Annotated in this window: 53 protein-coding genes and 1 tRNA gene (1 of these 54 running past the window's edge); 30 read left to right on the plus strand and 24 right to left on the minus strand. The window is 70.8% G+C overall.

The annotated features are described in order from the left end of the window. Nucleotides 1-92 precede the first annotated feature (92 nt). From rapZ to secG, 8 genes are all read left to right on the plus strand, one after another. A complete protein-coding gene (gene rapZ, locus DWB68_RS08580; protein WP_119424730.1) occupies nt 93-986 on the plus strand; it encodes an RNase adapter RapZ in 894 nt (297 codons plus the stop codon). Between the two features lie 2 nt (nt 987-988). Then, the gene (locus DWB68_RS08585) at nt 989-2011 is read left to right on the plus strand and encodes a gluconeogenesis factor YvcK family protein (protein WP_407645682.1); all 1023 of its coding nucleotides are present in this window, start codon (nt 989-991) and stop codon (nt 2009-2011) included. A 54-nt stretch (nt 2012-2065) separates the two neighbouring features. Beyond that, complete coding sequence (whiA, locus tag DWB68_RS08590; protein ID WP_119424731.1) at nt 2066-3046, plus strand: DNA-binding protein WhiA; 981 nt, start codon at nt 2066-2068, stop codon at nt 3044-3046. A 205-nt stretch (nt 3047-3251) separates the two neighbouring features. Beyond that, entirely contained in the window at nt 3252-3881 is a 630-nt protein-coding gene (locus DWB68_RS08595) for a superoxide dismutase (protein ID WP_119424732.1), read from the plus strand. A gap of 277 nt (nt 3882-4158) precedes the next feature. After that, nucleotides 4159-5169: a type I glyceraldehyde-3-phosphate dehydrogenase gene (gene gap, locus DWB68_RS08600; RefSeq protein WP_119424733.1), complete on the plus strand. Its 1011-nt coding sequence runs from the start codon at nt 4159-4161 to the stop codon at nt 5167-5169. Between the two features lie 82 nt (nt 5170-5251). Beyond that, nucleotides 5252-6484 carry a phosphoglycerate kinase gene (locus DWB68_RS08605; RefSeq protein ID WP_119424734.1) on the plus strand — a complete coding sequence of 411 codons (1233 nt, stop codon included), beginning with the start codon at nt 5252-5254 and terminating at the stop codon, nt 6482-6484. A 4-nt stretch (nt 6485-6488) separates the two neighbouring features. Continuing rightward, on the plus strand, nt 6489-7313 hold the full coding sequence (gene tpiA, locus DWB68_RS08610) for a triose-phosphate isomerase (RefSeq protein ID WP_119424735.1): 825 nt from the start codon (nt 6489-6491) through the stop codon (nt 7311-7313). Between the two features lie 32 nt (nt 7314-7345). Next, nucleotides 7346-7597, plus strand: coding sequence for a preprotein translocase subunit SecG (gene secG, locus DWB68_RS08615; protein ID WP_119424736.1), 252 nt, complete (start codon nt 7346-7348; stop codon nt 7595-7597). A gap of 171 nt (nt 7598-7768) precedes the next feature. On the opposite strand, the gene DWB68_RS08620 is transcribed toward secG, so the two are convergent. From DWB68_RS08620 to tkt, 5 genes are all read right to left on the minus strand, one after another. Next, nucleotides 7769-8713: a glucose-6-phosphate dehydrogenase assembly protein OpcA gene (locus DWB68_RS08620; RefSeq protein ID WP_119424800.1), complete on the minus strand. Its 945-nt coding sequence runs from the start codon at nt 8711-8713 to the stop codon at nt 7769-7771. Further along, nucleotides 8710-10260 (minus strand): glucose-6-phosphate dehydrogenase, encoded by a 1551-nt coding sequence (gene zwf, locus DWB68_RS08625; protein ID WP_119424737.1) that lies wholly within the window; start codon nt 10258-10260, stop codon nt 8710-8712. The genes DWB68_RS08620 and zwf overlap by 4 nt, the downstream gene beginning before the upstream one ends. Before the next feature lie 172 nt (nt 10261-10432). Beyond that, nucleotides 10433-12058, minus strand: a complete 1626-nt coding sequence (locus tag DWB68_RS08630) for a glucose-6-phosphate isomerase (protein ID WP_119424738.1) — start codon at nt 12056-12058, stop codon at nt 10433-10435. Between the two features lies 1 nt (nt 12059). Further along, nucleotides 12060-13175, minus strand: coding sequence for a transaldolase (gene tal / locus DWB68_RS08635; protein WP_119424739.1), 1116 nt, complete (start codon nt 13173-13175; stop codon nt 12060-12062). Nucleotides 13176-13209: 34 nt separating this feature from the next. Beyond that, a complete protein-coding gene (gene tkt / locus DWB68_RS08640; protein ID WP_119424740.1) occupies nt 13210-15306 on the minus strand; it encodes a transketolase in 2097 nt (698 codons plus the stop codon). A gap of 271 nt (nt 15307-15577) precedes the next feature. Here tkt and DWB68_RS08645 point away from each other — a divergent pair, with 271 nt between their 5' ends. Continuing rightward, nucleotides 15578-16558 (plus strand): heme o synthase, encoded by a 981-nt coding sequence (locus DWB68_RS08645; RefSeq protein ID WP_119424801.1) that lies wholly within the window; start codon nt 15578-15580, stop codon nt 16556-16558. A 426-nt stretch (nt 16559-16984) separates the two neighbouring features. Here the strand turns inward: DWB68_RS08645 and DWB68_RS08650 are convergent, their stop codons facing one another. Genes DWB68_RS08650 through DWB68_RS08660 form a run of 3 tightly spaced genes read right to left on the minus strand, consistent with a single transcriptional unit; the run spans nt 16985 to nt 19673 of the window. After that, nucleotides 16985-17923 carry a COX15/CtaA family protein gene (locus tag DWB68_RS08650; protein WP_119424741.1) on the minus strand — a complete coding sequence of 313 codons (939 nt, stop codon included), beginning with the start codon at nt 17921-17923 and terminating at the stop codon, nt 16985-16987. Nucleotides 17924-17928: 5 nt separating this feature from the next. Continuing rightward, a complete protein-coding gene (locus DWB68_RS08655; RefSeq protein WP_199700420.1) occupies nt 17929-18708 on the minus strand; it encodes an ABC transporter permease in 780 nt (259 codons plus the stop codon). Beyond that, nucleotides 18705-19673, minus strand: a complete 969-nt coding sequence (locus DWB68_RS08660) for an ABC transporter ATP-binding protein (protein WP_233548690.1) — start codon at nt 19671-19673, stop codon at nt 18705-18707. The genes DWB68_RS08655 and DWB68_RS08660 overlap by 4 nt, the downstream gene beginning before the upstream one ends. 206 nt (nt 19674-19879) lie before the next feature. Here DWB68_RS08660 and DWB68_RS16990 point away from each other — a divergent pair, with 206 nt between their 5' ends. The 5 genes from DWB68_RS16990 to DWB68_RS08685 are packed head-to-tail and all read left to right on the plus strand — an operon-like array spanning nt 19880 to nt 24553. Continuing rightward, the gene (locus DWB68_RS16990) at nt 19880-20662 is read left to right on the plus strand and encodes a helix-turn-helix transcriptional regulator (protein WP_119424743.1); all 783 of its coding nucleotides are present in this window, start codon (nt 19880-19882) and stop codon (nt 20660-20662) included. Beyond that, complete coding sequence (gene sufB / locus DWB68_RS08670) at nt 20659-22119, plus strand: Fe-S cluster assembly protein SufB (protein WP_119424744.1); 1461 nt, start codon at nt 20659-20661, stop codon at nt 22117-22119. The genes DWB68_RS16990 and sufB overlap by 4 nt, the downstream gene beginning before the upstream one ends. A gap of 2 nt (nt 22120-22121) precedes the next feature. After that, nucleotides 22122-23411, plus strand: a complete 1290-nt coding sequence (gene sufD / locus DWB68_RS08675) for a Fe-S cluster assembly protein SufD (protein ID WP_119424745.1) — start codon at nt 22122-22124, stop codon at nt 23409-23411. A gap of 54 nt (nt 23412-23465) precedes the next feature. Continuing rightward, entirely contained in the window at nt 23466-24221 is a 756-nt protein-coding gene (gene sufC, locus DWB68_RS08680) for a Fe-S cluster assembly ATPase SufC (protein ID WP_119424746.1), read from the plus strand. A gap of 5 nt (nt 24222-24226) precedes the next feature. Next, nucleotides 24227-24553, plus strand: coding sequence for a metal-sulfur cluster assembly factor (locus tag DWB68_RS08685; protein ID WP_119424747.1), 327 nt, complete (start codon nt 24227-24229; stop codon nt 24551-24553). Between the two features lie 87 nt (nt 24554-24640). Here DWB68_RS08685 and ypfJ read toward each other — a convergent pair whose 3' ends face one another. The 4 genes from ypfJ to DWB68_RS08705 all read right to left on the minus strand — a co-directional run bounded on the left by ypfJ (nt 24641) and on the right by DWB68_RS08705 (nt 27637). Continuing rightward, on the minus strand, nt 24641-25552 hold the full coding sequence (gene ypfJ, locus DWB68_RS08690) for a KPN_02809 family neutral zinc metallopeptidase (RefSeq protein ID WP_119424748.1): 912 nt from the start codon (nt 25550-25552) through the stop codon (nt 24641-24643). Nucleotides 25553-25644: 92 nt separating this feature from the next. Then, a complete protein-coding gene (locus tag DWB68_RS08695) occupies nt 25645-26292 on the minus strand; it encodes a hypothetical protein (protein ID WP_119424749.1) in 648 nt (215 codons plus the stop codon). Next, complete coding sequence (locus tag DWB68_RS08700) at nt 26289-27038, minus strand: energy-coupling factor ABC transporter ATP-binding protein (RefSeq protein WP_119424750.1); 750 nt, start codon at nt 27036-27038, stop codon at nt 26289-26291. Before DWB68_RS08700 ends, DWB68_RS08695 begins: the two co-directional genes overlap by 4 nt. Continuing rightward, on the minus strand, nt 27035-27637 hold the full coding sequence (locus DWB68_RS08705; protein ID WP_119424751.1) for a biotin transporter BioY: 603 nt from the start codon (nt 27635-27637) through the stop codon (nt 27035-27037). The genes DWB68_RS08700 and DWB68_RS08705 overlap by 4 nt, the downstream gene beginning before the upstream one ends. Before the next feature lie 132 nt (nt 27638-27769). On the opposite strand from DWB68_RS08705, the gene DWB68_RS08710 reads away from it, so the two are divergent. Next, on the plus strand, nt 27770-29371 hold the full coding sequence (locus tag DWB68_RS08710) for an ABC-F family ATP-binding cassette domain-containing protein (protein WP_119424752.1): 1602 nt from the start codon (nt 27770-27772) through the stop codon (nt 29369-29371). A gap of 97 nt (nt 29372-29468) precedes the next feature. On the opposite strand, the gene DWB68_RS08715 is transcribed toward DWB68_RS08710, so the two are convergent. Genes DWB68_RS08715 through DWB68_RS08725 form a run of 3 tightly spaced genes read right to left on the minus strand, consistent with a single transcriptional unit; the run spans nt 29469 to nt 31163 of the window. Continuing rightward, a complete protein-coding gene (locus DWB68_RS08715) occupies nt 29469-30407 on the minus strand; it encodes an SURF1 family cytochrome oxidase biogenesis protein (protein ID WP_119424753.1) in 939 nt (312 codons plus the stop codon). Next, nucleotides 30407-30694 carry a hypothetical protein gene (locus DWB68_RS08720; RefSeq protein WP_233548692.1) on the minus strand — a complete coding sequence of 96 codons (288 nt, stop codon included), beginning with the start codon at nt 30692-30694 and terminating at the stop codon, nt 30407-30409. The genes DWB68_RS08715 and DWB68_RS08720 overlap by 1 nt, the downstream gene beginning before the upstream one ends. Beyond that, on the minus strand, nt 30687-31163 hold the full coding sequence (locus DWB68_RS08725) for a DUF3099 domain-containing protein (RefSeq protein WP_119424754.1): 477 nt from the start codon (nt 31161-31163) through the stop codon (nt 30687-30689). The genes DWB68_RS08720 and DWB68_RS08725 overlap by 8 nt, the downstream gene beginning before the upstream one ends. Before the next feature lie 168 nt (nt 31164-31331). Between DWB68_RS08725 and DWB68_RS08730 the strand changes: the two genes are divergently transcribed. Further along, a complete protein-coding gene (locus DWB68_RS08730; RefSeq protein ID WP_119424755.1) occupies nt 31332-32057 on the plus strand; it encodes a beta-ketoacyl-ACP reductase in 726 nt (241 codons plus the stop codon). 58 nt (nt 32058-32115) lie between these two features. Continuing rightward, nucleotides 32116-32859, plus strand: coding sequence for an SDR family oxidoreductase (locus DWB68_RS08735; RefSeq protein ID WP_119424756.1), 744 nt, complete (start codon nt 32116-32118; stop codon nt 32857-32859). 76 nt (nt 32860-32935) lie between these two features. Here the strand turns inward: DWB68_RS08735 and DWB68_RS08740 are convergent, their stop codons facing one another. From DWB68_RS08740 to serB, 3 genes are all read right to left on the minus strand, one after another. Continuing rightward, on the minus strand, nt 32936-34108 hold the full coding sequence (locus DWB68_RS08740; RefSeq protein ID WP_119424804.1) for an IS30 family transposase: 1173 nt from the start codon (nt 34106-34108) through the stop codon (nt 32936-32938). Between the two features lie 298 nt (nt 34109-34406). After that, the gene (locus DWB68_RS08745; protein ID WP_119424757.1) at nt 34407-36422 is read right to left on the minus strand and encodes a VanW family protein; all 2016 of its coding nucleotides are present in this window, start codon (nt 36420-36422) and stop codon (nt 34407-34409) included. Nucleotides 36423-36556: 134 nt separating this feature from the next. Then, complete coding sequence (gene serB / locus DWB68_RS08750; RefSeq protein ID WP_119424758.1) at nt 36557-37444, minus strand: phosphoserine phosphatase SerB; 888 nt, start codon at nt 37442-37444, stop codon at nt 36557-36559. Between the two features lie 93 nt (nt 37445-37537). Between serB and DWB68_RS08755 the strand changes: the two genes are divergently transcribed. From DWB68_RS08755 to DWB68_RS08775, 5 genes are all read left to right on the plus strand, one after another. After that, nucleotides 37538-38320, plus strand: a complete 783-nt coding sequence (locus tag DWB68_RS08755; RefSeq protein WP_119424759.1) for an ABC transporter ATP-binding protein — start codon at nt 37538-37540, stop codon at nt 38318-38320. A 21-nt stretch (nt 38321-38341) separates the two neighbouring features. Next, nucleotides 38342-39130 (plus strand): sulfite exporter TauE/SafE family protein, encoded by a 789-nt coding sequence (locus tag DWB68_RS08760; RefSeq protein ID WP_119424760.1) that lies wholly within the window; start codon nt 38342-38344, stop codon nt 39128-39130. Further along, entirely contained in the window at nt 39127-39921 is a 795-nt protein-coding gene (locus tag DWB68_RS08765) for a TrmH family RNA methyltransferase (RefSeq protein WP_119424761.1), read from the plus strand. The genes DWB68_RS08760 and DWB68_RS08765 overlap by 4 nt, the downstream gene beginning before the upstream one ends. A gap of 115 nt (nt 39922-40036) precedes the next feature. After that, nucleotides 40037-40291, plus strand: a complete 255-nt coding sequence (locus DWB68_RS08770; RefSeq protein WP_119424762.1) for a type B 50S ribosomal protein L31 — start codon at nt 40037-40039, stop codon at nt 40289-40291. Nucleotides 40292-40454: 163 nt separating this feature from the next. Further along, nucleotides 40455-41531 carry a lipoyl protein ligase domain-containing protein gene (locus tag DWB68_RS08775; protein ID WP_199700419.1) on the plus strand — a complete coding sequence of 359 codons (1077 nt, stop codon included), beginning with the start codon at nt 40455-40457 and terminating at the stop codon, nt 41529-41531. 90 nt (nt 41532-41621) lie between these two features. Here the strand turns inward: DWB68_RS08775 and pepN are convergent, their stop codons facing one another. The 3 genes from pepN to DWB68_RS15985 form a co-directional block, all read right to left on the minus strand. Then, the gene (pepN, locus tag DWB68_RS08780; protein ID WP_119424806.1) at nt 41622-44252 is read right to left on the minus strand and encodes an aminopeptidase N; all 2631 of its coding nucleotides are present in this window, start codon (nt 44250-44252) and stop codon (nt 41622-41624) included. 263 nt (nt 44253-44515) lie between these two features. Beyond that, the gene (locus DWB68_RS08785) at nt 44516-46585 is read right to left on the minus strand and encodes an acyl-CoA dehydrogenase family protein (protein ID WP_119424763.1); all 2070 of its coding nucleotides are present in this window, start codon (nt 46583-46585) and stop codon (nt 44516-44518) included. Nucleotides 46586-46607: 22 nt separating this feature from the next. Then, a complete protein-coding gene (locus tag DWB68_RS15985) occupies nt 46608-47327 on the minus strand; it encodes a TetR/AcrR family transcriptional regulator (RefSeq protein WP_158588266.1) in 720 nt (239 codons plus the stop codon). 112 nt (nt 47328-47439) lie between these two features. On the opposite strand from DWB68_RS15985, the gene DWB68_RS08795 reads away from it, so the two are divergent. Genes DWB68_RS08795 through DWB68_RS08805 form a run of 3 tightly spaced genes read left to right on the plus strand, consistent with a single transcriptional unit; the run spans nt 47440 to nt 50944 of the window. After that, nucleotides 47440-48735 (plus strand): acetyl-CoA C-acetyltransferase, encoded by a 1296-nt coding sequence (locus DWB68_RS08795; protein WP_119424764.1) that lies wholly within the window; start codon nt 47440-47442, stop codon nt 48733-48735. Nucleotide 48736: 1 nt separating this feature from the next. Next, nucleotides 48737-50074 (plus strand): 3-oxoacyl-ACP reductase, encoded by a 1338-nt coding sequence (locus tag DWB68_RS08800; RefSeq protein WP_119424765.1) that lies wholly within the window; start codon nt 48737-48739, stop codon nt 50072-50074. 3 nt (nt 50075-50077) lie between these two features. Then, entirely contained in the window at nt 50078-50944 is an 867-nt protein-coding gene (locus tag DWB68_RS08805; RefSeq protein ID WP_119424766.1) for a MaoC/PaaZ C-terminal domain-containing protein, read from the plus strand. 6 nt (nt 50945-50950) lie between these two features. On the opposite strand, the gene DWB68_RS08810 is transcribed toward DWB68_RS08805, so the two are convergent. Together DWB68_RS08810 and DWB68_RS08815 are read right to left on the minus strand one after the other, a co-directional pair. Further along, the gene (locus tag DWB68_RS08810; RefSeq protein ID WP_158588267.1) at nt 50951-52138 is read right to left on the minus strand and encodes a glycosyltransferase; all 1188 of its coding nucleotides are present in this window, start codon (nt 52136-52138) and stop codon (nt 50951-50953) included. A 131-nt stretch (nt 52139-52269) separates the two neighbouring features. Continuing rightward, nucleotides 52270-52353 (minus strand) — tRNA-Leu (locus tag DWB68_RS08815). Between the two features lie 209 nt (nt 52354-52562). On the opposite strand from DWB68_RS08815, the gene DWB68_RS08820 reads away from it, so the two are divergent. Next, nucleotides 52563-53876 carry a M20/M25/M40 family metallo-hydrolase gene (locus DWB68_RS08820; RefSeq protein ID WP_233548693.1) on the plus strand — a complete coding sequence of 438 codons (1314 nt, stop codon included), beginning with the start codon at nt 52563-52565 and terminating at the stop codon, nt 53874-53876. A 78-nt stretch (nt 53877-53954) separates the two neighbouring features. Further along, on the plus strand, nt 53955-55112 hold the full coding sequence (locus tag DWB68_RS08825; RefSeq protein ID WP_119424769.1) for an acyl-CoA dehydrogenase family protein: 1158 nt from the start codon (nt 53955-53957) through the stop codon (nt 55110-55112). A 58-nt stretch (nt 55113-55170) separates the two neighbouring features. On the opposite strand, the gene DWB68_RS08830 is transcribed toward DWB68_RS08825, so the two are convergent. Beyond that, on the minus strand, nt 55171-55413 hold the full coding sequence (locus tag DWB68_RS08830) for a DUF5703 family protein (protein WP_119424770.1): 243 nt from the start codon (nt 55411-55413) through the stop codon (nt 55171-55173). Nucleotides 55414-55525: 112 nt separating this feature from the next. Between DWB68_RS08830 and DWB68_RS08835 the strand changes: the two genes are divergently transcribed. The 3 genes from DWB68_RS08835 to mshC all read left to right on the plus strand — a co-directional run. Next, nucleotides 55526-55786, plus strand: a complete 261-nt coding sequence (locus DWB68_RS08835; RefSeq protein ID WP_119424771.1) for a hypothetical protein — start codon at nt 55526-55528, stop codon at nt 55784-55786. A gap of 51 nt (nt 55787-55837) precedes the next feature. Beyond that, nucleotides 55838-56671, plus strand: a complete 834-nt coding sequence (locus tag DWB68_RS08840) for an undecaprenyl-diphosphate phosphatase (protein WP_119424772.1) — start codon at nt 55838-55840, stop codon at nt 56669-56671. A gap of 77 nt (nt 56672-56748) precedes the next feature. Further along, on the plus strand, nt 56749-56777 hold the beginning of the coding sequence (gene mshC / locus DWB68_RS08845; protein ID WP_119424773.1) for a cysteine--1-D-myo-inosityl 2-amino-2-deoxy-alpha-D-glucopyranoside ligase. The gene runs 1228 nt beyond the window's last position; only the first 29 of its 1257 coding nucleotides appear in the window; its start codon is at nt 56749-56751; the stop codon falls past the right edge of the window.

The following is a 56777-nucleotide window of genomic DNA, read 5'->3' on the forward strand; positions in this document are numbered from 1 at the left end:
CAATCACCACCGCGGCCACACATCACTCAAGGGCTCCACCCCCGCCAGCCGCGTACCCAACCTGGCGGGGCAATACAGCTAGGGTTGGGTGCATGAATGCAACGCCCGAGGTGCACAAGCCCCAGCAGTCGGAGATCGTGGTGCTCACCGGCATGTCCGGCGCCGGACGCACCACCGCGGCCCACGCCCTGGAGGACATGGGCTGGTACGTCGTGGACAACCTGCCGCCGCAGATGCTCCAGACCCTGACCGACCTGGTGGCGCGCACGCCGGAGGCGCTGCCCAAGCTCTCCGTGGGCGTCGACATCCGCTCCCGCGGCCTGTTCCCCGCGCTGCGCGAATCGCTCGAGGCGATGCGCGCGGCCGGCCTGAACTACCGCGTGGTCTTCCTCGACGCCGACGACGATGTGCTCGTCCGCCGCTTCGAGCAGGGACGCCGCCCGCACCCGCTGCAGGGCGACGGGCGCATCGTGGACGGCATCGACGCCGAGCGCGTCCTCATGGCCGAGCTGAAGGACACCGCCGAGATCGTCATGGACACCTCCCGCTTCAACGTGCACGAGCTCGCGGCCGCCGTGCACGAGGTCTTCTCCGACGAGGGACCCATCACGCTGCGCCTGAACGTCATGAGTTTCGGCTTCAAGTACGGGCTGCCCGTCGACGCCAACTATGTGGCCGATGTCCGTTTTGTCCCGAACCCGCACTGGATCCCGGAGCTGCGCCCGCACACGGGCCAGGACCCGGACGTGCGCGACTACGTGCTGGCCGCGGGCGGCACGCGCGAATTCATCGAGCACTACGTCGCCGCCCTGGCCCCCGTCTTCGAGGGCTACCGCCGCGAGCGCAAGCACTACGCCACGATCGCCGTGGGGTGCACGGGCGGCAAGCACCGCTCCGTCGCCATCGCCGAGGAGATCGCCCGCCGCCTCACCGGCTTCCGCGACGTGCGCGTTTCAGTGGTGCACCGCGACCTCGGGCGGGAGTGAGCGTGGACATCCCCACCGGCTTTCTCCCCATGCTGGCGCCGAAGCTCAGCCCCCACGCACCGGCCGCTCAGTGGAAGGTCACCGCGCTCGGCGGAGGCCACGGGCTCTCTGCCTCCCTGCAGGCGCTCCGGCGCCTCGACACCGACCTGACGGCCATCGTCACGGTGGCCGACGACGGCGGCTCCTCCGGCACCCTGCGCGACGAGTTTGGGGTCCTGCCTCCTGGCGATCTGCGCATGGCCCTCGCCGCCCTGTGCGACGACACCGAGTGGGGGAGGACCTGGGCCGATGTCATGCAGCATCGCTTCGCCTCGCGCCCGGAGTCGGCGCGGACGCTGGATCGCCACGCCCTGGGCAATTTGCTCATCGTGGCGCTCTGGGAGATGCTCCAGGACCCCGTGGAGGGCCTGCGCTGGGCCGGTAGCCTCCTCGGCGCCCGCGGCCGCGTGCTGCCCGTGAGCACCACCCCGCTCACGATTCACGGCACGGTGCTCTCGCAGAGCGCCGACGGTGCGCTGAGCTCCCGCGCGGTGGTGGGGCAGGTGGAACTCGCCAGGGCCGCCCAGAAGGGCCGCGTCACCGAGATCGGCCTCGACCCGGCGGGCGCCCCCGGCACCCCGGAGGCGCTCGAGGCGATCATGGAGGCCGATTGGAACGTGCTCGGCCCCGGCTCGTGGTTCACCTCGGTGCTCCCGCATCTGCTGTTGCCGGACGTGCGCCGCGCCCTGGAGCAGTCCAAGGCGAAGACGCTCGTGACCATGAATCTCACCACAGACACCTCCGAGACGTTGGAGCTGGATGCGGCCGATCACCTCGACCTCATTCGCCGCTACGCCCCGCAGTTGCGCGTGGATGCCGTGCTCGCCGACCCGACCTCGGTGGAGGACGTGAGCCGCTTCCGGGAGGCGGCCCACCGGCTCGGGGCACGGGTCTTCTTCGATAGAGTGGGCCAGCGCGATGGCCAGCCCATCCACGATCCGCTGCGGCTCGCGGCGGCCTATCGCGACGTGATTTCCTCCTTCTGAGCGCCCCCGTGGCGCGTCACGGAGACCAACGCACCCGAAAGGATCCGTGCACCCATGGCGTTGACCGCTTCCGTCAAGGACGAACTAGCCAGGCTCGAAGTGAGGCAAACCTCGCAGCGCCGGGCGGAGGTCGCCACCTTGCTGCGGTTTGCAGGAGGCCTGCACATCATCTCCGGCCGCATCGTGATCGAGGCCGAGGTGGACTCCGCCGCGACCGCGCAGCGCGTGCGCAGGGCCCTCGCCGAGGTCTACGGCCATCGCGCTGAGGTGATCGTCGTCTCCGGCGGCGGCCTGCGTAAGGGCGAGCGCTTTGTGGTGCGCGTGGTCCGCGAGGGCGAGGCCCTGGCCCGCCAGACGGGCCTGCTGGACGGCCGCGGCCGCCCCGTGCGCGGCCTGCCCTCCACCGTGGTCAACGGCTCAGTGCTCGACGCCCGCGCGGTCTGGCGCGGGGCGTTCCTGGCCCACGGCTCGCTGACCGAGCCCGGGCGCTCCTCCGCCCTCGAGATCACCTGCCCCGGACCCGAGTCGGCGCTCGCCCTCGTGGGCGCCGCGCGCCGCCTCGGCCTGAGCGCCAAGGCCCGCGAGGTGCGCGGCGTGGACCGCGTGGTGCTGCGCGACGGCGACGCCATCGCCGAACTGCTGCGCCACATGGGCGCGAGCCAGACCCTCTCCGTGTGGGAGGAGCGCCGCCAGCGAAAGGAGGTCCGTGCGACCGCCAACCGCCTGGCAAACTTCGACGACGCGAACCTGCGCCGCAGCGCCCAGGCCGCCGTGGCGGCCGGTGCCCGCGTGGCCCGCGCCCTGCAAATCTTGGGCGACGACGTCCCGGAGCACCTGCGCGACGCCGGCACCCTGCGCCTGCAGCACAAGGACGCGAGCCTCGACGAGCTGGGCCGGCTCGCCGACCCGCAGCTCACCAAGGACGCGATCGCCGGGCGCATCCGCCGCCTCCTCGCGATGGCCGACAAGGCGGCCGCCGAGCGCGGCGAGCCCGGCACGGAGGCCGCAGTCCCGCTCGAGGCGCTCGAGGACTGAGACCCGACCGCCCTCGGCGGCCCCGCGCCGTCGGGCACCGGGACGCGAGCGCGACACGCGCGGGCGGGGAATAGACGCCGCGTTGCGCGCGGTTGTGCCTGCTGTCCCCGGGCGCGCTAGGGTCTAGGGAAGTGGGCCCTCGCGGCCTGCACACAAGAAGAACGGGCGGCAACAGCACGTGTGCCGCCCATGAACTGGAGGAATCATGTCGCTGTACACCCTCCCGGAGCTGCCGTACGACTACGCCGCTCTGGAGCCGAACATCTCCGCCCGCATCATGGAGCTGCACCACGACAAGCACCACGCCACCTACGTGGCCGGCGCCAACAAGGCTCTGGAGCAGCTGGCCGAGGCCCGCGAGAAGAACGACTTCGCCAACGTCGCCAAGTTCTCCAAGGACCTGGCCTTCAACCTGGGTGGCCACACCAACCACTCGATCTTCTGGAACAACCTCTCCCCGGAGGGTGGCGACCGCCCCGAGGGCGAGCTGGCCGCGGCCATCGACGACGCCTTCGGCTCCTTCGAGGCCTTCCAGGCGCACTTCACCCAGGCCGCCCTCGGCATCCAGGGCTCCGGCTGGGCCCTCCTGGCCCTCGAGGGCCTCGGCGGCAACCTCGTCATCGAGCAGCTCTACGATCAGCAGGGCAACGTGCCGGTGGCCACGACCCCGCTGCTGATGCTGGACATGTGGGAGCACGCCTTCTACCTGGACTACGTCAACATCAAGGCCGACTACGTGAAGGCCTTCTGGAACATCGTGAACTGGGCCGACGTCTCCGCCCGCTTCGAGGCCGCCCGCTCCGGCGCCCAGCAGCTTATCGTCCCGGGTCGCTGATTCGGCCCCGCACGTCAGCTGTTCTGACCCTTCGCGCCCGGTGCTGTGAGATGACTCTCACGCCCCGGGCGCGAAGCGTGTAGACTGAAAGACATCAGCGCGAAACCGCGGGGAAATCACCCGCGAGAAGCGCCAAGGGCCGCCTGCAGAAGGCGGCCGAGACACGACGGTGTGTCCCCGGTCCATCATGGAAATCCGGGCCGCGTCGGTCTCTTGAACTCCGGGAGCCCCTCTTTCGCTCCCTCGTCGCGGCCTGCTCGTCTCAAGGAGCACAGCAGTGACCACTCGCATCGGCATCAACGGGTTCGGCCGCATCGGTCGCAACGTCCTTCGCGTCATCAAGGCCCAGGGCCGCGACGTGGAGATCGTGGCCATCAACGATCTCGCCCCCGTCGACGACATCGCGATGCTCATCAAGTACGACACGATCCTGGGTGCGTACCCGGGCACGGTGGAGGCCGACGGCCAGAAGCTGATCGTGGACGGCAAGGCCATCACGGTCACGCAGCACCGCGACCCGGCCGAGATCGACTGGGCCGGCGCCGGCGCGGAGATCGTGCTTGAGTGCACCGGCCTCTTCACCGATGGTGAGAAGGCCAAGGCCCACCTCGCCGGTGGAGCCAAGAAGGTCATCATCTCCGCCCCCGGCAAGAACGTCGACGGCACCTTTGTGCTGGGCGTCAACGAGGGCACGTACAACCCTGAGACGATGAACGTCATCTCCAACGCCTCGTGCACCACCAACTGCCTGGCCCCGCTGGCCAAGATCATCAACGACGAGTTCGGCGTCGTCGAGGGTCTCATGACCACGGTTCACGCCTACACGGGCGACCAGAACCTGCACGACAACGTGCACAAGGGCGACAAGCGTCGCGCCCGCGCCGCCGCGCAGAACACCATCCCGACCTCCACGGGTGCCGCCAAGGCCATCGGCGAGGTGCTTCCGGAGCTGGCCGGCAAGCTCAACGGTTCCGCCCTGCGCGTCCCGGTCATCACGGGTTCCATCACCGACCTCACGGTCACGGTGAGCAAGCCCGTCACGGTCGAGGCCGTCAACGCCGCCTACGCCAAGGCGGCCTCCGAGGGCGCCCTCGCCCCGTACGTGAAGTACAACGAGGACCCGATCGTCTCCTCCGACATCGTCGGCGACTCGCACTCCATGATCTTCGACGCCCCGCTGACCCAGGTCATCGGCCAGCAGGTGAAGGTCTTCGGCTGGTACGACAACGAGTGGGGCTACACCTCCCGCCTCGTCGACATCGCCGCCTTCGTCGGCGAGAAGCTCTGAGCGTAGGTTCAGTGCAGCACGGCGCCCGCCACACCGAGACCTCGGTGTGGCGGGCGCCGTGCACTGACCTAAAGTTGATGCCATGAGTGCTCAGACCCTTGATGATCTTCTTGCCACCGGCGTTGCCGGCCGCACCGTGCTGGTCCGCTCGGACCTGAACGTGCCGCTGGATTCCGAGGGCAATGTGACCGACGACGGCCGCGTGCGCGCCTCGATTCCCGTCATCTCCCAGCTGGCCTCCGCCGGTGCCCGCGTCGTCGTGCTGGCCCACCTCGGCCGCCCCAAGGGCGCCCCCGAGGCCCGCTTCTCCATCCGCCCCGCCGCGCTCAAGCTGCGCGAGCTCTCCGGTCTGCCCGTGCAGATCGCCGAGGACGTCGTGGGGGCCTCCGCGAGCGAGCTGGCCGCCGGCCTGGCCGACGGCGAGGTGCTCGTCGTGGAGAACGTCCGCTTCGAGCCGGGCGAGACCAGCAAGGACGACGCCGAGCGCATCGCCCTCGCCGCCCGCTACGCCGCGCTGGCCGGCGAGGACGGCGCCTACGTCGACGACGCCTTCGGCGCCGTGCACCGCAAGCACGCCTCCGTCTACGACATCGCCTTCGCCCTCCCGGCGTACCAGGGCGATCTGGTCCGTGACGAGCTCGTGGTGCTGCGCCGCCTGACCGAGAACCCTGAGCGCCCCTTCGTGGTCGTCCTCGGCGGGTCCAAGGTCTCCGACAAGCTCGCGGTCATCGACCGCCTGCTGGACGTGGCAGACGAGCTGCTCATCGGCGGCGGCATGGCCTTCACCTTCCTGAAGGCGCTCGGCCACGACGTGGCCGGCAGCCTGCTCGAGGTGGATCAGCTGGACACGGTGCGTTCCTACCTGGCCCGTTCGGAGGCCGGCGCGGCGCGCATCGTGCTGCCGACCGACGTCGTGGTGGCCGCGACCTTCGCCGCGGATGCGGCGCACGAGGTGCGTCCCGCCGACGACATCGCCGGAGGTGCCATCGGCGCCACGGGCCTCGGCCTGGACATCGGCCCGGACTCCGCCGCCGCGTTCGCCGAGCGCATCGCCGGCGCCAAGACCGTCTTCTGGAACGGCCCCATGGGCGTGTTCGAGATGGAGGCCTTCGCCGGCGGCACCCGCACGGTGGCGCAGGCCCTCGCCGACACCTCCGCGTTCACCGTGGTCGGCGGCGGCGACTCCGCGGCCGCCGTGCGCTCGCTCGGCTTTGCCGATTCCGACTTCGGCCACATCTCCACCGGCGGCGGCGCCTCCCTCGAGTACCTCGAGGGCAAGGCGCTGCCCGGCCTCACCGCACTCGAAGGGAAGTAACACCATGGCGAAGATCGTCGATGGGAAGTTCCTCCGTCGCCCGCTGATCGCTGGCAACTGGAAGATGAACATGGACCACCGCCAGGGCATCACCCTGCTGCAGAAGACCGTGTGGACCCTCCAGGACGCCAACTTCACCTTCGACCGCGTGGAGGTGGCCGTCTTCCCGCCGTTCACCGATCTGCGCGGCGTGCAGACGCTCGTGGCCGGCGATGACCTCCCGGTCGCCTACGGCGGCCAGGATCTCTCCCCGGCCGACGAGGGCGCCTACACGGGCGACATCTCCGGCGCCTTCCTCAAGGCCCTCGGCTGCGAGTTTGTGCTCGTGGGCCACTCCGAGCGCCGCACCCTGCACGGCGAGGGCGACGACGTCGCGCTGGCCAAGGTGCAGGCCGCCCTGCGCCACGGGCTCGTCCCCGTGCTGTGCGTGGGCGAGAGCCTCGAGGTGCGCCAGGCCGGCACCCACGTGGCCCACACGCTGGGGCAGCTGTCCGCCGTGATCGGCCAGCTGGACGCCGCCACGGTGGCGAACCTCGTGGTCGCCTACGAGCCCGTGTGGGCCATTGGCACGGGCGAGGTGGCCGGGCCGGCCGACGCCCAGGAGATGTGCGCCGCGCTGCGCGAGGCCGTGCGTGCCTCGCACGGCGACGAGGCGGCCGAGGGCCTGCGCCTGCTCTACGGCGGCTCCGTGAAGGCCGCCAACGTGGCGGCCATCATGGCCGAGGTCGACGTGGACGGCGTGTTGGTCGGCGGCGCGAGCCTCGACGCCGGGGAATTTGCTAATATTGCACGGTTCGAGCAGCACCTCGTCACCGACGGGCAGCGCTGAGCGAATCCCTTAGACGAAAGAGAGTCCCCGCAGTGAACGTGCTGACGATCGTCCTTCAGGTCCTGGTGGCCATCACCAGCGTGCTCCTGGCTCTGACGGTCCTGCTCCACAAGGGCCGCGGTGGCGGCATCTCCGACATGTTCGGTGGTGGCATGACCTCCTCGCTGGGTTCCTCCGGTAGCGCCGAAAAGACCCTCACCACCATCACGGTGTGGATCTCGGTCATCTGGATCGCCTGCATCATCGGGCTCGCGCTGCTCATGCGCTTCAACCCGACGGTCTGATTCTCCCGCCGCGGCCCGGCCGCGGCACCCGAAGGGCCCGGAACCTCCTTGAAGGAGGTCCCGGGCCCTTCTGCGTCACCGGACCGCCACAGGCGCCCCCGAGGAACAGCAAAGCCCGACGTCGCGCGCTTGGCTCAAGCGCGCGACGCCGGGCTTTTCTGCCGTTCCGGCCTAGCGCGGGCTGGGCGCGACGGGGGAGAGGTTGCAGGCCGGGAGGCCGTGCGTGAGCACGCGCCCCAGCACGACGTCGTCGTCCAGGCGGCGCAGCTCCTCCGCGAGGCACGCGGGCAGCGTGCGGACGGGAAGCGCGACGTGCTGGACGGACTGGCCCGGCAGGTAGAGCTGGGCCACGTCTCCCACGGGGCGCGAGATCTCGACGTCGCCGCCGCGGCGGGCCAGGCGCACGCCCTGGACGGGCGCCTCGCCCTCTGCCTCGGCCAGGCGCACGGGGACGGCCGACAGCTGGTGTTGCAACCACGCGGCCAGGAGCACCGTGCTGGGGGACGTGAGCGCCCCGTGCACCGTGATGTCGCGCAGGCCGCGCGTGCCGTACTGGTCGAGGATCGACGTCAGCTGCGTGCGCCACAAGGTCAGGCGGGTCCACGAGAGATCGGTGTCGCCCGGGCGCCAGGAGGCGGCCAGGCGGCCGAGGGCATCGAGCGGATCCGGCTCGGCGGCCGCGTCCGTGATCCGGCGCTGCGAGATGACGCCGAGGGGCGTCGAGGAGACGTCCTCGGGCACGCCCGAGGGCCACCAGGAGACGACTGGATCGTCGGGCAGGAGGAGCGCCGAGATGAGCGACTCGTCGGGCTCGTTGAGCTCGCCGGAGGTGCGCAGGATGATGACCTCGGAGGCGCCGGCGTCGCCGCCCACCCGCACCTCGCCCGAGAGGCGCGTGGGGCGATCGGCGCCCTCGCGCACCACCACGATGACGCGGCAGGGATGCTCGCGCGCGGCGGCCTGGGCCGCCTCGACGGCCGCCTCCTCGTGGCCGGGCAACGTGGAGACCACGAGGGTCAGGACGCGGGCGTTGGAGCCCACGTGGCCCTCGCGGCGCAGCATGACGAGGGTCTTGGCGACCTGGGAGGTCTTGGTGTCTGGGAGATCGACGATCATGGGCGACGCCACGTCCTTCCATCCTTGGCGAGCAGTAGGTGGGCCGAGTCCGGGCCCCAGCTGCCGGGTGCGTACGGTTCGGGCTGCTCCGTGAGGGAGGCCCAGTACTCCTCGAAGGGATCGAGGATGCGCCAGGACTGCTCCACCTCGGCGTGGCGCGGGAAGAGCGGCGGCTCGCCCAGCAGGACGTCGAGGATGAGGCGCTCGTAGGCCTCGGGGGAGGACTCGGTGAACGAGCTGCCGTAGGAGAAGTCCATCGTCACATCGCGCACCTCCATCTGGGTGCCTGGCACCTTGGAGGCGATGCGCAGCGTGGCGCCCTCGTCCGGCTGCACGCGGATGACCACGGCGTTCTGGCCGAAGTCGGCGCCGGAGTTGTCGTGGAAGAGCAGGTTCGGGGCCTTCTTGAACACCACGGCGATCTCCGTGACGCGGCGGCCCAGGCGCTTGCCGGCCCGCAGGTAGAACGGCACGCCGTCCCAGCGGCGGGTCGCGATCTCCAGGCGGATCGCGGCGAAGGTCTCCGTCGTGGAGTGCGGGTCGAAGCCCTCCTCCTCGAGGTAGCCGGTGACCTTCTCGCCGCCCTGCCAGCCGCCCGCGTACTGACCACGGGCGCAGGCCGAGGCGATGTGGGCCGGGACCTTGACCGCGCTGAGCACCTTCTCCTTCTCGGCGCGCAGATCGTCGGCCGTGAAGCCGACCGGCTCCTCCATGGCGGTGAGTGCCAGGAGCTGGAGCAGGTGGTTCTGGATGACGTCGCGGGCCGCTCCCACGCCGTCGTAGTAGCCGGCGCGGCCGCCGATGCCGATGTCCTCGGCCATGGTGATCTGCACGTGGTCGACGTGCTGCGCGTTCCACAGCGGCTCGAAGAGGCGGTTCGCAAAGCGCAGCGCCAGCAGGTTCTGGACCGTTTCCTTGCCCAGGTAGTGGTCGATGCGGAAGACGTCGTCGGGGCGGAACACGCTCTCCACGACGTCGTTGAGCTCGCGGGCGCTGAGCAGATCGTGGCCGAAGGGCTTCTCGATGACCACGCGGCGCCAGGGCTGCTGGCCCGTCTCCGGGTCCTCCCAGGCCTGATCCGCGAGGCCGTGCTCGCTCAGCTTGCCGCAGACGGCCTCGAAGGCCTTGGGCGGGATGGAGAGGTAGAAGGCGCGGTTGCCGCCCGTGCCGCGGGTGTCGTCCAGCTCCTGGAGCACCTCCCCGAGGCGCTCGTAGGCGTCGTCGTCGTCGAAGCCACCGGTCACGAAGCGGAAGCCGCCGGCCAGCTGGTTCCAGACGTCCTCGTCGAAGGGCGTGCGGGCGCGCTCCTCGACCCAGGTGCGGGCCTCGGCCACGAACTCCTCGTGGCTCCAGTCGCGGCGGCCGAAACCGATCACGCCGAAGCTCGTGGGGAGCAGGCCGCGGTGGGCCAGGTCGTACACGGCGGGGAGCAGCTTTTTGCGGGCCAGGTCGCCCGTGACGCCGAAGAAGATCAGCGTCCCGGGGCCGGAAATGCGCTTGAGGCGACGGTCGTCCTTCTCGCGCAGGGGATTGGGGGTGGGGAGCATGACGGGTGGGGCCTCCACATAGGGCGGGGGTGGTGGACAGGGGCCGCACCCAGTCTATCTTTGGGCGCTGGGTGGGGCGGCCGCCGTGGCGGCCCGTGACCTCATGCCGCGGGCCCGCCCTCCGCGTCGACGACGACGCGGAGGGCGGGCCCGCGGGCGAGGGGCTGGCCGCTTAGGCCAGGGCGGAGACGGCGGCGCGCAGCTGCGCGAGGCCGGCTGCGGTGTCGTTCAGGCGCAGGCGCAGCACGGGCAGCCCGTGCTCGGCCAGGACCTGGGCATCGCCGTCGGCCTGGGCGCGGATGAGACCACCGAAGGTGAACTCGCGGCCCGGGATGGGCAGATCCTCGCCGTCGGCCGCGCTGAGCTGCAGGAAGACGCCCTGGGCGGGGCCGCCCTTGTGGAACTGTCCCGTCGAGTGCAGGAAGCGCGGGCCCCACCCGAAGGTCACGGGGCGCTGCAGCGCCGCGGCGAGCTCGGCGCGGATCTCCTCCAGATCGGCCAGGCCGATGCGGTCGAGGTAGGCCTGGACCGCCACGTAGCCGTCCGTGCCGAGGGCGCCGAAGAGCGCGCCGAGGCCCGTCGCGAGGTCGGAGACCCCACCGGCGATGTTCGCGGAGGCCCGCAACTCCACGGCACCGTCCACCGCGACCGGGGCCTCGGGGGCCGGGGTCGCGTCGAGCAGGCCGCGGGCGGCGGCCTTGGCGGCCTCCACATCGGGCTGATCGAAGGGGTTGATGCCCAGCAGGTAGCCGGCCACGGCGGTGGCGTGTTCCCAGATGGCGAACTGCGTGCCGAGAGAGCCGGAGAGCATGAGCTGATCCACCACGGCGGCGTCGCTGTCCGCGCCGGCAGGCGCGTCGAGATCCGGCACCAGACGGATGAGGCGCACATCGGCGAAGTTGCCCACCGCGTCGGCGTCGCCCGGGTGCGCGGCGACGGGCAGCACGCCCTTGCCGAGCTTGCCCGTGGACTCGGCGATGAGCTGCTCGGCCCAATCCGCAAAGCCCACCAGGCCCGAGGCCTCGTCGACGATGACGATCTTGTTCCGCGCGGGGGCCGAACCGGCCAGGGCCACGCCGAGCGCGAGCCCGGGATTTGCCTCGTCGTCCTCGGCGAGCTCCTCCTCTGCCGCCTCGGCGTCATCGAGCAGCTCGATGATGTCGGCGCCGGCCAGGCCGGAGGGAACCAGGCCGAAGGCGGTGAGCGCCGAGTAGCGCCCGCCCACGTTCGGGTCGGCGTTGAACACGCGGTAACCGGCCTCGCGGGCCGAGGCGTCCAGCGGCGAACCCGGATCGGTGACGACCACGATGCGCGCGGCGGGATCGATGCCGGCGTCGGTGAACGCCTGCTCGAAGATGCGGCGCTGCGAGTCGGTCTCCAGGGTGGAGCCGGACTTGGAGGACACCACGAGGACGGTCGCCTCGATGCGGTCCTCGACGGCGCGGCGCACCATCGTGGGGTCCGTCGAGTCGAGCACGGTCAGCTCCACGCCGGCCGTGCGCGTGATGACCTCGGGAGCGAGAGAGGAACCGCCCATGCCCGCCAGCACGACGCGGTCGACGCCCTGGGCGCGCAGCTCGTCGCGGAGCGCCAGGATGGGCTCCACGAGCGGGCGCGAGGCCGCGGAGGGGTGGACCCACCCGAGGCGGATCGACGCCTCGGGCTGGGCCTCGGGGCCCCACAGCGTGTCATCCAGCGCGGCGAGGCGCGAAGCGATGCGCGCCTCGACCAGGCCGGGCAGCTGCTCGTCGAGCACGGCGGAGGCCGCCGAGCTCACGGCGATGCCGAAGTCCGTCATGTCAGGCCTCCCCGCGGGCGGCGTCGAGCGAGGCCTGGAGGTTCTCCAGCAACTCGGCCCACGCGACGTCGAACTTCTCGACACCCTCGGACTCGAGCTTGGAGACGACCTCGTCGTAGTCGATGCCGAGCGCCGCGAGGGCGTCGAGCACGGCGTCGGAGGCCTCGTAGCTGCCGGACACCGTGTCGGTGCCGTCGCCGCCGTGGTCAGCCACGGCGTCGAGCGTCTTCTCCGGCATGGTGTTGACCGTGCCGGGAGCCACCAGGCCGTCCACGTACAGCGTGTCCGGGTAGGCGGGGTTCTTGACGCCGGTGGAGGCCCACAGCGGGCGCTGCGGGCGGGCGCCGGCGTCGGCCAGCGTGGCCCAACGCTCGGAGTCGATGGACTCCTCGAAGACTTGGTAGGCCAGGCGGGCGTTGGCGAGGCCGGCCTTGCCGCGCAGGGCGAGCGCCTCCTCGGTGCCGATGGCCTCCAGGCGGCCGTCGATCTCGGCGTCCACGCGGGAGACGAAGAAGGAGGCGACCGAGTGGATCTTGGAGAGGTCAAGGCCGGCGGCCTTCGCCTTCTCCAGGCCCACCAGGAAGGCGTTGACGACGGCGCGGTAGCGCTCGAGGTCGAAGATCAGCGTGACGTTGACGCTGATGCCGGCGGCCAGCACCTCGGAGATGGCCGGCAGGCCCTCCGGGGTGGCGGGGATCTTGATGAGGACGTTGTCCTTGGCGACCTTGGCGAAGAGCTCCTTGGCCTGCGCCACGGTGCCGGCCGTGTCGTGGGCCAGGCGCGGGTCGACCTCGATCGACACGCGGCCGTCGACGCCGTCGGTGGCCGCGGCCACTCCGGCGAAGACGTCGCACGCGTCGGCGACGTCGCGCGTCGTGATCTCCACGACCGCGGTGTCGACATCGGCGCCGGCGGCGGCCAGCTCGGCCACCTGGACCGCGTAGGACTCGCCCTGGGACAGGGCGGCAGCAAAGATCGACGGGTTTGTCGTGACGCCGCTGGCGTCCTTGTCCTCGATCAGCGCGGCGAGCGAGCCGGAGGTGAGGCGCTCGCGGGAGAGGTCATCCAGCCACAGGGAGACCCCTGCGCCGGCCAGTGCACTGGTGTGTGTGCTCATGCTCTGCTTCCTTAGATGTGAGGTTCGCGTCGGTTCAGGCGGACGCTGCGAGCGAGGCGCGGGCGGCCTCGATGACGGCTGCGGTCGTGATGCCGAACTCGGTGTACAGGGTCTTCTCGTCGGCGGAGGCGCCGAAGTGATCGAGGGTCACGAGGCGGCCGGCGTCGCCGACAAACTCGTGCCAGCCCTGGCTGGAGGCGGCCTCGACGGCGACGCGGGCGCGCACGGCGGCGGGCAGGACCAGCTCGCGGTACTCGGCGCCCTGGGCGCGGAACCACTCGATGGACGGCATGGAGACGACGCGCGTCGGGACGCCCTCCGCCTCGAGCGCCGCCTGCGCCTCGACGGCGAGCTGCACCTCGGAACCCGTGCCGATCAGGATGACCTCGGGGGCGCCGGTGGAGGCGTCCTTGAGGGTGTAGCCGCCGCGGGAGACGAGCTCGGCCGAGGCGAAGCCCTCCTCGCCGCGCGGGAAGGTCGGGACGTTCTGGCGGGTCAGGACGATGCCGGTCGGGTGGTCCTGGATCTCCAGCATGCGGCGCCAGGCCTGCGCGGTCTCGTTGGCATCCGCGGGGCGGATCACGTCGAGGTTCGGGATGGCGCGCAGCGAGGCGAGCTGTTCCACGGGCTGGTGGGTCGGGCCGTCCTCGCCCAGGCCGATGGAATCGTGCGTCCACACGTAGATGGACGGGATGCCCATGAGCGCGGAGAGGCGGATGGCCGGGCGCTGGTAGTCCGAGAAGATCAGGAAGGTGCCGGAGAAGGCGCGCGTCGTGGAGCTCGTGACGATGCCGTTGACGATCGCCGCGGCGGCGTGCTCGCGGATGCCGAAGTGCAGCACGCGGCCGGCCGGGTCGGCGTTCCAGGACTTCGTGGTCCACTCGACGGGATTGAAGGACTTCGCGCCCTCGATCGTCGTGTTGTTGGAGCCGGCGAGGTCGGCGGAGCCGCCCCAGAGCTCGGGCAGCACGGGGGCCACGGCGTTGATGACCTGGCCGGAGGCGACGCGGGTCGAGACGGCCTTGCCGGCCTCGAAGACCGGCAGGGAGTCAAGCCAGCCGTCGGGGAACTCGCCGCGCGTGATGCGCTCGTACTCGGCGACCAGCTCGGGGGAGGTGCGCTCGCGCCAGGCGCTCATGGCGGCGTCCCACTCGGCGTGGGCGGCCGCGCCGCGCTCGGAGACCGAGCGGGCGTGGGCCAGCACGTCGGCGTCGATCGCGAAGTGCTCCTCGGGATCGAAGCCCAGGACGGTCTTCAGGCCGGCGAGCTCCTCGGCACCCAGCTTGGAGCCGTGGATGCCGCCCGTGTTCTGCTTGCCAGGCGAGGGCCAGCCGATGATGGTGCGCAGCGAGATGATGGAGGGCTTGGAGGTCTCGGCCTCGGCGGCCTTGATGGCGGCGTCGAGCGCGTCGAGATCCTCGACGTACTCGCCCGTCTTGGTCCAGTCGACCTTCTGGGTGTGCCAGCCGTAGGCCTCGTAGCGGGCCAGGACGTCCTCGGTGAACGCCACATCGGTGTCGTCCTCGATGGAGATCTTGTTGTCGTCGTAGATGACCACGAGGTTGCCGAGCTGCTGGTGGCCGGCGAGCGAGCTGGCCTCGGCCGTGACGCCCTCCTGCAGATCGCCATCGGAGGCGATGACGTAGACGCGGTGGTCGAACGGCGAGGTGCCGGCGGGCGCCTCGGCGTCGAAGAGGCCGCGCAGGCGGCGCTGGGCGTAGGCGAAGCCCACGGACGTCGCGAGGCCCTGACCCAGCGGGCCGGTGGTCATCTCGACGCCGGCCGTGTGGCCGTACTCGGGGTGGCCCGGGGTCAGCGCACCCCACGTCCGCAGCGCCTCCAGGTCCTTCATCTCGAGGCCGTAGCCGGAGAGGAAGAGCTGCAGGTACAGCGTCAACGAGGTGTGGCCGGGGGAGAGGATGAAGCGGTCGCGGCCGAGCCAATCGGCGTCGGAGGGATCGTGGCGCAGGTGGCGCTGGAAGAGCAGATACGCGGCGGGGGCCAGCGAGATCGCGGTGCCTGGGTGGCCGTTGCCGACCTTTTCGACCGCGTCGGCGGCCAGGACACGCGCGGTGTCGACGGCGCGCTGGTCTGCTTCGCTCCACACGAGCGAGGTCTCAGTGTTAGACACCTTGGGTTCCTCCGAGAATCCGGGCTATGCCTGCAGCCATTGATGGGCAGGCCTGGCTGATGCGGAGGGCTAAGCACGACGGCGCAGGGATGCGGTGTCGTGCTGCCCTGGACGCTTACCGTGATCCACCCTAACGCCGATGCCGCCGGCGCACAGATACATTGCGTCACCTCGTGGCGTCATCCGGCTCACGCACCCGCCGCCGCGCCCGCGTGTTCTACACGCTGTAGACTGACTGGGATCACCTGTGCCGTTGAAGAGGTCCATGCGCATGTCCACCACCACCGCCCCAGCGGCGCCGCAGCGGACGGATCTGTCGATTCGTCAGCCCGGCGAGGCCCTGGGGGCGTTCATCTCTCGCAAGTCGAAGGCGTACGTGGCTCTCACCAAGCCCCGCGTCATCGAACTGCTCCTCGTGACGACCCTGCCCACCATGCTGCTCGCGCAGCGCGGCTGGCCTGATGTCATCACGATGGTCGCCACCATGGCGGGCGGCGCCCTCGCCGCCGGCTCGGCCGGCGCCTTCAATTGCTACTTCGATCGCGACGTCGATCAGATCATGAAGCGCACCAAGAACCGTCCGCTCGTGACGGGCGAGATCACGCCGGGCAAGGCCCTGGCGTTTGCCTGGATCGTGGGCGCGGTCTCCATCGCCATCCTGTGGGCCGGTGCCAATCTGCTCGCCGCCGTCCTCGGCGTCGTCGCGATCCTGCTCTACGTGGTCTTCTACACGCTGATCCTCAAGCGCCACACCACCCAGAACATCGTGTGGGGCGGCGTGGCCGGCTGTATGCCCGTGTTCATCGCGTGGGCCGCCGTCACGAACCGCATCGAGTGGCCTGCCGTGGTGCTGTTCCTCGTGATCTTCCTCTGGACGCCGTCGCACTACTGGCCGCTGTCCATGAAGTACGCCGACGACTACGAGGCCGCCGAGCTGCCCATGCTCGGCGCCGTGGCGGCGGGCCGCACGGTCTCCGCCCAGGTGGTCCTGTACGCGTGGGCCACCGTGGCCTGCTCGCTGCTGCTGATCCCCATGGGCGCCGTGGGCATCGTCTACACCGTGGTCTCCCTCGTGGTGGGCGGCTGGTTCATCGCCGAGACGCACCGCCTGTACGGCGAGGCGCAGACCGATCACAACCCGAAGTCGCTCAACCGCAAGGCCATGCGCGTCTTCCACTTCTCGAACCTGTACCTCACCTTCCTCTTCATCGCCGTGGCCATCGATCCCTTCGTGGGGCAGCCGCTGCTCTAGGGGGAAGCCACCGGTCTTCTTCAGCACCGGGCCCGCGTCGCATGTCGACGCGGGCCCGTTGCGTTCCCGGTGGTGGCCGCGTGGGACGGGGGAGGGGCCCGACGGCGGGTGGTCGGGTAGGGCCCGACGGCCGGCGGAGGGATACAGCGCGACGGCGCGACGGCGCCTGGCCGCGCCGGGCGCCGGGCGCCCCGACGGCGGGAGGCGAGCCCGCGCCGTCGGGCAGTCGGGGCCGCGAGAAGCGGCAGGGGACCCGCGGGCGGGACCGTGCGCCGGCCCCTGTCTGTGACCGGACCTGGTCCGATTTTTGTCGTCTCAAGGTGCAGCAACCGGACCGACTGGTCAGGACGCGGACAAAGAAGACGGCCGGCGCCCGGCTCGCTCGGGGCGAGACGGGCACCGGCCGTCAGCGGTGCTGTGGGGGAGCTACTTGGCCTGCACGAGGCCCGTGGAGCGGTCCCAGACGTTGGTTGCGGCAACCATGAGCAGCGCCGAACCGAGCATGTGTGCCAGCACGAGCGGCACGGGCAGGCCCGTGAAGTGCTGCGTGTAGCCGATGGCCGCCTGCAGCACCAGGACACCCACCATCCACCAGAGGCCGTGGCGCAGGTGCGCGGGGGCGTTGGTGCGGATGGCGAGGAAGATCGCGACGGCCACGGCGGCGACGAGCAGGTACACGGGCACCACGTGGATGCGCGTGACGAGATCGGGGTTGAAGTCGTGGCGGGGTGCCTGCGGGTCGCCGGCGTGCGGGCCCGTGCCCGTGACGATGGTGCCGAGCACCACGGCCGCGGCCGAGAGCGCCCAGATGGCCCAGCCCAGGGTGCGCAGCGTGGGGGCCACGGGGCCGCCCGTGATGCCGCCCGGCTGCGGGTTGGAGGCCAGGCCCGTGCGGTTCACGAGCAGCGTGGCCATGCACACGAGCGCGGCAGAGGCCAGGAAGTGCAGGGAGACCACCCACGGGTTGAGCTTGGTCCACACGGTGATGCCACCGATGACGGCCTGCACCGGGATGATCGCCAGCAGGCCGAGGGAGAGCCAGAAGATGCGCGGGAACTGCCTGCGCGCCTTCCATACCGAGGCGATCGTCGCGATGGCGATCGCCACGAGGACGAAGGTCAGCAGGCGGTTGCCGAACTCGATGAGTCCGTGGATGCCGGACTCCGGGACGGGAGTCATGGTGCCAGGCATGCAATTGGGCCAGTTGTCGCAACCCAGCCCGGAGGCCGTCAGGCGGACGGCGCCGCCCGTGACGATGATGCCGATCTGGGAAACCAGGGAGGCGATGGCGAGGCGGTGGGCCGTCCGGGAGATGCCCGTCGACGCAGCGGTGGCGGAGGTGGCCATGGAGAGCGTGTCCTTCATGTGTCTTACTCCCAGCGGAACCAGCGCACGGCCGCGGCGGTGCCGAGCACCGACCAGACGGCGAGCACGAGGAGGCTCGTAGGATCGATGCGGCCGTGGATCAGCGCGGCGCGCATGCCCTCGCCCAGGGCGGAGGAGGGGAGGAGGGTGGCCGCCGTGCCGAGGAGGCCGGGCAGCTTGGACAGGGGCAGGAGCAGGCCGCCGACGGCGGCGAGCAGCACCCACACGAGGTTGGTGACGGCGAGCGTGGCCTGGGGGCGCAGCGTGCCGGCGATGAGGAGGCCAAGCGACGTGAAGGCGATCGAGCCGAGCAGCAGCATGAGCGCGGCCGCCGGCCAGCCGGAGGCGACGGGGGTCCAGCCCAGCAGCGCTGCGACGAGGCCGATGACGAGCACCTGCACGCACACCACCACGAGCACCGCCAGGCCCTTGCCCGCGATGAGGCCACCGCGGCCCAGGGGAGTGGTGGCGAGCGAGCGGAGCACGCCGTATTGGCGGTCGAAGCCGGTCTGGATGCCCTGGCCCGTGAAGGCCACGGACACGACGCACAGCGCCAAGACGCCGGGGGCGGCGGCATTGATGCGGGAGGAGGCGAAGCCATCCAGGAGGTCCAGCCAGGTCAGGCCGATCATGGCCATGAGCGGCAGGGCGATCGAGACGATGAGCTGCTCGCCGTTGCCGAGGATCGAGCGGGTCTCATAGAGGGCCTGGCGCAGGCAGCGCACCAGAACCGGGGCGGGACGGGCCGCGGCTTGTGCCGGGGCCAGGGGGGCGGTGGCGCTCACGGGCGGCTTCCTTCCAGCAGATCGTGCGAGGCCTCGCTCGCGAGGGCGAGGAAGGCGTCCTCGAGGGAGCGGCGCTCGAGCCGCAGGCTGACGGGGAGGATCCCGGCGGCCTCCCATGTGCTCGTCAGGCTCGCGAGGAGCGCGGGGGAGGTCACGGCGTCAAGGATGTAGGCGCCGCCCTCGCGCCGCGGCGTTACCCCGGCGGGCCAGGCCGGCTCGGCTCCCTCGGGGAAGGAGACCGTGAGTGAGGGCGGAGAGTCGTTGCCGATGAGTTCGGCCACGCTGCCGTGGGCCACCGTGCGGCCGCGATCGATGACGTAGACAGTGTCGGAGAGGCGCTCGGCGTCCTCCAGCAGATGCGTCGTCAGAACAATGGCGCGCCCGCGTGCACGCTCCTCCTCGATGATCTCGAAGACCACCTGGCGCGATTGCGGGTCCAGGCCCGCGCTCGGCTCATCGAGGAAGAGCACCTCGGGCGAGCCGACGAGCGCCACCGCGAGGGCCACGCGCTGCTTCTGGCCGCCGGAGAGCCGGCGGATGGGGGTGCGGGCGAACTCGTTCAGGCCGAGCCGCTCGGCCAGCTCCGCGACGGGGCGCGGCTGAGCGTAGAGCGAGGCCACGTGCGAGAGGTAGGCGAGGGGCTTTTGGGCCGGCGGGAGGCCGCTGTCCTGCAGCATGACGCCCACGCGGGCGCGCAACTGGGCGGGGGCTAGCCACGGGTCCTGATCCAGGAGGCGCACGGTGCCGCCGTCGGGGCGCAGGAGGCCCTGGGCGCACGCGAGGGAGGTGGACTTGCCTGCGCCGTTGGTGCCGAGCAGCGTGGTGACGGCTCCGGCCTCCGCGCTGAAGGACACACCCTGCAGCACGTGCTGGTGTCGACCGGCGGCCGCGCGGAAGGACTTGGTCAGGGAGTCGACGAAGACCGCGGGGGGCGCGGACGGACGGCTCGGATCGGAGGCATGCACCGTCCAATCCTAGCGTCTTCGACAGGGTGTAGTAGAGCGAGTGTGACGCGCTACCGCGGTCGCCGCGCTGCGGGTCAGGCCGATCCCCGGGCGGCGCCGAGGGCTCCGCCCGGGGCGCGTGAGCGCCGGCACGCCACCGTGAGTGGTGCCTCACGCCAAGGCATGCCTTACTAGAACCCGGTGCCCCATTAGGGGATGATGTTCTTGTGTATTCAGAGGCTTCAGCATCCCCGCGCGCGGACGAGTCCGCGGTCAACGCCAAGGACGCAGACGCGAGCACGCGTGACCGCGTGCTGCGCACCGTGCTCGAGCATGGCCCCATCACGGCGGCCGAGCTCGGGCGCCGCCTTGGCTTCACCCCGGCGGCCGTCCGTCGCCACCTCGACCGGCTCGAATCCGACGCCCTGATCGGCGTCAAGGACGTGCCCCAGCAGCGCGCCAAGGCAGGCCGCCCGGCGCGCCACTACGTCGTCAACCCGGCCGCCCAGGTCCGCCTCGGCAACGAGAACGGCCGCCTGGCAGCCGACGCCGTGGCCATGCTGCGCGAGCTGGGCGGCGAGGACGCCGTCAAGGAGTTCGCCCGCCGCCGCGCGGCCGAGCAGGAGGAGCGCTACCACGAGCGCGTCCAGGCCGCCCCGGCCGGCGCCGAGCGGGCCGAGGCCCTCGCCTCCGCCCTGGCGGACGACGACTACGTGGCCTTCACCCGCGTCGTCGACGTCTCCACCGGCACGCACGCCATGCGTAGCCTCCAGCTGTGCCAGGCGCACTGCCCCGTCGTCGACGTGGCCCGCGAGGTCCCGGAGATCTGCGAGGCCGAGGCGGAAATGTTTGCCCGCCTTCTCGACGTTGACGTGAGAAGACTCGCCACGCTGGCCGCGGGCGGCCACGTGTGCACCACCCATATTCCCCTCGGGCGCGACGCTGAAAGCGTCGTTCCCGAGAAGCGAACCAGAATCACGATTTCCAAGAAGCAGGAGAGGACGCGATGACGGAGCAGATGGCGCCAAGCGCCGCGGATCCCGGCGTGATCGCCGAGATCCTCGAGAACAATCCCGAGCTCGAAGGCATCGGCAACTACCAGTACGGCTGGGCCGATGAGGATGCCGCCGGTGCTGCGGCCAAGCGCGGCGTCGACGCCGATGTCGTGGCCGACATCTCGGCGAAGAAGTCCGAGCCCGAGTGGATGCTCGCCCGCCGCCAGAAGGCGCTGAAGTACTTCGATCGCAAGCCCATGCCGACGTGGGGTCCCGACCTCTCCGGCATCGACTTCGACAACATCAAGTACTTCGTGCGCTCCACGGAGAAGCTGGCCGAGTCGTGGGAGGAGCTCCCGGCGGAGATCCGCGACACCTACGAGAAGCTGGGCATCCCCGAGGCCGAGCGCAACCGCCTCGTGGCCGGCGTGGCCGCGCAGTACGAGTCCGAGGTCGTCTACCACCAGATCCGTGAGGACCTGGAGGCGCAGGGCGTCATCTTCCTCGACACCGACACCGCGCTCAAGGAGCACCCGGAGATCTTCGAGGAGTACTTCGGCTCCGTGATCCCGGCCGGCGACAACAAGTTCGCCGCGCTCAACACCGCCGTGTGGTCCGGCGGCTCGTTCGTCTACGTCCCCAAGGGCGTGCACGTCGAGATCCCGCTGCAGGCCTACTTCCGTATCAACACGGAGAACATGGGCCAGTTCGAGCGCACGCTCATCATCGCCGACGAGGACTCTTACGTTCACTACATCGAGGGCTGCACGGCTCCGATCTACAAGTCGGATTCCCTGCACTCCGCCGTGGTCGAGATCATCGTGAAGAAGAACGCCCGCGTTCGCTACACGACTATTCAGAACTGGTCCACGAACGTGTACAACCTCGTCACCAAGCGCGCCGTCTGCGAAGAGGGCGCCACCATGGAGTGGGTCGATGGCAACATCGGCTCCAAGGTGACCATGAAGTACCCCGCCGTCTACCTCACGGGCGAGCACGCCCGCGGTGAGACGCTGTCCATCGCCTTCGCCGGCGCCGGCCAGCACCAGGACACGGGTTCCAAGATGGTCCACATCGCCCCGAACACCTCCTCCTCGATCGTCGCCAAGTCGATCGCGCGCAACGGCGGCCGCTCCGGCTACCGCGGCCTGGTCCAGGTACGCGAGGGCGCCAAGGGCGTCAAGAACAACGTGGTCTGCGACGCCCTCCTGGTGGACCAGATCTCGCGTTCGGACACGTACCCCTACATCGACGTCCGCGAGGACGACGTGACGATGGGGCACGAGGCGACCGTCTCCAAGGTCTCCGAGGAGCAGCTCTTCTACCTCATGGCCCGCGGTCTCGCGGAGCAGGAGGCCATGGCCCTCATCGTGCGTGGCTTCGTGGAGCCGATCGCCCGCGAGCTGCCCATGGAGTACGCGCTCGAGCTGAACCGCCTCATTGAAATCCAGATGGAAGGGTCCGTGGGCTGATCATGGCCGATTCGATCATCACCGAGCGCGCCAAGGGCGCGCCGCTCATCGCCGGCTTCACGGAGGAGGGCGAGGATCTCTCGCCGCTGAACCTGGCCGCGACGAACCTGTCCACCCTGGGCGGCGACGCCGCCAAGGAGCACTCGCACGGCGGCGGCGTCGGCGTGGAGGATTCCTCCCGCGCCGGCCGTCCGGCCTCGTTCGACCCGAACGACTTCCCGGCCCTGACGGGCCGCGAGGAGGATTGGCGCTTCACCCCGCTCAAGCGCCTCAAGGGCCTGCACACGGAGGCGCTGGACGCCGCCGCTGCGCCGGCCATCGAGGTCAAGGTCACCGAGGGCAACCTCGAGCTGGCCGTGGGCGTGGAGCAGGTCGCCAAGAGCGATGCCCGCGTGGGCTTCCTGGCCCCCGAGGATCGCGTGGCGGCCAACGCCTACGCCGCCGTGGAGACCGCCACGGTCATCACGGTTCCGGCCGCGGCCGAGGGTGACGTCATCGTCGCCTCGATCAAGGGCGAGAACGCCACCCCGTCCGCCCAGCACATCGTGATCGTCGGCGAGCCCGGCGCCCGCGCCACCGTGGTCCTGGACCACAGCGGCCTGGCCGTGCTCTCGCAGAACGTCGAGATCGACCTCAAGGAGGGTGCCGACCTCAACGTCGTTACCCTGCAGCGCTGGGACGACGCCTCCGTGCACGCCTCCGATCAGCAGGCCCGTATCGGGCGGGAGGCCCATCTGAAGCACACCGCGGTGTCCTTCGGCGGCGACGTGGTCCGCGTGACCCCGTCGGCGCGCCTGTCCGCGCAGGGCGGCGAGGCCGAGATGTTCGGCCTGTACTTCGCCGACGCCGGCCAGCACCTGGAGCACCGCCTCTTCGTGGACCACGCCGCCCCCAAGTGCACCTCGAACGTGCTCTACAAGGGCGCGCTCCAAGGTGAGGACGCCCACGCCGTGTGGATCGGCGATGTGCTGATCCGCAAGGAGGCCACGGGCACCGACTCCTACGAGGCCAACAAGAACCTCGTGCTCACGGACGGCGCCCGCGCCGATTCCGTCCCCAACCTGGAGATCGAGACGGGTGCCATCGACGGCGCCGGTCACTCCTCCACGACGGGTCGTTTCGACGACGAGCACCTCTTCTACCTGATGGCCCGCGGCATCGATGAGAAGACCGCCCGCCGCCTGGTGGTGCGCGGCTTCCTCAACGAGATCATCCAGAAGATCGGGGTCGCCTCGATCGAAGAGCAGCTCAGCGAGGCCATCGAGGCCGAGCTGGCGCAGACCGAGAACTGACCCACCTCAATCACGTTCCGCCGCGCCTGCCGCGCGGCGACGAGGAGAAAACTTATGTCTACCCTGGAAATCAAGGACCTGAAGGTCGGTATCGAGACCGAGCAGGGCCACAAGGAGATCCTGAAGGGCGTCAACCTCACCATCAACACGGGTGAGACGCACGCCATCATGGGCCCCAACGGCTCCGGCAAGTCCACGCTCGCCTCCACCATCGCCGGCCACCCGCGCTACATCGTCACGGGCGGCGAGATCCTGCTCGACGGCGAGAACGTCCTGGAGATGTCCGTCGACGAGCGCGCCAAGGCCGGCCTGTTCCTGGCCATGCAGTACCCCGTGGAGATCCCGGGCGTCACCATGACGAACTTCCTGCGCACCGCCAAGACGGCCATCGACGGCGAGGCCCCGAGCCTGCGCACGTGGACCAAGGACGTCAAGGGCGCCATGGAGAAGCTGCGCATCGACCCCGACTTCGCGGCCCGCAACGTCAACGAGGGCTTCTCGGGCGGCGAGAAGAAGCGCGTCGAGATCCTGCAGCTCGAGCTCTTCAAGCCCAAGTTCGCCGTGCTGGACGAGACCGACTCCGGCCTCGACGTCGACGCCCTGAAGATCGTTTCCGAGGGCGTCAACCGCGCCCAGGAGGAGAACGACATGGGCACGCTGCTCATCACGCACTACACGCGCATCCTGCGCTACATCAAGCCCGACTTCGTGCACGTCTTCGTCGACGGTCACGTGGCCGAGCAGGGTGGCCCGGAGCTCGCGGATCGCCTCGAGGAAGAGGGCTACGACCGCTACCTGGCCAAGGCCTGAGCGGCATGACCGAGGGCAACAAGCAGACGTCCCTGGAGGACGTCACCGAGGCGCTCCACGATGTGATCGACCCCGAGCTGGGCGTGAACATCGTGGATCTCGGCCTGCTCTACGGCATGGCCTACAACGATGAGGGCACGCTGCTCATCGACATGACCCTGACGACGGCGGCCTGCCCGCTCACCGACGTCCTCGAGGACCAGGTCCAGAAGGCCCTGGATTCCATGGTGGACGATTGGCGCGTCAACTGGGTTTGGATGCCGCCGTGGGGTCCCGAGCGGATCACCGAGGACGGCCGCGACCAGATGCGGGCCCTGGGCTTCAACATCTGATCCGTTCCGGATCCCCGCTGTACGACGGCGGCCCGTCACCTTTGATTCAAAGGTGACGGGCCGCCGTCGTGCTGTGTCTGGCGCGGCTCAGGGGTGGTCGAGGTCCTGAGCGGAGAAGGTGTCGCACACGCCCGGGTCGCCCGAGCGGTAGCCCGTCGTGAACCAGGCCTGGCGCTGCGACGAGGAGCCGTGGGTCCAGCCCTCGGGGTTGACGTAGCCCGTGGACTTCTTCTGGATGTGGTCATCGCCCACGGCCGCGGCGGCGGAGAGGGCGCTCTTGATGTCGGCGTCGGACAGCGGCTGCATGAAGCGCTTGCCGTCCTTGTCCGTCGTGGAGGAGGCATGGTTGGCCCACACTCCCGCGTAGCAATCGGCCTGCAGCTCCACGCGGACGGAGCCACCCTGGGAACCGGAGCCGACCTGCGAGTTCTGGATGGCGCCCGTCAGGTTCTGGATGTGGTGGCCGTACTCGTGGGCCACGACGTACTCCTGGGCGAGGGCGCCCGTGTCCGCGCCGTAGTTGCGCACGAGCTCGTTGAAGAAGGTCGGATCGATGTAGATCTTCGAGTCGCCGGGGCAGTAGAACGGGCCCATGGCGCTGCTGGCCTGGCCGCAGGCCGTGTTGGTGCCGTTGGCAAAGATGCGGGCGCCCGGCGCCTTGAAGCCCTCGATGCGCAGGTCCGTGGCCCCATTGACCCAGTAGGAATCGAGGCTGTTCAGCGTGCCGACGATGCGGCAATCGTCGCGCTGGTTCGCGGCCGAGCCGCTCGTGCAGCTGTCGATCGCGGCGCCGTCGGTGCTCTGGACCTGCGTCACCTCCTGCTCCGCTGGGGTGTTCACCATGCCGGAGACGGCCTGGGGTCCAAAGATGATGGCGAGGATGAGGGCGATGATGCCGCCGCCACCGCCGATGGCCATGCCTGCGCGCGATCCTCCGCCGCCGCTGCGCGTGTCTTCGACGCGGGAGGGGTCCAGGCGGGATCCGTCATTGAAGCTCATGCGCGCCAGCGTACATAAGGCGGGGGCCCAAAGCTCCCCTTCGCGCTGGCGCGGCGCGCGGATGACGCGGGCGCCGCGCCGCGCCGGGCGCTCTAGCGCGTGGCCCGGGGTTCGCTCGGGTGTTCGGCCGGTTCGGCGAGCAGCCCGCGGGCAGCCATCGCGTCGCCGGCGTCGCGCGCCCTGGCGACGGCCATGACGCCGAGCGAGGTCGCGGTGCGCAGCGGAGCCCGCTTGAGCCCGCGCGCCGCCGCGGCCTCGCGGGACCGCCCCCAGCTCGCCGACAGCTCCGGCAGCGTGCGCAGGAAGAGCGCGAGCACGAGGGCCGTGCGCTCCGGGGGGATGCGCACGGCGGCGGCCGCGGCGGAGAGGCCGTCGAGCAGCTCGGACGTCGGCGTGGTGAGCAGGAGGAGGCGCGCGCACTGGACGAGCGCGAACATGCAAGCCACGAGCCCCACGGCCGCGGGCGGCGAGACGAAGAACCACTGATACGTGCCGAGGAGGAGCAGGATCCACCACCAGAAGCGCAGGGGCGTGGCCCAGGTGCGCAGGACGGCACGGCCGGCCAGGGCGTACAGCGCCACGGAGAGCAGCAGGAGGCCGAGGCCCACGGGGGCCGTCCGCCACACGGTCCCGAGCAGGCCGAGCGCCACGAGCACCAGGTACTTGAGCCAGAGCGGGGCGCGATGGACGGGGGAGGCGCCGGGGATCCAGGCGAGCAGCGCGCCGGGACCCGGGTTCATGCCTCCGCCCCCGTCTCCGCGCCGGGCCACGGCGCCAGGCCGCGGGCGCTCGCGCGATAGGCGGCGATGAGCTCGTCCGGGGGGCCGTCGGCCACCACCCGCCCGCCGTGGATCCATACGGCGCGCTCGCACTCGGCGGCCAGCTCCAGGTCGTGGGTGGCCACGATGAGCGAGGCCTCGGAGCCCAGGAGGGCGGCCGCGACGCTGTCGCGGTGCACGAGGTCAAGCGCCGCGGTGGGCTCGTCGGCGAGGAGCAGGCGCGGGGCGGCCGCGCGCAGGCCGGCGAGGGCCACGAGCTGGCGCTCGCCCCCCGAGAGCTCGTAGACGCTGCGCTCGGCGAGCCGTTCGATGCCCAGTGCGCGCAGCTGCGCGAGGGCCTCGGCGCGGCGCTCATGGCGCGGCAGCCGACGGGGGCGCAGGGAGAGCTCCACGTCCTCCTGGACCACGGGCATGATCAGCTGCGCCGCCGTGTCGGCAAAGAGCATGCCGACCGCGCCGCGCAGGGCCTTGGCGTCGCGGGCCCACTGGAGCCCCGCGACGCTCACGCTGCCGGAGGACGGGGCCACGAGCCCGGCAAGCAGGCGCAGGAGGGTCGTCTTGCCCTGGCCGTTTGCGCCGATGAGCGCGATGCGCCGATCGTTCAGGTGCAGCGTGGTGGGGGAGAGCAGCTCGCGCGCGGCGACGCCGCCGACCGCTGGTGCGGTGACGGCGGCGCGCTCGAGGACGACGGGGACGGGGGAGCTCACAGGCCGGACGGGTTGCGGGCGGCGAGGGCCGGGAAGGCCTTGAGGATGCCGACCGCGAGGGCTGCGGCCAGCGCCGACTTCACGAGGTCGCCCGGCCAATAGGCCAGGTCGGCGAGGAAGGCGGCCTGGAGGGAGAGGTGCCCGTTGATCATCATGCCGAGGATGCCGGCCGGATGGGTCACGAGGAAGGAACCGGCCAGCGCGCAGCCGAAGAGCCACAGGCCCTTGGCCCGCAGGGAGCGGCGCAGGACCAGGGTGGCGAGCGCGCCGGTGACGAGGGCCGCCACGGGGAAGGCAAGCAGGTAGCCGGCGCTCGGGGCGGCCAGCGCGCCGAGGCCGCCGGAGAAGCGGGCGAAGATCGGCAGGCCGGCGAGGCCGAGCACCACGTAGAGCAGCACGGCGAGGCCGCCGCGCTTCGCGCCGAGCACGAGCGCCGTGAGCGCGACCCCGAGCGTCTGCAGCGTGATGGGCACGCCGAGCGGGCCAACGGGGATCGCCGGCGCCATGGTCAGAGCAGCGATGAGCGCTGCAAAGACGACGACGAGCGAGAGCGTGCGGGGGAGGGTCGCTCCCGCGGCGGTGGGGGTTGAAGCGGTCATGGTCCGGGAGCCTACTTGAACACCGTTCAATTGACCAACGCGGCGCGTCGGAACCGCGTAGACTAGAGAGGTTGTCCGCGCCCCGGACACCCGAAAACTTGTCCCACGCCTCGCCCCAAGGAGCCCCCAACCGTGATCTCCGTCTCAGACCTCGAACTGCGCGCCGGCGCGCGCCTGCTCATGGATGAGGTGAACTTCCGCATCGATGCCGGCGACAAGGTCGGCCTGGTGGGGCGCAATGGCGCGGGCAAGACCACGATGACGAAGGTCCTGGCCGGGCAGACCCTGCCGGCCGGCGGCACCGTGACGCGCACGGGCACCCTCGGCTACCTGCCGCAGGACACCCACCTGCCCGACATGGAGCAGCTGGCGCGCGCCCGCATCCTCTCGGCACGCGGCCTGGATGTTGTAAGCGCCAAGCTGCGCAAGTGCCAGGAGGACATGGCGAGCGAGGACCCGGCGGTGAGCGCCAAGGCGATGCGTCAGTACGACCGCCTCGAGGCAGAATTCATCGCCGGCGGCGGCTACGCTGCCGAGTCCGAGGCGGCGGCGATCTGCAACAACCTCGCCCTGCCCGAGCGCATCCTGAACCAGCCGATCGGCACGCTCTCCGGCGGCCAACGCCGCCGCGTGGAGCTCGCGCGCATCCTCTACTCGAACGCCGACACGCTCCTCCTGGACGAGCCGACGAACCACCTCGACGCCGACTCCATCACCTGGCTGCGCGACTTCCTCATCGCCTACGAGGGCGGCTTCCTGATCATCTCGCACAACACCGAGCTGCTGGACGCCGTGGTCAACAAGGTCTACCACCTGGACGCCAACCGGGCGACGATCGATCAGTACAACCTCTCCTGGAAGAAGTACCTGACCCAGCGCGAGACCGACGAGCGGGCCCGCCGCCGCGAGCGCGCCAACGTGGAGAAGAAGGCAGGCGTCCTCCTGGCGCAGGCCGACAAGATGCGCGCCAAGGCCACGAAGGCCGTGGCGGCCCAGAACATGATCAAGCGCGCCGAGCGCATGATGCGCGGGCTCGAGGAGGAGCGCCAGAGCGATCGCGTCGCGGCGCTGCGCTTCCCCGATCCGGCCCCGTGCGGCAAGACGCCGCTCACGGCCGACGGGCTCTCCAAGTCCTACGGCTCGCTCGAGATCTTCACGGGCCTGGACCTCGCGATCGACCGCGGCTCCAAGGTGGTCATCCTGGGCCTCAACGGCGCTGGCAAGACCACCCTGTTGCGCATGCTTGCTGGCGTCGACAAGCCCGATTCCGGCCAGGTCGTGCCCGGGCACGGCCTGAAGATCGGCTACTTCGCGCAGGAGCACGACACGATCGACATCCAGCGCAGCGTGCTTGAAAACATGCGCTCCTCCGCGCCGACCCACCTCGGCGACGCCGATGTGCGCAACATCCTCGGCTCGTTCATGTTCTCCGGCGATGACGTCAACAAGCCCGCCGGCGTGCTCTCCGGCGGCGAGAAGACCCGCCTGGCCCTGGCCATGATCGTGGCGAGCCACGCCAACGTCCTGCTGCTCGATGAGCCGACCAACAACCTGGACCCCGCCTCGCGCGAGCAGATCCTCAACGCCCTCGCGTCCTTCGCCGGCGCCGTGGTGCTCGTCTCCCACGACGAGGGCGCCGTGGAGTCGCTCAACCCCGAGCGCGTCCTCCTCCTGCCGGACGGCACGGAGGACCTCTGGAACGACGAGTACCTGGAGCTCGTCACCCTGGCGTGATCCCGCGCGGGCGCGGCTAGAGCAGCCGGACACAGCGCGACGGCGGCCGGTCACCTCAGGGTGACCGGCCGCCGTCGCGCTGTGACAAGGTCAAGCCCTAGTGGGGCTTCTGGACGCCCGTCACGAGCGAGGAGTTGGTGACGTCGTTGCCGCGGCTCTCCTCGGCGTCGATGAGCGCGTCCTCGGCCTCCTCGTCGTGGAGCGCGCCGTCGCGGCGCGGCTTGATCACCTTGGCCCGCTGGCGCCGCCGCGCGCTGTGCTGCAGCACGCCGCCGTTGGCCGCGGCCTCGGCCGCCGCCTCGCGGTCCTCACGGTTGATGCGCGCCTGCTGGCGGGCCGCGTAGCCGAAGCCAACAAAGAAGAGCACGCCGAAGGCGGCCCACTGCAGGGCGTAGGACCAGTGCATGCCCTCGTCCGCCTCGGGCTTGGGGCGCGGCGCTGGCTTGGTGGCGGGCGCCGGATCCTCGGAGGCCAGCAGGCCGTAGGCCGAACCCGCGACGTCGAGCCCCGTGCGCTGGGAGACGCCGGCCAGGTCGATCGAGGCGATCTGCCCCTCCGGGGCGTCGCGCCCGATGTCGGGCTCGCCGGCCTTGAGCCGGGCGGTGAGGGTGACGGTGCCGCTCGGGGGAGCCGGCACGTTTTCCGGCGCCTGCACGGGGCCGTCGCCGTTCTTCATCCAGCCGCGGTCGATGAGCACGATCGTGCCCTCCTGCGTGCGGAAGGGAACGAGGACTTCCATGCCCAAGGCCGAGCTGAGCGTGCGCTGGCGCACGAAGAGCGTGGAGTCGCTGAGGTACTCGCCCGTCAGCTTGACCGGGAGGAACTCCTGCTCCGCTGGCAGCTGCTCGAAGAGCGCGACGGCGTCGTGGCCCGTGAGCGGGGTGGCGTCCCAGTTCGCCGCCACCTGCTTGTTTTCGGTGGAGACCTCGGCGCGCCGATCCCACTGCCACCAGGACAGCGCGGCGCAGACGATCGCGAACACGATCACCATCATGAGCCAGCCGACCCAGCGTGTGCTGGCGAGGAAGCGGTACATCAGCCCTCCTGGGGCGGGAAGCGGAAGGGGGTCACCTCGCGCAGGAAGCCCCGCGTCGAGAGGTAGTCGGCGAGCCACACCCGGTGCTCTTCGCACGCGAGCCAGGTCTTGCGCCGCTCGGGGGTGTGCAGGCGCGGGTTGTTCCAGAGCAGGGCCCAGGCCGCCGGCGTGCGGCAACCCTTGCGCGAGCACGGCGGGTGCTCGCCGGGGCCCGCTGTCGCGGCGGTGTGGCCGGGGGCCGGTGTGCCGCCGGCCTGCAGGGCGGAGAGCAGATCGAACTCAGCCACGGCCCGGGGCCTCCGGTGCGTCGCCGTTGGCCGGCGGATCCGCCGGCGGTTCCGGCTCGAAACTGCCCTCGATGACGTCGGAGCCAGCGTCGTCGTCGGCGTAGACGGAACCGTCTGCGCCGTCCGCGCCGTCCGGGCCGGGAGCGGCGTCGTCGGGCGCCCCGGTGAGCGCGTCGGCCGGGGGCGCCTCCAGGAAGGTGGCGGAATCGTCACCGCCCGGATCCGTGATGAGGTTCGCGTCGACGACCGCGATCCACGGCAGGATCGCGGAGGCGGCCAGCAGGGCGACGCCGACCCAGATGTTCCAGGTGGCGGCGATGATCGCGCCCGAGACAAACAGCACGGCGCGCAGCGCCATCTTGATGCCGTACGAGCGCATGCGTTTGCTCGCCTCGATCGAGGCCGCCTCGCGGGCGTCCGTGATCGCGTGGACGCGCGGATGCTCGGGGCTCGGCTCGTTCTTGCTCATGGTTCTGTCATTGTCCCACCGCGGCGCGGTTGGCGACCAATCGGTCCGGGGCACGGGGCTACTCGCCGGTCACCTCCGCGCGACGGCCCGGCGGCGGGCGCGCGGGGTGCCGCCTGGATAGGATGAAGGCCACGTGTGCGAAGCACGGTCCACTAGCGAAGAGGTTTCATGAGCTCTCAGCCCGCCCAGCAGCCCCGCACCGTTCTGGTGACGGGTGGCAATCGCGGCATCGGTCTGGCGATCGCCCGCGCCTTCGCGGCGCAGGGTGACAACGTCGCCATCACGTCCCGCTCCGGGGAAGGCCCCGAGGGTCTCTTCACGGTCAAGGCTGACGTCACCGACACCGCGAGCGTCGATGCCGCGATCTCCGAGGTTGAGGCCCACTTCGGCCCGGTCGAGGTGCTGGTCGCCAACGCCGGCATCACCAAGGACACGCTGATGCTGCGCATGAGCGAGGACGACTTCACCTCGGTGCTCGACACCAACCTCACCGGCTCCTTCCGCGTGGTCAAGCGCAGCCTCAAGGGCATGATCAAGGCCCGCCGCGGCCGCGTGGTCTTCATCTCCTCCGTGGTGGGCCTGCTCGGCGGTGCCGGCCAGGTGAACTACTCGAGCTCCAAGGCGGCCCTCGTGGGCTTCGCTCGCTCGCTCACGCGCGAGCTGGGCGGCCGCGGCATCACGGCCAACGTCGTGGCGCCCGGCTTCATCGAGACCGAGATGACCGCCGTCCTGGAGGACGAGCTCAAGAAGAGCTACCAGGCGCAGATCCCGGCCGGGCGCTTCGCGCAGCCCGAGGAGGTCGCCAAGGTCGTCACGTGGCTCGCCTCCGACGACGCCGCGTACATCTCCGGGGCCGTGATCCCCGTGGATGGCGGCCTCGGCATGGGTCACTGACCCCTTCGCTTTCGACTTCACCCATCCCGCCGCGTCAGCGGCGCAAGAGAGGAACACCATGGGATCCCTGACCGGGAAGACCGCCATCGTCACGGGCAGCTCGCGCGGCATCGGCGCCGACACGGCTCAGCTGCTCGCCGCCGAGGGCGCCAATGTCGTCATCAACTACCGCTCCAAGGCGCCCCGCGCCAACAAGGTCGTCAAGGCGATCGAGGAGGCGGGCGGCCGCGCCATCGCCGTTCAGGGCGATCTGACCTCGGCCGAGGACCGCGAGGCGCTCGTTGCCGCGGCCATCGAGGCCTTCGGCACGCTCGACGTGCTCGTGCTCAACGCCTCCGGCGGCATGGAGACCGACCGCGGCGCGGACTACGCGCTGACGCTGAACCGCGACGCCCAGGTCGGCATGCTGGAGGCGGCCGCCCCGCACCTTCCGCGCGGCGGCCGCGTGGTGTTTGTGACGAGCCACCAGGCCCACTTCATCGACACCGTGCCCACCCTCGACGCCTACGAGCCCGTGGCCCGCTCCAAGCGCGCGGGCGAGCTGGCCCTGCGCGAGCAGATCCCGGCCCTGGCCGAGCTCGGCATCACCTTCGTCGTCGTCTCCGGCGACATGATCGAGGGCACCATCACCGCCACGCTGCTGGACCGGGTGGAGCCGGGCGCCATCGAGGCCCGCCGCGCCGAGGCCGGCAAGCTTTACTCGGTGGCCGAGTTCGCCGCCGAGGTGGCCGCCATGGTGACCGCCGACGTCGAGACGGGCCACACGGAGCTCGTGGGCGGCGGCAAGGGCTTCGTGGCCTGATTCCGCGCCACGCGCTCAACGCGAAAGGAGGCCCTCCCCGAGGCGGTTTCTGGGGGTCCTCGCAACACCTGGTGGTTTAGGTGGCTTTGATGAGATCACGCATGCGCTCGGCTGGGGTTTCCCAGCCGAGCGTTTTGCGTGGGCGGCGGTTGAGTTTGTTGGCGAGGAGTTCGAGGTCTTCTGGCCCGTAGACGGACAGGTCGGTTCCTTTGGGGAAGTACTGGCGCAGCAGTCCGTTGGTGTTTTCGTTGGTGCCGCGCTGCCAGGGTGAGTGCGGGTCGCAGAAGTACACGTCCACGCCGGTGGCGATGCTGAATTGCTGGTGGGCGGCCATTTCGCAGCCTTGATCCCAGGTGAGGGACCCGCGCAGTTGTTCTGGTAGTGAGCCGATCAGAGGGATGAGCGCGTCGCGGACTTCTTCGGCGGTGTGCCCGCCGGGCAGGTGGCCGAGCAGGACCATGCGGGTGGTGCGTTCCACCAGGGTGATGATCGCTGATTGGGAGTTGGTGCCGACGATCAGGTCGCCTTCCCAGTGGCCTGGGACGGCGCGGTCTTCGACTTCGGGGGGACGTTCGGAGATCATGATCATCTCGTCCACGAAGCGTTGGGTGCGCTCTTCGGGGTTGCGGTGGGGCTTGCGGCGGGTGCGCTCGGTGCGCAGGGTGTGTTCGACTTCGCGTTTGAGGCCGCCTCGGGCCTGGACGTAGATGGCTTGGTAGATCGTTTCGTGGCTCACGCGCATGCCCTCGTCGTCGGGGAAGTTCTTGAGCAGAGCATGACTGATTTGTTCCGGAGACCACTCATCTTGCAGGCCAGCGGCAACGAAGTCGCGCAGCGGCCCGGGCATGGCGAGTTTGGATTCTTTGGGCCGGGCACGGCTACCGGCCCAAGCGCGTTGAGCGGCATGCGGACGGTACGAACCGTGGCTCCTGTGCATGTCGAGTTCGCGTTTGATGGTTGAGGCCGGGCGGCCCAGCTCGGCACCGATCTTCCGCAGAGAAGTGCCAGCCCGGTGCGGGTCGGCGATCGTTTCGCGTTCTTCGAGGGTGAGGAAGCGTGGATGCAGCTCCGCGTCGATGGCCGCCAGGGGTATGCGTTGCTGGGTGGTCATCCCTGTTTTGTAGTCGACGATCCGGCCATCGGGGTAGTACCGGCGGTCCCTGGCTTTGCGGATGCCTTTGTCCCAGTCCTGAGCCGTGCGCAGGTGGACGCCCACGATTGCCGCGGCTTGCCGGCGGGACGTTCCCACCGCACGTAGTTGCTCGTATTCGGCTCGGCGCGGGTGGGGGCCGGTGCCGGGGCGACCGCGACCTTTCAGGCCAGCATCGCGTGCCCAGCCAGCCGCCGTGTTCTTGTTCGCACCGACCGCCTGGGCCGCGGCAGTGACGTTCCCGTCAAGGCGGTCGTAGGCCTCGAAGAACGCCCGCTTCAGCTCCGTAGAAAGCACAATCCCCGCAACTCCTTCAAATCGAAGGTGTTGCGGGGACCGCTAGAACCCGCCCGAGCGGGGAGGGCCTCCTTTCGCGTTCAACGGCGGCGGTCGCCGGTCACTTGTCGCAGACGATCCGGTTCCACGGGGAGTACGTCCAGACGAAGGACTCCTTGGGGAGCGGCTTCTCGGCCGACGTGCGGCTGCGCGTGACAGTCACCGTGAAGCCAGACTTGCCGCCGGACTCCGGCTGGCACTTGGCCGCGGAGGAGTGCACCGTGGTGGGCGAAGTGATGTTGTAGTGATCCGACGTGGTCGTCTTCACGTCCCAGGTCTTCACGCCCCAGAGCACGGTCTTGACCTGGGAGTCGGTGACCCACATCTGCACCACGACGGGGGCCTTGGTGTTGTTCTTCCAGCGCATGTTGACCTGGCCCTCCCAGTAGGTCGACTCGCGGCCTGCCGGGTAGCGATCGAACCAGCGGGAGTGGGGCTTGTGCTCCAGGATGTCCATGCCGCCCAGGAAGCCGGCGTTGTAGGACATCGTCGAGATCTGCGAGATGCCGCCGCCGAGGGCGGTGGTGGCGTTGCCGTTCTCGACCACGCCGGAGGCGACGTAGCCGTTGGCGGTGGTGATCGGCCCGAACTGGTCGGCCAGATTGAATTCCTTGCCCGGATCCACCACGGTGCCGTTCACGCGCGAGGCGCCGAGGCGCAGGTTCTTGGTGCGTTGCGTGTCGTAGGTGGGATACGGGGTCGCGAACTCCGCGACCTTGACCATGTTCCACGACTCGGCGGTCTTGGTGGAGATGGTGGGCTGCGTGACCTGAAGCTCCACGGTCGCCTTGCGGGCCGACTCGGTGGAGGCCTTCTGCACGGCGGCGGCGAGCTTCGCGGCGTCGATGCCCTTGCCCTCCTGGGCCGGGACCACGGAGAGCGCGGCGGACGCGCCCGAGCCGGTCATCTTGACGGTGGCGTTGCGGCCCTCCGAGGCCATCTTGGGGTTCACCTCCACGACGGCCGCGACGAGCTTCTCGCCATCCAGGGTCAGGGCGGGCTTGCCGTCCTTGACCTCGACGGTGGCGGCGGCGCCCACCGTGGCTGCGGGGAGCTGGGCCTCAGCGGTGCCGTTGTTGACCGTGATGGGGCCGTCCAGGAGCGGCTGCACGCTCGCGTCGAGGAAGCCCTTCCAGTCAGCCGCGGAGACGGCGGGGGCCTGCGTGGAGGAGGTGGCGGCGATGGAGCCGTCGGCGTGCAGCCATTGCTCCTTGAGCGAGGTGGCTGTCGCGGCGGCGTCGATGGCCACGCCGTCGCGCGGCTCGTTGTAGTCGGCCTTGCCCTGCGCCACCACGATGGAGCCCTCGACGGGGGCGGTGGAGAGCGACTTCGCCGCCTTGGCCACGGCGCCCGTGAGCGCCTGGTCATCCACCGTCGTGACGGCCTGGGCGTCCTGCGAGCCCATGATCCGCGAGAGGATGACGCTCGGGTCCCACGACAAGCCGGTGAAGCGGTCAACCGTGGCGTCGACGTCAACGCCCAGGCCGACGTCGGCGGGCTTGAGTGCCACGGACTGCTCGCCGGCCGTGAGCTTGAGGGCCTTCTGGGCCCGGGGGAGCAGCTGCTCCGAGAGCGTCGACTTGGCCTGCTCCGCGCTTTGGCCCGAGAGGTCGATGCCGTCGACGCTCAAGTGAGCGGGAAGCTTGTCCTGCGTCAGGAAGGCGGCACCGGCGTAGGCACCGCCGGCCACCACCACGGCACCGAACACGGTCCACGCCGCGACCTTGGCGCCGCGACGCTTCTTCTTGGGTGCCACGTCCGGCTCCTCCTGCTCCTCGGGTGCGGCCTGCGGGGCCGCGGCGGCCGGGGCGGCAGAGAGCACGGGATCGAGGTCGAGCCGCGTGGCGTCGTCGGCGACGGGCGGCTGGATCGCCGGAGCGGCCTCGGCGGGCTGCGCTGCGACCGGGAGCGACTCAGCGGGCGCGGCGATGGGCGGGTGCTCGACGCGCTGCGCCTGCTCTCCGGCCTGTTCGCTGGCTCGCTCGCCCGGCGTGGGCTCGATCGTCTCGTCCGTCTCGCCCGCCGGCGGCTCGGGCGCGTTCTCCTCGACCGGTCCCGAGGTCGGGTTCTCGCTCACGTGTTCTCCTTCAACGGTTCCGCCACTTGGCGCATGAACTGCGCAAGGGCCTGGATCATCCTAGGACGGACCACGGCGCGCGCCCATCGCGAACCGGGCGGCGGCAGGTCACGTTTGGATATTGATTGGGGGGCTTAGGCATCCCAGCCCAGCGCGGCGGCCACGGTGTCGAGGCGTCGCAGCCCCAACACGCCGTCCGCCACCGAGCGCAGGGCGGGCTTGGGTTCGACGCCCACGCCGAGGCCCGCGACGGTGAGCAGGTCGATGTCGTTGGCCCCGTCGCCGAGGCCGATCGTGCGCTGGGCCTCGATGTCATCGGCCGCACACCAGCGGCGCAGCGCCGCCGCCTTGGCTGCCCGGTCGACGACGGGGCCCTCCACGGTGCCCGTGAGCACGCCGTCGCGCACGCCGAGGACGTTCGCGTGGGCGTGGTCCAGGCCCAGGGCCTCGGCCAAGGGCTCGAGCACCTGGATGAAGCCGCCGGAGACGGCGCCCACCTTGTGCCCGCCCGCGTGCGCGGCCGCGATCAGCTCGCGGGCGCCGGCCGTCGGCACGACGTCGGCGGCGACCTCCTCGATGAGGCTCACCGGCAGGCCGGCCAGGGCCTGCACGCGGTGGTGCAGGGACTGGGCGAAGTCGAGTTCTCCGCGCATGGCCCGCTCGGTCACGGCGGCCACTTCGGCCTCGCGCCCTGCATGTGCCGCGAGCATCTCGATGACCTCCTGCTCGATCAGCGTCGAGTCGACGTCCGTGACGATCAGGCTGCGGCGGGAACCGCGCAGCGCCGGCGGCACGAGGAGGCTGGCCTGGCCCGCCGCGGTGTCCTCGCGCAACAGGGCGCGCAGGGAGTTCAGCTGGGCCTCCTCGAGGTCCAGCTCCCAGGCGGCGCCGCTGAGGCCCGCTGGCACGGCCAGCTCGGCGGGGGAGGCCTGCGCCCCGATCGTCTCGATCCACGACGGCGCGGGATGCGGCGTCGTGACGGCGTCGGAGCTGAAGGAGACGAGGCGGTACTGCTGGTTCATGTCACCAGTGTGAGCGCTCTGCCCGACCCATCGGGCATCCGTGACACGCGCCCGGCGCGGGCGTGGGGCACTCGTGTGTCTTAGGGTGGGGGCATGACTGCCGTCCTCGCCTTTGACGATGTTTCCGTGATCCGTGGCGCCCGCCACCTGCTCAAGAACGTGAGCTGGAGCGTGGGCGAGGACGAGCGCTGGATCGTCATGGGTGCCAACGGCGCCGGCAAGTCGACCCTCCTGCGCATCGCCTCGACCCGGCTGTTCCCCACGCGCGGCGCCGTGGACGTGCTCGGTGAGCGCATGGGCAAGGTGGACCTCTCCGAGCTGCGCCCGGCCATCGGCGTCAGCTCGGCCCTGCTCGGCCGGGAGATGCGCGAGGAGGAGACGGCCCTCAACGCCGTCGTCTCCGCGTCGTACGGCATGACGGGACGCTGGCGCGAGCACTACGACGCCGACGACGAGCGCCGCGCCCTCCAGCTGCTAAACCAGTGGGGTGCCAGCACGCTGCTCTCGCGCCGCTACTCCACGCTCTCCGAGGGCGAGCGCGCCCGCGTGCTCATCGCCCGTTCGCTCATGTCCGATCCCGAGCTCCTGCTGCTGGACGAGCCGGCCGCCGGGCTCGACCTGGCCGGCCGCGAGGATCTGGTCCGCCGCCTCGGCGCGTTTGCCGCGAGCCCGCTCGCGCCCGCCATGGTGCTCGTGACCCACCACCTCGAGGAGATCCCCGAGAACTTCACGCATGCGCTGCTACTGCGCGACGGCGAGGTCGTGGCCCAGGGCCCGCTCGAGGAGACGGTCACGCAGGGCAACCTCGAGGCGACCTTCGGCCTGCAGCTGACCCTGAACCGCCAGGGTTCGCGCTTCAGCGCCTTCGCGCGCTGATCCGAAGGGGCACCGTTCGACGTGGAGCTCTGGCAGTCGCTGCTGATCCTCTTGGCCGGGGTCTGGGCCGGGACCATCAACACGATCGTGGGTTCCGGCTCGCTCGTGACCTTCCCGGTCCTCGTGGCGATGGGCCTGAACCCCGTCAACGCCGTCGTGTCCAACGCCATCGGCCTCGTGGCCGGCGGCGTGTCGGGGGCCTGGGGTTATCGCGAGGAGCTGCGCACGGTCCCGCGCACGCTCAAGCGGTTGCTGCCGGCCTCGATCGTCGGAGCGCTCCTCGGCGCGTGGCTGCTGCTCCACCTGCCGGAGAGCGTCTTCGGGATCGTCTCCCCGATCCTTGTGGCCCTCGCCGTGCTGCTCGTGATCCTGCAGCCGCGGCTCGCCGCGTGGGCCAAGGCCCGCTCCGGCGGCGTGGACGAGGGACCTGACGCGCAGCCGTTCTCCTCGGCGCTCGTCCTCCTCGTCTTCCTGACCGGCATCTACGGCGGCTACTTCACGGCCGCCCAGGGCGTCATTCTCATGGGCATCTTCGGCGTCATGCTGCACGGCAGCCTGCAGCAGGCCAACGCCGTGAAGGTGGTCCTCTCGCTGGCGGTCAACCTCGTCGCCGCGGTGGCTTATCTCCTCTTCGCCTTCGAGCGCATCGATTGGCTCGTGGCCGGCCTCATCGCCGCGGGCTCGCTCTTCGGCGGCTGGCTGGGCGCCAAGGTGGGCCGCCGGCTCTCGCCCTTCGTGCTGCGTGCGTGCATCGTGGTGCTCGGCGTCGTGGCCTTTATTCACCTGATCTGGCAGTTGGTGTCCGCATGAGCATGATCCGCATCGAGTCGCTGGATGATCCCCGCCTGGGGGACTACCGGGGCCTGACGGACGCTGCCCTGGCCAAGACCCGGTCCCGCTTCATCGCCGAATCGACAGTGGTGGTTCGCCGCGCGCTCGCCTCGGGTGCCGTCCCGCGCTCCTTCCTCGTGGACGAGCGCCACGGCTCCGTGGTGGCGGAACTCGCCGCGGCGCACCCCGAGGCCCCCGTCTTCGTGGGGGAGGGCCCCGTGCTCGAGGCGCTCACGGGCTTCCACCTGCACCGCGGTGCCCTGGGATCCTTCGAGCGCCCGGCGCCCGCGGACCTCGACGCCCTGCTGGAAGGCGCCCGCCGCGTCGTCGTGCTGGAGGACGTCGCCGAGCACACCAACGTGGGAGCGATCTTCCGCAGCGCCGCCGGCCTGGGCATCGATGCGGTGTTGCTGAGCCCGCGCAGCGCCGATCCGCTGTACCGCCGGGCCATCCGCGTCTCCATGGGCACGGTGTTCTCGCAGCCCTGGGCCCGCCTCGACACGTGGCCGGAGGGCATCGCAGCCCTCAAGCGGCACGGCTTCGAGGTGCACGCCCTGGAGCTGACGGACGACGCGCTCAGCATCGAGGAGCTGGCGGCGCGCGGGCCGGAGCGGCTGGCCCTCGTTCTCGGCACGGAGGGTGCAGGCATCCGCCCCGAAACCCTCGAGGCCGTGGACGGCGCCGTGCTCATTCCCATGCGCGAGGGGGTCTCCTCGCTCAACGTGGGCGCCGCGGCCGCCGTGGCGATGTGGGAGCTCCGGGCGCGCTGACCGCGCGTCAGCCCCCGCCCAAATTCCGTGTAGAATGGAGCGTCGTCGCATGTGCGGCGCCTCCACTTTCATTGCCCCTGGCCAAATCCAGGGGCCCAAGAGAAATGGTGATCCCATGAAGGCTGGCATCCACCCGAACTACGGTCCCGTCGTGTTCCGTGACCTCGCTTCCGGCGAGAAGTACCTGACCCACTCCACCGCCTCCAGCGGCAAGACCATCGAGTGGGAGGACGGCAACACCTACCCCGTCATCGACGTGGAAATCTCCGCCGCCTCGCACCCGTTCTACACGGGCAAGCAGCGCATCATGGACTCCGCCGGCCGCGTGGAGCGCTTCAACCAGCGCTTCAAGGGCTTCGGCGGCAAGTGAGCCGTCGCGCGCGGTGCTGAACCGCGCGCCTCTTGAACGATCGGGCCTCGTGTCATCCCGCAAGGGAGGGCGCGGGGCCCGGTCCGTTTCCGGCCCACGCCAAGCGCGCCGCGCACGCTGAAGGGGCCGGCGCCCCTGAACGGGCGCACTATGCTGGGGAAGCGTGAGCACAGAGCCAGCGCAGAGCATTCATCACGGCGAGTACAAGGTCCCGGGCGGCAAGCTCGTGGTCGCGGATCTGACGGTGGCTGACGGGATCATCGCCTCCGCGAGCATCAACGGCGACTTCTTCCTGGAGCCGGACGAGGCCCTTGAGGACATCGACGCAGCGCTCGTCGGCCTCGCCGTGGGCACGAGCCACGAGGACCTCGCCGCCGCCGTGACGGCCAAGCTGCGCTCGGACGCCGTGATGTTCGGCTTCGACGCCCGCGCCGTCGCGACCGCCGTGCGCCGCGCCCTGGGCCTGGCCACGGGATGGACGGACCACGCCTGGCAGGTGCTCGGCCCCACGCCGTACCCCATCGCCGTTAACGCGGCCCTCGACGAGGTCCTAGCGCGCCAGGTGGGCGCCGGGTTGCGCCCGCCGACCATGCGCCTGTGGGAGTGGAACGAGCCGGCCGTGGTGATCGGTTCCTTCCAGTCCCTCAAGAATGAGGTGGATGCCGAGCAGGCCGAGCGCTACGGCGTGAAGGTCGTCCGCCGCATCTCGGGCGGCGGCGCCATGTTCATGGAGGCCGGCAATTGCATCACGTACTCGCTCTACCTGCCCACCTCGCTCGTGGACGGGATGTCCTTCGCGGATTCCTACCCCTTCCTCGACGCGTGGGTCATGGAGTCGCTTGCCCGGGTCGGTGTTGAGGCGCATTACGTCCCGCTCAACGACATCGCGACGGAGGCCGGCAAGATCGGCGGCGCCGCGCAGAAGCGCCTCGCCGGTGGCGGCATGCTCCACCACGTGACCATGAGCTACGACATCGACGCGGACAAGATGACCCAGGTGCTGCGCATCGGCCGCGAGAAGATCTCGGACAAGGGCATCACGAGCGCCAAGAAGCGCGTGGATCCGCTCAAGCGCCAGACGGGTCGCAGCCGCGAGCAGATCCTGGAGACGCTCACGGAGGTGTTCACGCAGCGCTACGGCGCCACCCCCGCCACGCTCGACGCCGCGACGCTCGCGGAGGCCGAGGCGCTCGCGGAGAGCAAGTTCGACACGCCGGAGTGGACGGCCCGCGTGCCGTAGGCGCGGCCTTTACGAAAGCACGACGGCGCCGCTCCCCTTGACGGGGGAGCGGCGCCGTCGGCGTCGGTGGGCCCGGGCGGGCCGCCCGGCTCAGCCGCGCTGGGAGGCGGCCTGCGCGCCCAGGCGGCGCCGGACGTCGTCGAGCCGTTCGATGACGAGGCGGCGCAAGGCGGCCGGGGCCTCGGCGTGCGCCGCGAGCCAGGACTCGGCGGCGAGCACCGTGGGATGCGTCGCGCCGTCGCCGTCGTCGAGCTCCGCACCGGCGGGGAAGAGGCCCTCCACGACGCGCGTGGCCTGTCCCTGGGTCTGCTGCGCCCATACGTCGGCGATGCGCTCGAAGTACTCGTCCTCGTGCCCGACGCCGACGCCAGAGGGGTCGATGCCCAGGCCGTCGATCGTGGCCTGCAGGTGATCGTTGGAGAGCGTCGCGCCGCTCGCGTCGGCACCGGAGTACGCGGCGGCTCGGGCAGCGTCCTTGGCGGCGGCGAGCGGGCGGGCGGCCAGGGCGCGGGTGAGACCCGTCGCGGAGATGGCCGTGGGGGCGGCGGCGTCGGCGGCCCGCAGCTCCTCCTCGGAGCGGCGGCCGTGGGCGGCCAGGGCCACGAGCGCGGCCCAGGCGAGCTCCTCGCCGAGCGCGAACTCGTCGTCGGCGAGCCAGGCCTCGGTCACCTCGAGGCTCTGGGCGTCGGGCGTCTGCTGCTCGGCGAGCGAGGCGAAGAGAGCACGCAGGCGCACCGTGCGCTCGTCGGAGGGCTCGGGGGCCTCCACGATCGACTCCAGCAGGTAGGTGACCCAGCGGGCCAGGAGCTCCTGGCGGTCGCCCGCGAGCGTGTAGGACTCGAGGCCGGAACCGGCCTGCGCGAAGGACTGGGCCAGCACGCCCGAGTCCTCGATCAGCCCGGCGTTGGAGACCACGCCGTCCACGAAGCGCTCCACGGGGAGCGTAGCGTCGCGCACGAGGTTCCAGGCGCCGGCCAGCGCCGTGGCGCGGGCCAGTTCGTCGTCGAGCCCCTCGCCGAGGGCGATGCGCAGCGTGGACTCGTCCATGCCGATCTTGGCGTAGCTGAGGTCCTCGTCGTTGACGAGCCAGGCGGAGCCGAGCGGCGTGCCGACGAGCTCGGGGACGGGCGTCCTGGCGCCCTCGACGAGGACCGCCACCTGCGCCGTGCGCGCGGCCGGCGCGTCGGCCGCTGGGGAGTACACGCCCACCTTGGCCACGTGCGGGCGCAGGACCGTCTCGCCCGAGCGCGGGTCGATGCCGTCCTGGACGAGCGTGGCGGAGGCGATCTTGCCCTCGGCCTCGGTGAGCTCGAGGCTCAGGCGGTTGACGCCGGCCGTCTGCAGCCAGGCCTCGGCCCAGGCGCCCATGTCGCGCCCGGAGGCCTCCTCGAGGGCCGAGAGGAAGTCGCTCAGGCGGGTGTTTCCCCAGGCGTGGCGCGTGAAGTAGGCGCGCGCGGCGGCGAGGAAGGCGTCCTGGCCCACGAAGGCCGAGAGCTGCTTGAGCACCGACGCGCCCTTGGCGTAGGTGATGCCGTCGAAGTTCTGGTCGGCCGCCTCGAGGTCGGTGATGTCGGCGACGATGGGGTGCGTCGTGGGGTATTGGTCCTGGCGGTAGGCCCAGGCCTTGCGGCGCGAGGCGAAGGTGGTCCAGGCCGTCGTGAAGTCGGTGGCCTCGTCCACGACGAGCGTGCCCACGTAGTCGGCGAAGGACTCCTTGAGCCACAGATCGTCCCACCAGGCCATGGTGACGAGGTCGCCGAACCACATGTGGCACATCTCGTGCATGATCGTGTTGGCGCGCTGCTCGTGCTGGGCCTCGGTGGCCGGGGACGTGAAGACGTAGCGCTCGGTGAAGGTCACGAGGCCCGGATTCTCCATGGCGCCCAGGTTGTACTCGGGCACGAAGGCCTGGTCGTACTTGCCCCAGGGGTAGGCGATGTCGAAGTGCGTGTGGAACCAATCGAGGCCGCGCTTGGTCAAGTCGAAGACCTCGTGTGCGTCCATCGAGGCGGCGAGCGAGGCGCGCGTCGCGATGCCGAGCGGCACCGTGACGGCCTCGCCCGAGGCGGTGACGCCCTCATAGTGGTCGTTCCAGAGGGCGTAGGGGCCGGCCAGGAACGTGGTGATGTACGTGGACATCGGCTCGGTCGTGGCGAACTCGCGGGTGCTGTTGGCGCCCCCGGCCTCGCGCAGGCCCACGAGCGCGCCGTTCGAGGCGGCGTGCCACTGATCGGGGGCCGTGATGGAGATCGAGAAGCGGGCCTTCAGGTCGGGCTGCTCGAAGTTGGGGAAGATGCGACGCGCGTCGGCCGGCTCGTTCTGGGAGTACAGGTACGTGTTGCCGTCAGCCGGGTCGACGAAGCGGTGCACGCCCTCGCCCGAGCGCGAGTACGCCGAGGCGCTGACGATCTCGACGACGTTGCTGGCGGCCAGGCCACTCAGGCGCAGGCGCGCGCCGTCCACGACGTCCTCGGGGTTCAACGCCGTGCCGTTGAGCGTGATCGACTCGAGGGAGTAGCCCAGGTAGTCGAGGAAGGTGGCGGAGCCCTCGGTGGCGTCGAAGGCGATGCGGGTCGTGACGGGGTAGCTCGGGACGGCCGGATCCTCGGCCTGCGAGAAGTCAACGTGGATCGCGTAGTCGTGGGTGGTGACCAGCCCGGAACGCTCCGCCGCCTCGTCGCGGCGCAGGTTCTCGTTGGAGGGGCGTGCTTCAAGTCTCATGTCGTCCATCTTCTCACCGCTGCCCGCGCCGTCTCCCACCGGGCAGGGGCGTGGCGCGGGGACCCCGCCCGCCAGCCCTCGCCCCGCCCCCTACGCCCGCCCACTCCCGCCGTTGTCGTCGGGTCCCGCACGAATCGTGCGGGACTCGACGACAAAGGCGGGAGAGGAGGTGAGAACCAGCGTAAGGCAAGGGCCCGACGGCGGGTGCTCACCCGCCGTCGGGCCCTTGCCGTGGGTGGCGCCAGGTGGGGGCGCCCGGGCGCCTAGCGCCGGCCGGCCTTGGCGGCCGCCTTCGCCTCGGCGCGGCGGCGCTTGAGCAACACCTTCTCGTCCACGGGGGAGTTGGGATCGGCGCGCAGGTGGCGGTAGTACTCAGCCGCCTCGTCCTGGCGGGCCTGCTCGGCTCCCGAGGAGATGGGGGCGCGCAGGTGCGCCTGCGTGTAGCCGAAGGCATCCACGAGGTCCTGGGCGTGCGGGCGCAGGCGGGCGATCAAGCGGTCAACATACTCGATGAGCGTGCGGGCGCGCTGGGCGGAGAGGCGGCCATGCATGAGGTACCAGCCGAGCTCCTCCTCGATGCATCCCAGGCCGAAGAGATCGCGCAGCCACGTGAGAATGGTGCGGGTGTCCTCGTCCTCGACGGCCTCCAGGCCGCGCGTGAACGCCTCCCACTGCAGGAGCCGACCATGGGCGGCGGCCGCCTTGATGAGGGCGTCCTGGTTCTCGTTGAAGACGCGGGCCTTCTCGGCCGAGGAGGCCTTCGCCACGTCGTTGAGCGCGCGGCCGATCTGGGACACCGTGACGTTGATGCGCTCCGTCAGCAGCGCGCGCTGGACCTCGGGATCCTTGAGCACGGTGGCGCTGCGCTTCTCGCTGCCCGTGTCGCGGGCCTCCTGGCCCAGGGCGCGCAGGCCGGTGCGGGCCAGGACGGCATCGGAAACGGTGCGCAGCGCGAAGCGGGCCATGCCGGCGGCGTCCATGCCCTTGAAGGACTTGGCGTAGTCGGTCAGCAGGCGCTTGCCCACGAGCTGGAGCAGGATGTTGTTATCGCCCTCGAAGGTCGCGTAGATGTCGAGGTCGGAATGCAGCCCGGTGAAGCGGTTCTCGGCCAGGAAGCCGGCACCGCCGCACGCCTCTCGGCACTCCTGCAGCGTGCCGAGCGCGTCCCACGTCGTGGTGGGCTTGAGCGCGGCGGCGAGGGTCTCGAGATCCTCGCGGTCGGCGTCCGAGGCGCGTTCGCCGGAGAAGACGCCGTCGAAGGCCTCGAGCAGCTCCTCGTGCGAGAACGAGCCGGCGTAGGTGCGGGCGATGAGCGGGATGAGGCGGCGCTGATGGCGCTGGTAGTCGAGGATGACCTCCTCCTGGACATCGCTACTCGCGTTGAACTGGCGGCGCTGGTTCGCGTAGGTGACGGCGATCTGGAGGGCCACCTTGGAGGCGGCCGTCGCGGCGCCGTCGAGCGAGACGCGCCCCTGGACCAGGGTGCCGATCATCGTGAAGAAGCGGCGGCCGGGGGACTCGATGGGGGAGGAGTAGCTGCCGTCCTCGGCCACATCGCCGTAGCGGTTAAGCAGGTTGGTGCGCGGGACGCGGACGTCGCTGAAGTGCAGGCGGCCGTTGTCGATGCCGTTGAGCCCGCCCTTGACGCCGTCGTCCTCGCCGCCGATGCCGGGCAGGAAGGTGCCCGCCTCGTCGCGGATCGGCACATAGAAGCAGTGCACGCCGTGGTTCACGCCGTTGGTGATGAGCTGGGCGAAGACCGTGGCGGCCTTGCCGTGCAGGGCCGCGTTGCCGAGGTAGTCCTTCCAGCCCGCGCGGAACGGGGTGTTGATGACGAATTCCTGGGCCTGCGGATCGTAGGTGGCCGTCGTGGCGATGGAGGCGACGTCGGAGCCGTGGCCCGTCTCCGTCATGGCGAAGGCGCCGGGGATCTCCATGCTCATGATGCCGGGGAGCCACTTGTCGTGGTGCTCGCGCGTGCCGAGGTGCAGGACGGCGGCGCCGAAGAGGCCCCACTGCACGCCGGCCTTGATCTGCAGCGAGGGGTCGGCCGTGACGAGCTCCTCGAAGCCCGCGATGTTGCCGCCGTGGTCGTCCCCGCCGCCCAGGTGGCTCGGGAAGGCGCGGTGCACGGCCTTGGCCTCGACGAGGGTGTAGAGATTCTGCAGCGTGCGCTCGCGATGCTCGGGCATGGGTTGCCCCTCGATCTTGGCCAGCTCGGGGCGCGCGGAGAGGGCGCGGGCCTCGCGGCGCACCTCGGCCCAGCGGCCCAGGAGCTGCTCGCCGAGCGCTGCGACGTCGAGGCGGGGGGTGGTGCTCTCGGTGGTGCTCATCAACGAATCCTTTCGATTCTGGCTACTGCTGTGCCGCGGGGGCGGAAGGAAGGGAGACCGCGCGGACCGCGTCCGCGGGGGTGGACGTGGGGCCGGAAATCAGCCAGGCGGTGAGGTAAGAGGTCAGCTCGGCCGCGCCCTCGCGCTCGCCAGCGTCGCGCTCGAGCCAGGCCTCGCCGGCGGCGCGGATGAAGCCGAGGGCGGCGTGCGGCCAGAGGCTCAGTTGCGCGAGCAACGAGGGGCCAGGGTTGAGCTCCTGCAGGCGCTCGCGAAAGAGCTCGGCGAGGTGGTCGCTCACGTGCTTGAGCGCATCGGCCTGGCCGGCGTCGCCCGGGGCCATGACGAAGGCGTAGGTGTTGGGCGAGGCCTCGGCCTGCGCCAGGTAGGTGCCGATCATGGCAGACAGGGCGGCGAGCGGGTCGGGGGCGTTGCGCCCCGCCGCCTGGACCGCCGAGCTGAGCTTGCTCACGACGTCGTCGCCGATGGCGCGACGCAGGCCGTCCTTGTCGCCGAAGTAGCGGTAGTAGACGGACTTGCTCGTGGCCGCCTCGGCCGCGATGTCGCCCATGGCGACCCCTGGTCCGCCGCGGTGGATGGCGCGTCGCGCGGCCAGGATGAGCTCGTCGCGGCGCTGGTTGCGGTGCTCGTCCCAGCGGGTCGCGCGGCCGTCGCTGTGGCGCGGCGGAAGGAGCTCTTGGCGCGGCACATGACGCGGCTCACTGACAGGGGTGATCTGTTTCACGATACCGAGCGTATCAGGTACGCTCGGTATCGGACAGAACGCCCCCCGCTTGGTCGGCTCAGCGCCGGCCACCCCTTCAGCGACGTCACCCGTCAAGGAACACGAGGACACCATGGCTTCGAGCCCTTCCCCGCGCCGAGCAGTGATCATCGGCGGCAACCGCATTCCCTTCGCCCGCGCCAACGGCGCCTATGTCGGCGCCTCCAATCAGGACATGATGACCGCCGCGCTCGACGGCCTGGTGGCCCGCTTCGGGCTGCAGGGTGAACGCCTGGGTGCCGTCGCTGCCGGCGCCGTCCTGAAGCACTCGCGTGACTTCAACCTGACGCGCGAGAGCGTGCTCGGCACGGCCTTGGATCCGGCCACCCCCGCCTACGACGTCCAGATGGCCTGCGCCACGGGCCTCGAGGCCATCGGCTCGCTCGCGGACAAGATCAAGCTCGGCCAGATCGACTCGGCCATCGGCGGCGGCGTCGACACCATCTCCGACGCCCCCATCGCCCTGTCCGACGGCGCGCGCGCCGGCATGCTGGCCCTGGGGCGCGCCCGCACCCTGAAGGATCGGCTCGGCGCTGTGGCGTCCCTGCGCCCGCGAGACCTCGCCCCCGCAGCGCCCGGCACCAACGAGCCGCGCACCGGCCTGTCCATGGGCGAACACCAGGCCCTCACCACCCAGCGCTGGGGGATCACGCGCGAGGCGCAGGACGAGCTCGCGGCCGCGAGCCACCAGCACCTCGCCGCCGCCTACGAGCGCGGCTTCTTCGACGATCTCGTGACCCCGTACCGCGGCCTCACGCGCGACAACAACCTCCGCGCCGACTCCACGGTGGAGAAGCTCGCCAAGCTCAAGCCCGCCTTCGGCAAGAACCTGGGCGAGCAGGCCACCATGACGGCCGGCAACTCGACCCCGCTGACCGACGGCGCCTCGGCCGTGCTGCTCGGCTCCGAGGAGTTCGCCGCCCAGCACTCGCTGCCCGTGCTGGCCGACTTTGTCGACTACGAGCTCGCGGCCGTCGACTTCGTCTCCGGCGAGGAGGGCCTGCTCATGGCCCCCGCCTACGCCGTGCCGCGGCTGCTGGCCCGCAACGGCCTGAGCCTGCAGGACTTCGACTTCTACGAGATCCACGAGGCCTTTGCCGGCACCGTGCTCTCCACGCTGAAGGCCTGGGAGGATCCGGAGTTCTGCTCCGAACGCCTCGGCCTTGACGCGCCGCTCGGCTCGATCGACCGCAGCAAGCTCAACGTGGCCGGTTCCTCCCTCGCCGCCGGACACCCCTTCGCCGCGACGGGCGGGCGCATCGTCGCCACGCTCGCCAAACTGCTGCACGAGAAGGGCTCGGGCCGCGGCCTGATCTCCGTGTGCGCGGCCGGCGGCCAGGGCATCGTCGCGATCCTGGAGGCGCGCTGACATGGCCGATCAGTACCTGAACTTCGCCACGAGCGGCCTGGGCCGCTCGCTCGTCAAGCAGCTCGGGTTGCCGGCGCCAGTCACCCTGCGCCGCTACCGTGAGGGCGCCCCGCTCGTCCCCGGCGCGATCCTCGTGGTGGGCTCGAGCCCCCTGGCCGCCGAGCTGGGCGAGCTGCTCCTGGGCTGGGGTCAGGAGGTCCGCACGCACGACGCCGGCGACGCCGCCTTGGGCGCCATCGTCGCCGTGCTCGATGACCTCGAGTCGCCCTCCGGGCTCTCCGCGCCCGCGCTGACCATCTCGCCCGCGCTGCGCAAGCTGGCCCCCGGCGGCCGCGTCATCACGATCGCCCGCCCTGCCTCGAACGACGACGCGCCGGCCGTGGCGGCCGCGCGCCAGGGTGTCACGGGCCTGCTGCGCTCGCTCGCCCACGAGCTGCGCGATGGCGCCACGGGTAACGGGATCGAGCTGGCGGAAGGCATCGGCCTCGACGCGCCGAGCGCACAGGGCGCCCTGCGCTTCCTCCTCTCGGGCCGCTCCGCGTATGTGGACGGTCAGTTCATCCGCGTGGAGGGGACCGGCGGCGCGCTGCCGAGCAACCCGGACCGCCCGCTCGCCGGCAAGGTCGCCGTCGTGACGGGGGCCGCCCGCGGCATCGGCGCCGCGATAGCCAAGGTGCTGCACCGCGACGGGGCCACCGTGGTGGCCGTCGACGTCCCGGCGGCCGGCGACGCCCTCGCCAAGGTCGCCAACGAGGTGGGCGGCACCACGCTGCAGCTGGACGTGACGGCGCCCGATGCGGGCTCCAAGATCATCGAGCACGCCCAGAGGCGCCACGGCCGCCTCGACATCGTGATCCATAACGCCGGCATCACGCGAGACAAGCTGCTGGTGAACATGGACGCTGCGAAATGGGACTCGGTCATGGCCGTGAACCTCGAGTCGCAGCTGCGCATGAATCAGGCCTTCCTCGACGCGGGCCTGCCCGGGCTGCGGCTCGTGAGCCTGGCCTCCACCTCCGGCATCGCCGGCAACCGCGGCCAGACCAACTACGGAGCCTCCAAGGCCGGCGTCATCGGCATGGTGGGCGCCTCGGCGCGGGCCTTCGGCGCGCTGGGCGGCGGCATCAACGCCGTGGCTCCGGGCTTCATCGAGACCGAGATGACGGCCAAGATTCCCTTCGGCACGCGCGCCGCCGGGCGACTCATCCTGCCCTCGCTGCAGCAGGGCGGCCTGCCGCTCGACGTCGCCGAGGCGATCTCCTTCCTGGCCTCCGACGCGGCCGGCGGCATCAACGGGCGCACGCTGCGCGTGTGCGGCCAGAGCCTGATCGGGGCCTGAGCCGTGCGAGAGACGCTGCCCGAGGTCCCGACGCTCGGCACTCTGTACGCCTCCGCCGCGCCGCGCGTGCTGCGCAAGGTCACGTCGGTGGCGCCGGACGCCCTGCCCGACACCGAGGCGTACGTTGAGGCGGTGCGCTGCTCCCGCGAGCAGCTCACCGCCTACCAGCGGCTCGTGGGCGACACGGTGCGCGAGGAACTCCCGAGCGTGCTGCTGCACGGCCTCGGTTTCCCCGTGGCGCTGTGGCTCATGTCCCGCAAGGACTTCCCGCTCCCGCTGCTGGGACTCGTCCACCTGCGCAACGAGGTGCGCCAGCCGCGCGTCGTTCGGCCGGACGAGACGTTGGCCGTGAGTGCGAGGGCAGTTGGCCTCACGGCCCACCACGCCGGCACGGCCGTCACGATCGAGACCCGGCTGTTCTCGGAGGGGGAGCTCGTCTGGGAGGGGCGCAGCCTCTACCTGGCCAAGGGCGTGCGCCTGGAGGGCGTCGAGGCGCCCCCGGCGCCCGAACGCGCGGCCTTCGTTCCACCGAGCACGACGGCGCGCTGGCGCCTGGATGGCTCCACGGGCCGCCGCTTCGCGGCGGTGCTCGGCGACTACAACCCCATCCACCTCAGCGCGCTCAGCGCCAAGGTCCTGGGTCTCAAGGCGCCGATCGCCCACGGCATGTACCTGGCCGGCCGGGCCCTGGCGCAGTGTGCGCCTCACGGCACGGGCTACGCCTGGAGCGTCGATTTCGCGACGCCCGTGTTCCTGCCAGGCACGGTGGAGGTCAACCGCACGAGCCAGCCGGGCGGCGTCGTGCGCTTCTCGGGCTGGAACGCCAAGGCCTCCAAGCCGCACTTCGCCGGTGAGGTCACGCCCCTGTAAGGGGGTTCAGGCGGCGCGGGGCTGCTCCAGGCGGGCGTAGAGCGCCTGGAGCAGCCGCGCCGTGGCGTCCCAGCCGCGGTGCGCTCCGGTCTCCGCGGCGGCGCTGCGCCAGGCCAAGGGGGCGCCGTGCTGCAGCCGCGCGAGCGCCTCCGCCCAGTGCACCGGATCCAGATCCGGCAGCAGCCGCCCGTCCACGCCGTCGTTGACGAGCGTGCGCAGGCCGCCCACAGCGTGCGCGAACACGGGAGTGCCGCAGGCCAGGGCTTCGGCCGCCACGAGCCCATACGTTTCGTGCCGCGAGGGCATGAGCACGGCGTCGGCCGAGCGGTACCAGGCCGCCAGTTCGGTGTGCGGGACCGGGGGCAGCGAGAGGACGCGCGCACCCACCCCGGCCGCCGCGGCCAGCGCCGCCGGATCCTGCGCCCCCGCACCCGAGCGATCGCCCAGGAGCACCAGCGTCCCGCCGATCCCGTGCCTGGCAAGGAGGCCCAGCGCGGAGATGGCGACCTGCGGTCCCTTGTACGGCTGAATCCGGCCGGCAAACAGTAGGCGGGGGCCCTGACAGCTGAGCGGCCACGCGGCCCGCTCGCCTTCCGGCGTGAACACCGCGGTGTCGATGCCGGGGGAGACCACGCTGACCCGGTGCGGCGGCAACCCGAAGTCGGAGAGCAGTTCCTCGCGGTCCGACGGCGTGTTGGCCGTGAGTGCGTTGGCCGTGGCGGCGATGGACGCCTCAGCGCTCGCGCGCGGCTGCTCCAGGGGAACGCCGGGGGAATGCCGGTGCTTTCGGGCCGCCGTGGTGTGCATCGTGTGGACCCACGGCCCCGGATGCCTACGGCGCACGAGCGCCGCAGCGGCGCCGGAGAGCCAATAGTGCGAGTGCAGCGGCGCGCGCGCGTCGAAGTCGGCGTGCGAGAGCAGGGCGGCGGCAAAGTCGGGGACGGCCTCAGCGAGCTGTTCCTTGCTCAGGTGCCGGTCACCGCCGGCCGGCACGCCGTAGACGTAGACGCCGGGGGCGGGGGAGCGGGTCCAGGCGGCTCGCGAACGCGTGAAGATGTTGACCCGCGAGCCCGTGGCGGCGAGCGCCAGTGCGCTTTGAAGAACAAAGACGTTCATGCCGCCAGCATCGCCGGCCCCGGGCTGGGCCAGGGGCGAGGTATGCAGGGAGAGAACGTTGACGATGGGGGTGCTCACGCCGGGCTCCTGAAGAAAAACGATGCACGGTTGCGCTGGCGAAACCTTCGGCGGTGAGAGTTCCACCTTCAAGGGTCTCATGGAGTAAACAAAAGAGGCCCTCGGGATCACTCCCGAGGGCCTCTACTCTGTGCGCGAAGGGGGACTTGAACCCCCACCCCGTTTCCAGGACTAGCACCTCAAGCTAGCGCGTCTACCTATTCCGCCACCCGCGCAGGTGGTGTCTCCGGCTTCCTTTCGGCCGCCGTGGCAACGAGTAAGAGCTTACACGAGTGGCGGCCAAGGAACAAATCGAGGCCTCCTCAACGCAACTGTCCGGGTGCGCTAACACGTGATCGCACTAGGGTGAGGCGCGGAACGCCCCGCAGGTCCGGGGTGCCTCTGAACGCCTAGCAGCCCCCAGCCCAGGAGAAGAGGAAGCATCGTGGAGTCAGCCCGCCCCAGTGCCCAGGACGAGGTCGTTGAGATCACCCGCTCGCTCATCAGGATCGACACCTCCAACGACGGCTCCGGCGCGGCCTCCGCCAACGAGGCGCCGGCCGCGGCGTATGTGGCGCAGCTGCTCGCGGAGGTCGGGGTCGAGTCCCGCATCTACGAGTCGGCTCCCGGCCGCGCGAATCTGGTGGCCCGCATCCCGGGGCGCGATCGCACCCTGCCCGCCCTGATCCTGCACGGCCACCTCGACGTGGTGCCAGCCGCCGCCGAGGACTGGAGCGTTGATCCGTTCGCCGCCGAGCTGATCGACGGGATGATCTGGGGCCGCGGCGCCGTGGACATGAAGAACATGGACGCCATGATCCTGACGGCCGTGCGCGAGCTCGTGCGCTCGGGGGAGCAGCCCCCGCGCGATCTCATCGTGGCGATGTTTGCCGACGAGGAGGCCGGCGGCCTGTTCGGGGCCCAGTGGATGGTCGACAACCACCCGGAGGAGTTCGAGGGCGCCGGGTGGGCGATCTCGGAGGTGGGCGGCTTCTCGACCACGGTGGCCGGGACCCGCGCCTATCTGGTGCAGACCGCCGAGAAGGGGATGGCCTGGTTGGGCCTGACGGCCCAGGGCACCGCGGGTCACGGCTCGCAGACCAACTCGGACAACGCGGTGCTGCACCTGGCCCAGGCCCTCGCCCGCATCGGCGAGCACGATTGGGGTCGCAGCTACCACCCCTCCACGCTCGAACTGCTGGAGGGCGTGGCCCGGCTGAACGGCACCACCTTCGACCCGGAGGACCCGGCCCCCACGCTTGCCGCCCTCGGGGACGCTGCCAAGTTCGTCACGGGCACGCTGGCCACCACGGTCAACCCGACCGTGCTGCGCGCCGGCTACAAGGACAACGTCATCCCGTCCACGGCGAGCGCCCGCATCGATGTCCGCACCCTGCCCGGGCAGCATTACGAGACCATCGTCAAGCTGCAGGAGCTCGCGGGGGAGAAGGTCTCCCTGGAGCGAGGGATTGAGTTCGAGTCGATGCACGCGCCGGCCGACGCCCCGCTCGTCGCGCTCATGGGCGAGCTTCTGCGGGAGGCAGATCCCGGGGCGGAGGTCTTCCCCTACATGCTTCCGGCGGGCACCGATAACAAGGCGCTCGCCCGCCTGGGCGTGTCCGGCTACGGCTTTGCGCCCCTGCGGCTCCCGGAAGAATTGGACTTCACTGGCATGTTCCACGGCGTGGACGAGCGGGTGCCCGTCTCCGCCCTGCACTTTGGACTCGACGTCCTCGGCGCCCTCATCCGGCGCTTCTGAGCGCGCCGCGCCCACCGCACCGCCAGCCCACCCCTCCCCACCCGTCCGAACCGCGTCCCGTCACCAAGGAGTCCTGCCGTGCCTGCCCCCGTTTCCGAGATCCTCACCCCGGCCCTGCTGCGCGGCTTGCGCGAGCGGGCCGCCGGCCACGACCGCGAGAATTCCTTTGCCCACGAGGACCTCGCCGCCCTGCGCGAGGCCGGATACCTCACCGCCATGCTCCCAGTGGAGCTCGGCGGGCGGGACTGGGGCTTCGCCGAGGCGGTGGCCGGCCAGCGGCTCGTCGCGGCGCACGCGCCGGGCACGGCGCTGGCCGTGAACATGCACCTCGTGTGGCTCGGCGTGGATCGTTTGCTGCGAGCGCGCGGAGATGAGCGGCTCGCCCGCATGCGCGGTTGGGCCGCGGAGGGGGAGGTGCTGGCCTTCGGCGTTTCCGAGCCGGGGAACGACGCCGTGCTCTTTGACTCCTTCACCGAGGCCCGCCGCCGGGAGGACGGAGACTACGAGCTCACCGGCGCCAAGATCTTCACCTCCCTCTCGGCCGCCTGGACGCGCCTCGGCGTGTTCGGCAAGGAGGGAGAGGGGGAAGACGCGCGGCTCGTGCACGGCTTTGTCCAGCGCCAGCCAGGCGTCGAGGTGCTGCCGAACTGGGACGCCTTGGGCATGCGCGCCTCGGCCTCCAACGGCACCAAGCTGGACAAGGCGCTGCTGCGCGCCGAGGACGTGCACAGCGTCCTGGGGGTGGGGGAGGCGAGCGATCCGCTCATCTTCGGGATCTTTGCCTCCTTCCTGACGCTGACCGGCTCCGTCTACGCGGGCGTGGCCGATCGTGCGGTGCAGCTGGCGGCAGGCAACCTCACGCTGCGCCGCTCCCGCGCCACGCGGGAAAGCCTGGCGCAGGACCCGGCCCTGCGCTGGCGGGTCTCGGAGGCCGGCATGTCCCAGCTGGCCCTCGACGCGCAGGCGCGGCAACTGGCCTCAGACCTCGACGCCGGCGCCGACCACGGCGCGTCCTGGTTCCCCCGGCTCGTGACCTTCCGCACGCAGGCGGGCGACACCGCCCGCGAGCTGATCATGGAGGCGCTCAAGGTGTCGGGTGGCTCCGAGTTCTCGCGCGGCACCGAGCTCGAGCGGCTCTATCGCGACGTGCTCGCGAGCCTCTACCACCCCTCCGACGCCGAGTCGGCGCACCGGACGGTGGCCGACTGGCTCCTGGGACCGCTGGCTCAGGCCTGAACAGCACGACGACGCGGCGGGGCGGCGCGGGAACGCCGGCCCGCCCGAGCGGCTCGGACTAGCGCGCGGGGCCGAGCGAGGATTCCACGCGCATGACGCGCCGGCGCATCCAGTAGCGGCGGGCACCACCTTGGTAGATGAGGGTGCGCGCGAGCTCCCAGCGGCCCAGTTCGGAGTGCTCCCGCAGGGCGCTGCGGGCGTCGCTGAGCGACTCGCCCGGGCTCAGCGAGATCACGAGGTACTCATAGGAGCTCTCTCCGTGGGCGCGGGCGGGATCGGCTCCCTCAAGGCGTTGCAACATGGTGGCGCCATTGTGCCAAAGTCCGGGCGCCGCGGCGCGGTCAGCGCGCTGGTTCCCGAACGCTGGAACCGGGGACTGCCGCGTGCGGGCGCGGCGGGGTAGCGTTTGGCCCATGAGCTCCGATCCGCGCCTCGCCCTCGAATCCCTCACCTCGGCCCTCGCCGAGCACCTCAACGCCGTGGCGGCCCGCCGCTCGGACGACGACCCGCGGGTCGATGAGGCCTACGACCGCATTGCTGAGACGTTCGGTAACTACGAGGACGCGCTGTGGGATGCCTACCAGGAGTCCACCCCGCTCGACCTCTTCGACGAGGATCCCGACGACAGCGATGACGACGACGAGGACGCGGACGAGGACACGCTGGAGTCCTGAGTTCCCGGCGCGCGGCCCTGAGGCCGCGCGCGTGAAGTAGGGTTCACTTCCGTGAACTGGTTGTACGCCGCCTTGCTCGGACTGGTCCAAGGCCTCACCGAATTCCTGCCGATCTCCTCCTCGGCGCATCTGCGCATCGTGGGCGGATTCATGCCGGGCGGTGACCCGGGCGCCGCCTTCACCGCGATCACGCAGCTCGGCACCGAGCTGGCAGTGATCGTGTTCTTCTGGCGGGACATCGTCAAGATCATCAAGCACTGGTTCCTCTCGCTCGTCGGGAAGCTGCCGCGGAACGATCCGGACGCGCGCCTGGGCTGGTGGATCATCCTCGGCTCCCTGCCGATCGGTGTGCTCGGCCTGCTCTTCCAGGACCAGATCGACACGACCTTCCGCAGCCTGTGGATCGTGGCCACGATGCTCATCGTGTTCGGCATCCTGCTGGCCCTCGCGGATTCGCTCGGCAAGCAGCGCAAGCAGTTGCGCGACATGACGGCGGGGCAGGGCCTGCTCTACGGCCTGTTCCAGGCCCTTGCCCTGATTCCCGGCGTCTCGCGCTCGGGCGGCACCATCACGGGCGGCCTGGCGATGGGCTTCACGCGCGAAGCCGCCGCCCGCTACTCCTTCCTGCTCGCCATTCCCGCCGTGGTGCTCTCCGGCGGCTACAAGCTCGTGAAGTCCCTCGACGAGGGCTTCACCGGCCCGTACGGCCTGGGTGAGACGGCCGTAGCCACCCTCGTCGCCTTCGTCGTGGGCTTCGTCATCATCGGCTGGCTCATGAAGTACATCTCGACGCACTCGTTCCGTGCGTTCGTCTGGTACCGCATCGCCCTCGGTTTCCTGCTCTACCTGCTGCTCGGGCTGGGCCTCATCAACGCCACCGCGTGATGACCCCGAGCGCGCGCCCCGGCGCCCTCGCGCAACGCACCCGCGCCACCCGCCTTACCCCCTAGGAGTCCTTCCTCGTGCATGCCTGGTCAGCACCCGTCGTCCC

The sequence above is a fragment of the Galactobacter valiniphilus genome (assembly GCF_003575975.1).
GTDB lineage: Bacteria > Actinomycetota > Actinomycetes > Actinomycetales > Micrococcaceae > Galactobacter > Galactobacter valiniphilus.

What these genes read in the sequence shown, in the direction of transcription:
- rapZ (WP_119424730.1), top strand. Translation starts at nt 93, where the DNA reads ATGAATGCAACGCCCGAGGTGCACAAGCCCCAGCAGTCGGAGATCGTG.
- whiA (WP_119424731.1), top strand. Translation starts at nt 2,066, where the DNA reads ATGGCGTTGACCGCTTCCGTCAAGGACGAACTAGCCAGGCTCGAAGTG.
- DWB68_RS08595 (WP_119424732.1), top strand. Translation starts at nt 3,252, where the DNA reads ATGTCGCTGTACACCCTCCCGGAGCTGCCGTACGACTACGCCGCTCTG.
- DWB68_RS08605 (WP_119424734.1), top strand. Translation starts at nt 5,252, where the DNA reads ATGAGTGCTCAGACCCTTGATGATCTTCTTGCCACCGGCGTTGCCGGC.
- tpiA (WP_119424735.1), top strand. Translation starts at nt 6,489, where the DNA reads ATGGCGAAGATCGTCGATGGGAAGTTCCTCCGTCGCCCGCTGATCGCT.
- DWB68_RS08620 (WP_119424800.1), bottom strand. Translation starts at nt 8,713, where the DNA reads ATGATCGTCGATCTCCCAGACACCAAGACCTCCCAGGTCGCCAAGACC.
- zwf (WP_119424737.1), bottom strand. Translation starts at nt 10,260, where the DNA reads ATGCTCCCCACCCCCAATCCCCTGCGCGAGAAGGACGACCGTCGCCTC.
- DWB68_RS08630 (WP_119424738.1), bottom strand. Translation starts at nt 12,058, where the DNA reads ATGACGGACTTCGGCATCGCCGTGAGCTCGGCGGCCTCCGCCGTGCTC.
- tal (WP_119424739.1), bottom strand. Translation starts at nt 13,175, where the DNA reads ATGAGCACACACACCAGTGCACTGGCCGGCGCAGGGGTCTCCCTGTGG.
- DWB68_RS08645 (WP_119424801.1), top strand. Translation starts at nt 15,578, where the DNA reads ATGTCCACCACCACCGCCCCAGCGGCGCCGCAGCGGACGGATCTGTCG.
- DWB68_RS08650 (WP_119424741.1), bottom strand. Translation starts at nt 17,923, where the DNA reads ATGAAGGACACGCTCTCCATGGCCACCTCCGCCACCGCTGCGTCGACG.
- sufB (WP_119424744.1), top strand. Translation starts at nt 20,659, where the DNA reads ATGACGGAGCAGATGGCGCCAAGCGCCGCGGATCCCGGCGTGATCGCC.
- sufD (WP_119424745.1), top strand. Translation starts at nt 22,122, where the DNA reads ATGGCCGATTCGATCATCACCGAGCGCGCCAAGGGCGCGCCGCTCATC.
- sufC (WP_119424746.1), top strand. Translation starts at nt 23,466, where the DNA reads ATGTCTACCCTGGAAATCAAGGACCTGAAGGTCGGTATCGAGACCGAG.
- DWB68_RS08685 (WP_119424747.1), top strand. Translation starts at nt 24,227, where the DNA reads ATGACCGAGGGCAACAAGCAGACGTCCCTGGAGGACGTCACCGAGGCG.
- ypfJ (WP_119424748.1), bottom strand. Translation starts at nt 25,552, where the DNA reads ATGAGCTTCAATGACGGATCCCGCCTGGACCCCTCCCGCGTCGAAGAC.
- DWB68_RS08695 (WP_119424749.1), bottom strand. Translation starts at nt 26,292, where the DNA reads ATGAACCCGGGTCCCGGCGCGCTGCTCGCCTGGATCCCCGGCGCCTCC.
- DWB68_RS08705 (WP_119424751.1), bottom strand. Translation starts at nt 27,637, where the DNA reads ATGACCGCTTCAACCCCCACCGCCGCGGGAGCGACCCTCCCCCGCACG.
- DWB68_RS08715 (WP_119424753.1), bottom strand. Translation starts at nt 30,407, where the DNA reads ATGTACCGCTTCCTCGCCAGCACACGCTGGGTCGGCTGGCTCATGATG.
- DWB68_RS08725 (WP_119424754.1), bottom strand. Translation starts at nt 31,163, where the DNA reads ATGAGCAAGAACGAGCCGAGCCCCGAGCATCCGCGCGTCCACGCGATC.
- DWB68_RS08730 (WP_119424755.1), top strand. Translation starts at nt 31,332, where the DNA reads ATGAGCTCTCAGCCCGCCCAGCAGCCCCGCACCGTTCTGGTGACGGGT.
- DWB68_RS08735 (WP_119424756.1), top strand. Translation starts at nt 32,116, where the DNA reads ATGGGATCCCTGACCGGGAAGACCGCCATCGTCACGGGCAGCTCGCGC.
- serB (WP_119424758.1), bottom strand. Translation starts at nt 37,444, where the DNA reads ATGAACCAGCAGTACCGCCTCGTCTCCTTCAGCTCCGACGCCGTCACG.
- DWB68_RS08755 (WP_119424759.1), top strand. Translation starts at nt 37,538, where the DNA reads ATGACTGCCGTCCTCGCCTTTGACGATGTTTCCGTGATCCGTGGCGCC.
- DWB68_RS08765 (WP_119424761.1), top strand. Translation starts at nt 39,127, where the DNA reads ATGAGCATGATCCGCATCGAGTCGCTGGATGATCCCCGCCTGGGGGAC.
- DWB68_RS08770 (WP_119424762.1), top strand. Translation starts at nt 40,037, where the DNA reads ATGAAGGCTGGCATCCACCCGAACTACGGTCCCGTCGTGTTCCGTGAC.
- pepN (WP_119424806.1), bottom strand. Translation starts at nt 44,252, where the DNA reads ATGAGACTTGAAGCACGCCCCTCCAACGAGAACCTGCGCCGCGACGAG.
- DWB68_RS08785 (WP_119424763.1), bottom strand. Translation starts at nt 46,585, where the DNA reads ATGAGCACCACCGAGAGCACCACCCCCCGCCTCGACGTCGCAGCGCTC.
- DWB68_RS08795 (WP_119424764.1), top strand. Translation starts at nt 47,440, where the DNA reads ATGGCTTCGAGCCCTTCCCCGCGCCGAGCAGTGATCATCGGCGGCAAC.
- DWB68_RS08800 (WP_119424765.1), top strand. Translation starts at nt 48,737, where the DNA reads ATGGCCGATCAGTACCTGAACTTCGCCACGAGCGGCCTGGGCCGCTCG.
- DWB68_RS08830 (WP_119424770.1), bottom strand. Translation starts at nt 55,413, where the DNA reads ATGTTGCAACGCCTTGAGGGAGCCGATCCCGCCCGCGCCCACGGAGAG.
- DWB68_RS08835 (WP_119424771.1), top strand. Translation starts at nt 55,526, where the DNA reads ATGAGCTCCGATCCGCGCCTCGCCCTCGAATCCCTCACCTCGGCCCTC.